The 40,925-nt window shown below is 42.3% G+C and carries 30 protein-coding genes and 2 pseudogenes; 8 read left to right on the top strand and 24 right to left on the bottom strand.

What is annotated here, in order from left to right; all coding sequences use genetic code 11:
* Positions 1–137: 137 nt before the first annotated feature.
* Entirely contained in the window at positions 138–968 is an 831-nt protein-coding gene (gene mepA, locus E5A76_RS00945) for a penicillin-insensitive murein endopeptidase (RefSeq protein WP_023931372.1), read from the top strand.
* A 95-nt stretch (positions 969–1,063) separates the two neighbouring features.
* Here the strand turns inward: mepA and E5A76_RS00940 are convergent, their stop codons facing one another.
* Both E5A76_RS00940 and trhP read right to left on the bottom strand, forming a co-directional pair.
* Positions 1,064–1,318, bottom strand: coding sequence for a YfhL family 4Fe-4S dicluster ferredoxin (locus tag E5A76_RS00940; RefSeq protein WP_042117063.1), 255 nt, complete (start codon positions 1,316–1,318; stop codon positions 1,064–1,066).
* Between the two features lie 5 nt (positions 1,319–1,323).
* Entirely contained in the window at positions 1,324–2,712 is a 1,389-nt protein-coding gene (gene trhP / locus E5A76_RS00935) for a prephenate-dependent tRNA uridine(34) hydroxylase TrhP (RefSeq protein WP_061013701.1), read from the bottom strand.
* 254 nt (positions 2,713–2,966) lie between these two features.
* Between trhP and E5A76_RS00930 the strand changes: the two genes are divergently transcribed.
* Positions 2,967–3,983 carry a substrate-binding domain-containing protein gene (locus tag E5A76_RS00930; RefSeq protein ID WP_161117832.1) on the top strand — a complete coding sequence of 339 codons (1,017 nt, stop codon included), beginning with the start codon at positions 2,967–2,969 and terminating at the stop codon, positions 3,981–3,983.
* Between the two features lie 101 nt (positions 3,984–4,084).
* Here the strand turns inward: E5A76_RS00930 and E5A76_RS00925 are convergent, their stop codons facing one another.
* Genes E5A76_RS00925 through E5A76_RS00915 form a run of 3 tightly spaced genes read right to left on the bottom strand, consistent with a single transcriptional unit; the run spans position 4,085 to position 7,048 of the window.
* On the bottom strand, positions 4,085–4,726 hold the full coding sequence (locus E5A76_RS00925) for a bifunctional 4-hydroxy-2-oxoglutarate aldolase/2-dehydro-3-deoxy-phosphogluconate aldolase (protein ID WP_107185424.1): 642 nt from the start codon (positions 4,724–4,726) through the stop codon (positions 4,085–4,087).
* 22 nt (positions 4,727–4,748) lie between these two features.
* Complete coding sequence (gene edd, locus E5A76_RS00920) at positions 4,749–6,539, bottom strand: phosphogluconate dehydratase (protein WP_161117831.1); 1,791 nt, start codon at positions 6,537–6,539, stop codon at positions 4,749–4,751.
* The gene (locus E5A76_RS00915; protein ID WP_107165560.1) at positions 6,536–7,048 is read right to left on the bottom strand and encodes a gluconokinase; all 513 of its coding nucleotides are present in this window, start codon (positions 7,046–7,048) and stop codon (positions 6,536–6,538) included. Before E5A76_RS00915 ends, edd begins: the two co-directional genes overlap by 4 nt.
* Positions 7,049–7,208: 160 nt before the next feature.
* Here E5A76_RS00915 and E5A76_RS00910 point away from each other — a divergent pair, with 160 nt between their 5' ends.
* The 3 genes from E5A76_RS00910 to E5A76_RS00900 all read left to right on the top strand — a co-directional run bounded on the left by E5A76_RS00910 (position 7,209) and on the right by E5A76_RS00900 (position 10,630).
* The gene (locus E5A76_RS00910; RefSeq protein WP_161117830.1) at positions 7,209–8,570 is read left to right on the top strand and encodes a GntP family permease; all 1,362 of its coding nucleotides are present in this window, start codon (positions 7,209–7,211) and stop codon (positions 8,568–8,570) included.
* Between the two features lie 70 nt (positions 8,571–8,640).
* Complete coding sequence (locus E5A76_RS00905; RefSeq protein WP_161117829.1) at positions 8,641–9,234, top strand: DNA-3-methyladenine glycosylase I; 594 nt, start codon at positions 8,641–8,643, stop codon at positions 9,232–9,234.
* Positions 9,235–9,370: 136 nt separating this feature from the next.
* A complete protein-coding gene (locus E5A76_RS00900) occupies positions 9,371–10,630 on the top strand; it encodes a permease (protein ID WP_161117828.1) in 1,260 nt (419 codons plus the stop codon).
* A 120-nt stretch (positions 10,631–10,750) separates the two neighbouring features.
* On the opposite strand, the gene rdgC is transcribed toward E5A76_RS00900, so the two are convergent.
* The 8 genes and pseudogenes from rdgC to E5A76_RS00860 all read right to left on the bottom strand — a co-directional run.
* Positions 10,751–11,662, bottom strand: coding sequence for a recombination-associated protein RdgC (gene rdgC / locus E5A76_RS00895; RefSeq protein ID WP_187695521.1), 912 nt, complete (start codon positions 11,660–11,662; stop codon positions 10,751–10,753).
* Between the two features lie 169 nt (positions 11,663–11,831).
* Positions 11,832–13,058, bottom strand: a complete 1,227-nt coding sequence (locus tag E5A76_RS00890; protein WP_107185420.1) for an NAD(P)/FAD-dependent oxidoreductase — start codon at positions 13,056–13,058, stop codon at positions 11,832–11,834.
* A gap of 306 nt (positions 13,059–13,364) precedes the next feature.
* Entirely contained in the window at positions 13,365–13,745 is a 381-nt protein-coding gene (locus E5A76_RS00885; RefSeq protein WP_161117835.1) for a cupin domain-containing protein, read from the bottom strand.
* A gap of 229 nt (positions 13,746–13,974) precedes the next feature.
* Entirely contained in the window at positions 13,975–15,126 is a 1,152-nt protein-coding gene (locus tag E5A76_RS00880) for an iron-containing alcohol dehydrogenase (RefSeq protein ID WP_161117826.1), read from the bottom strand.
* Positions 15,127–15,368: 242 nt separating this feature from the next.
* Positions 15,369–15,611 carry a hypothetical protein gene (locus E5A76_RS00875; RefSeq protein ID WP_053986600.1) on the bottom strand — a complete coding sequence of 81 codons (243 nt, stop codon included), beginning with the start codon at positions 15,609–15,611 and terminating at the stop codon, positions 15,369–15,371.
* 525 nt (positions 15,612–16,136) lie between these two features.
* The gene (locus E5A76_RS00870) at positions 16,137–16,670 is read right to left on the bottom strand and encodes a pilus assembly FimT family protein (protein ID WP_161117834.1); all 534 of its coding nucleotides are present in this window, start codon (positions 16,668–16,670) and stop codon (positions 16,137–16,139) included.
* 23 nt (positions 16,671–16,693) lie between these two features.
* Positions 16,694–17,212, bottom strand: a complete 519-nt coding sequence (locus tag E5A76_RS00865; protein WP_008989864.1) for a metal-dependent hydrolase — start codon at positions 17,210–17,212, stop codon at positions 16,694–16,696.
* Positions 17,209–17,739, bottom strand: a pseudogene (locus E5A76_RS00860) (hypothetical protein); the annotation flags it as partial. The pseudogene E5A76_RS00860 and the gene E5A76_RS00865, both read right to left, overlap by 4 nt.
* Positions 17,740–18,145: 406 nt before the next feature.
* Here E5A76_RS00860 and E5A76_RS00855 point away from each other — a divergent pair.
* Positions 18,146–19,633: a hypothetical protein gene (locus E5A76_RS00855; protein ID WP_161117825.1), complete on the top strand. Its 1,488-nt coding sequence runs from the start codon at positions 18,146–18,148 to the stop codon at positions 19,631–19,633.
* 397 nt (positions 19,634–20,030) lie between these two features.
* On the opposite strand, the gene E5A76_RS00850 is transcribed toward E5A76_RS00855, so the two are convergent.
* From E5A76_RS00850 to E5A76_RS00820, 7 genes are all read right to left on the bottom strand, one after another.
* A complete protein-coding gene (locus E5A76_RS00850) occupies positions 20,031–22,589 on the bottom strand; it encodes a family 20 glycosylhydrolase (RefSeq protein ID WP_237458759.1) in 2,559 nt (852 codons plus the stop codon).
* Between the two features lie 353 nt (positions 22,590–22,942).
* Positions 22,943–24,331 carry a hypothetical protein gene (locus E5A76_RS00845; RefSeq protein ID WP_161117823.1) on the bottom strand — a complete coding sequence of 463 codons (1,389 nt, stop codon included), beginning with the start codon at positions 24,329–24,331 and terminating at the stop codon, positions 22,943–22,945.
* 138 nt (positions 24,332–24,469) lie between these two features.
* Complete coding sequence (locus tag E5A76_RS00840; protein WP_161117822.1) at positions 24,470–25,618, bottom strand: iron-containing alcohol dehydrogenase; 1,149 nt, start codon at positions 25,616–25,618, stop codon at positions 24,470–24,472.
* A gap of 98 nt (positions 25,619–25,716) precedes the next feature.
* Positions 25,717–26,604, bottom strand: a complete 888-nt coding sequence (locus E5A76_RS00835; protein ID WP_202443261.1) for a sulfite exporter TauE/SafE family protein — start codon at positions 26,602–26,604, stop codon at positions 25,717–25,719.
* A 58-nt stretch (positions 26,605–26,662) separates the two neighbouring features.
* On the bottom strand, positions 26,663–29,167 hold the full coding sequence (hpfG, locus tag E5A76_RS00830; protein WP_161117821.1) for a (2S)-3-sulfopropanediol dehydratase: 2,505 nt from the start codon (positions 29,165–29,167) through the stop codon (positions 26,663–26,665).
* 93 nt (positions 29,168–29,260) lie between these two features.
* Entirely contained in the window at positions 29,261–30,232 is a 972-nt protein-coding gene (hpfH, locus tag E5A76_RS00825) for a (2S)-3-sulfopropanediol dehydratase activating enzyme (protein WP_237458763.1), read from the bottom strand.
* A gap of 291 nt (positions 30,233–30,523) precedes the next feature.
* Positions 30,524–31,504 carry a LacI family DNA-binding transcriptional regulator gene (locus E5A76_RS00820; RefSeq protein ID WP_107166461.1) on the bottom strand — a complete coding sequence of 327 codons (981 nt, stop codon included), beginning with the start codon at positions 31,502–31,504 and terminating at the stop codon, positions 30,524–30,526.
* A gap of 189 nt (positions 31,505–31,693) precedes the next feature.
* Between E5A76_RS00820 and E5A76_RS20545 the strand changes: the two are divergent.
* Positions 31,694–31,828 (top strand): annotated as a pseudogene (locus E5A76_RS20545) (helix-turn-helix domain-containing protein); the annotation flags it as partial.
* A 112-nt stretch (positions 31,829–31,940) separates the two neighbouring features.
* On the opposite strand, the gene E5A76_RS00810 reads toward E5A76_RS20545, so the two are convergent.
* Positions 31,941–32,315, bottom strand: a complete 375-nt coding sequence (locus E5A76_RS00810) for a hypothetical protein (RefSeq protein WP_161117820.1) — start codon at positions 32,313–32,315, stop codon at positions 31,941–31,943.
* A 260-nt stretch (positions 32,316–32,575) separates the two neighbouring features.
* Here E5A76_RS00810 and E5A76_RS00805 point away from each other — a divergent pair, with 260 nt between their 5' ends.
* A complete protein-coding gene (locus E5A76_RS00805; protein ID WP_161117819.1) occupies positions 32,576–34,300 on the top strand; it encodes a class I SAM-dependent methyltransferase in 1,725 nt (574 codons plus the stop codon).
* A 46-nt stretch (positions 34,301–34,346) separates the two neighbouring features.
* On the opposite strand, the gene E5A76_RS00800 is transcribed toward E5A76_RS00805, so the two are convergent.
* From E5A76_RS00800 to E5A76_RS00790, 3 genes are all read right to left on the bottom strand, one after another.
* On the bottom strand, positions 34,347–35,477 hold the full coding sequence (locus E5A76_RS00800) for an RHS repeat-associated core domain-containing protein (RefSeq protein WP_161117818.1): 1,131 nt from the start codon (positions 35,475–35,477) through the stop codon (positions 34,347–34,349).
* The gene (locus E5A76_RS00795; RefSeq protein ID WP_161117817.1) at positions 35,467–39,159 is read right to left on the bottom strand and encodes an RHS repeat domain-containing protein; all 3,693 of its coding nucleotides are present in this window, start codon (positions 39,157–39,159) and stop codon (positions 35,467–35,469) included. Before E5A76_RS00795 ends, E5A76_RS00800 begins: the two co-directional genes overlap by 11 nt.
* Positions 39,160–39,223: 64 nt before the next feature.
* A complete protein-coding gene (locus E5A76_RS00790; RefSeq protein ID WP_161117816.1) occupies positions 39,224–40,342 on the bottom strand; it encodes a hypothetical protein in 1,119 nt (372 codons plus the stop codon).
* Between the last annotated feature and the right edge of the window lie 583 nt (positions 40,343–40,925).

Genomic DNA, 40,925 nt, shown 5'->3' with positions numbered 1-40,925 from the left:
GTGATAGTGATAGATATGTCGTTATAGTAGCAGGAATAAAACTGTTCATTAGTGAGATAAAAAACAGGATTTAATTGCAGTGATGAAAAGGCATAAGCTATGATCCAATTTATTATCACTAATTTAGGAATATCTGTGTGCTAGGGAAAATTTTGACAGGATTGTTGCTGGTGGCATCAAGCTCGAGTGTGATGGCATCACCATGGGAAAAAGTAAAAACACCAACGATAGGTGAATCAAGCTCGATAGGCTCTTATGCCAACGGCTGTTTAGCGGGAGGCGAGATGCTTCCGCTGCAAGGCGAAGGTTATCAGGTGATCCGCGCTGAGCGTGGGCGTTACTACGGTAACCATGAAATGATCACCTTCTTAAAAGAGTTAATGAAAACCTCACAACAACTGAAAATCGGTAATGTGCTGGTGGGCGATATTGCCATGCCTCGTGGTGGACGTTTCTCGTCAGGCCATGCTAGTCATCAAACCGGTTTGGATGCTGATATTTGGTTGCGCATTCCTGAAAAGCCATTAACTCAAAAACAATTGAAAAGTGTCTCTGCACTGCCGATGGTGGATGTAAAGAACTACAAGATCATTGAAAAGAACTGGGGCACTAAGCAAGCACAGCTTATCCAGTTAGCAGCAAGTGATGATCGGGTGTCGCGTATCTTTGTTCACCCAGTGATCAAAGAACAGCTTTGTAAGGCGAAATGGAAAGATCGTGATTGGCTACGTAAGGTGCGTCCTTGGTTTGGGCACTACTACCATTTTCACGTCCGTTTAAATTGTCCTGAAGGTAGCCCATACTGTGAGCCACAAACACCGCCACCACCGGGTGATGGTTGTGGTAAAGAACTTGCGTCATGGTCACCTGACTATCAAAAGCCAGCTTCAAATAAGCCTGCGGTGAAGCCAAAGCCTAAACCGAAGCCAGTGTTACCTGCTCAGTGTCATGTGGTGATTGATAGTTAAGCGAATTATCAGCATATAGCGGTAATAACAAGATAAAAAAGCGCCGAGAGGCGCTTTTTTATGGTCTGAACATTATATTCAATGGCGAGCTTTGATTAAGCAAGACCTTGAAGAGTAACAAATTTCTCTAGTAACTCTTCATCTGACTCTACGTGTTCAGGATCGGTAATAATGCAATTGGTGATCGGACAAACAGACTGACAAGTCGGCTTGTCGTAATGCCCTTTACATTCAGTACAACGATCTGGGTTGATTTCATAGATCTCGTCACCCATGGTGATCGCCTCGTTAGGGCATTCAGGATCACACATATCGCAGTTAATGCATTTGCTTGTAATGAGCAGTGCCATAGTGCTTATTGACCGTCTTTAGGTGCGTGTGGGTTACGTGTGTCTTCACCGTTGCCCAAGTTACGCATAAGTAGACCGTACTCAAGATCCATGTCTTGTGGTACTGGGATAAATACAAAGTGACCGTTACCTTTGGCATCATCAATCACTTCAGACTTACGGTTTTCCATTGTCTCAAGAGTAAAGATAACGTTACCTTTTGGTGTCATCACTTCAAGGCTATCACCAACAACAAACTTGTTCTTCACTTCTACTTCAGCAAGATCGCCACGGCGTTTACCCGTGAACTCACCAACAAATTGTTGAGAATCAGAAATAGAGTAACCGTAATCGTAGTTTTGGTACGCATCATGGGTGTGACGACGAAGGAAACCTTCAGTGTAACCACGGTGAGCAAGGCTTTCTAGCGTGCCCATTAGTGAGTCATCAAATGGCTTACCTGCAACCGCATCATCAATCGCTTTACGGTAAACTTGTGCAGTACGTGCACAGTAGTAGAACGACTTAGTACGACCTTCGATTTTCAGTGAGTGAACACCCATTTTAGTTAGACGCTCAACGTGTTGAACAGCACGAAGATCTTTCGAGTTCATGATGTAAGTACCGTGCTCATCTTCAAATGCCGCCATTTTTTCTTCAGGACGGTGAGATTCGCTCAGTAGCACAACTTCATCAGTTGGCTTACCTAGACCAAGTGTATTGTCTGGGCGCTCAGCGTCTTGCATTTGAACTGCTGCATCTTGTACTTCAACAATTTGACCAGCATCGTTTTCAGTCGCTTTTTCTGTTTTGTATTCCCAACGACATGCGTTAGTACATGTACCTTGGTTAGGGTCACGCTTGTTGATGTAACCAGACAGTAGGCAACGACCAGAGTAAGCCATGCATAGTGCGCCGTGAACAAAGATTTCTAGTTCTGTGTCAGGGCAGTGCTCACGAATTTCTTCGATTTCTTCTAGTGAAAGCTCACGAGATAGAATCACACGCTCAACACCTTGGCTTGCCCAGAATTTTACTGTCGCCCAGTTAACTGCGTTCGCTTGAACTGATAGGTGAATAACCACCTCAGGGAAAGCTTCACGAACCATCATGATAAGACCCGGATCTGACATGATAAGTGCGTCAGGACCCATTTCAACGATTGGTTTAAGATCGCGGATAAACGTCTTTAACTTAGAGTTATGCGGCTGAATGTTACATACCACGTAAAGCTTTTTGCCTTGCGCGTGTGCTTCATCAATACCGATCTTTAGGTTTTCGTGGTTGAATTCGTTGTTACGAACACGAAGGCTGTAGCGAGGCTGACCTGCGTATACTGCATCTGCACCGTAGGCGAATGCATAACGCATATTTTTAAGGCTGCCTGCTGGCGAAAGTAATTCTGGTTTAAACATAGCTCTATTGTCTCTTTTCTGATTCCAGATCAGTTCATATCACCTAGTGATATGAAGGAAAGGCGGGATTTTACGTTTTTCGTGACCTGAGCGCCACATTTCTCACGGAGTTTTTTCTTGTTCTCGACAATTTATCGCCAAGCGTATAGTGCTAACTATAAGATATTACCGATAAATAGTTGCTGCTAGCGAATTTAGCTCATACTCTACGCCATTATTACGTTTTATCTATTGAACCGCGTTAGGACAGATCAATGACTGCGAAGCCAAAACACCGTCCCACATTAAATGATGTAGCCAAGAAAGTGGGTGTCACTAAGATGACTGTCAGTCGTTACTTGCGTGATCCTAACTCGGTTGCAGAAGCCACCCGTGAAAAAATTGCAGTGGTGGTTGATGAGCTTGGGTATGTGGCAAGCCGTGCGCCAGATATTTTGTCGAACCGCAACAGTAAAGCGATTGGAATATTGCTGCCATCGTTATCCAACCAAGTGTTTGCCTCGCTATTACAGGGGATTGAATCAGTCACCAAAGCCGAAGGCTATCAAACCTTGATCACCCACTATGGCTATAGCGCAGAAGAGGAAGAAGAGAAGATCGCTTCGCTGTTGTCATATCACGTTGATGGTTTGATCTTAACTGAAAGTATTCATAGCGAACGTAGCCAGAAGATGATCAATGCAGCGGCAATCCCCGTGGTAGAAACCATTGATTTGCCTGAAAACCCGATTGATATGGCGGTAGGGCTCGATCATAAACAAGCCGCATTTGATTTAGTGTCCAAGATGATTGAATACGGTCGTCGTCACATTGTCTATTTTGCGGCGCGATTAGACCGTCGAACTCAGTTACGTAGTGAAGGCTATTTGCAAGCGATGGAAGAAAATGGCTTAACGCCACAGATTGTATCCACCCAAGAGCATTCTAGTTTTACTCAAGGACGTGAGTTGATGCGCCAAGCATTAGAACAATTTCCAGAGCTAGATGGGGTATTTTGTACCAACGATGACTTAGCCATTGGTGCCATGATGCATTGCCAAGAGCACAACATTGATATTCCTGATCGTGTGGCGATTGCAGGTTATAACGCTTTAGATATTGGTAAGGCTATTTCACCGACGCTTGCCAGTGTGAATACCCCGCGTGAGGAAATTGGAGCGGCTGCTGCTACATTGCTACTTAAAAAACTATCGGGTAAGAAGGTGACCAAACCGATCCAAGATATTGGCTACAGTTTGTATTTGGGCGAGAGTTTAGGTAAGCCTGTTTAAGATTGCGAATAAAACCGCTTATAAAGCAATAAATAAAAAAGCAGCGCACGATGAACTCGTGCGCTGCTTTGTTGTGACCTATTAACTAGTACACTAAAGCGTTATTTAGCTAATAGCGCTACCGCTTCTTGAGACAACTTCGTAATTTCATCCCACTGACCGTTATCGATCAGATCTTTTGGTAGCATCCAAGAGCCGCCGACAGTCGCCACACATTTCACCGCTTTGTACTGATCAACGTTGGCAGGGCTAATGCCGCCTGTTGGACAGAATTTAACTTGTGGTAGTGGTGCAGCAATTGCAGCTAGCGCTTTAGCACCACCGTTAGCTTCCGCAGGGAAGAATTTAAGGTGTTGGTAGCCAAGCTCTAATGCTTGCATGATTTCAGATGGCGTACTAACCCCCGGAATTAATGGCGCAGAGCCAGCTTTAGCATGACTAAGTAGCTTAGGTGTCATTCCCGGAGAAATCACAAATTTCGCGCCCGCTTCAACAGCGGCATCGTATTGCTCACACGTTAGCACAGTACCAGCACCCACCATTGCCTCTGGCATGGCTTCTGCGATAGCACGGATAGCATCAAGGGCAACAGGAGTACGTAGGGTAATTTCAAATACCGTGATCCCACCATTTTGCAGTGCTTGCGCCATAGGAACAGCATCTTCAACACGTTCAATGATCATTACAGGAACAACAGGAGATGCGGCAAAAACATCTTGTGGGTTAACTTGCCAAGTGTTCATAGGTTTCTTCCTATCCAATAACTTAAAAAATGGTGGCACCAGTATCAGCACTTGATACGTTGTGGCGCATGTTTGCAAACAGCTGACGACCAAAGGTCAGTGCTGGCTTGTCTAAGGTATATGTGGCAGTACGAGCACTGAGTTCGGCTTGAACGGTTAGCTCACCCGTGACTGCATTTAATTCAATCATATCGCCATCTTCCACTAAACCAATCGCACCACCACGTAAGGCTTCAGGTGTAATGTGAATAGCAGCAGGGATTTTGCCTGATGCACCAGATAGGCGACCATCCGTCACCAGCGCTACTTTATAGCCTTTCTTCTGGATATTCCCCAAAATTGGCATCAATTTGTGAAGCTCAGGCATACCATTTGCCGCTGGACCATTATGGGTCACGACAATGATCGCATCTTGATCTAATAAGCCTTGCTTGTAGGCTTTTTCAACCTCGTTTTGACAACGGAAAACTTTCGCAGGCGCACAAATATGTTGATGCTCAGCGGCAACGGCAGAGACTTTAATTACCGATTTTCCGATATTGCCCGCTAACACTTTCAAGCCGCCAGTTGCGCTAAATACATGTTCAGGCGTACAAATTACATCACCATCAGTGGAATCATCACAAGCAGTCCAAACCAACTTACCGTTATTGATACTTGGTGTTGTCATCACATCACTAAAGTTACCAAAAGCGGTTTTTACTTCAGTGTTTAATAGTCCGTGTTGGTGTAATGCTTTCATTAACGTTGGTACACCACCTGCTTGTTGGAAAGCATTAATATCAGCAGGACCATTTGGGTACATGCGTACTAATAGCGGTACGGCATCTGATAAATCGTTAATGTCATCCCAAGTTAAAATCAAACCTGCACAACGGGCAATCGCGACCATGTGTAAGCTGTGGTTAGTACTGCCACCAGATGCTAGCCATGCCACTAAACCATTCACCAGACTTTCTGCGGTTACAACTTCATATAGTGGTCGGTATTGTGTCGATTGTTGGTTCGCCGCCGCCGCAATACGACACGCAGATTCTTCGGTTAATGCTTTACGTAATTCGCTTGTCGGAGGCACAAATGCCGAGCCCGGTAGCATTAAGCCCATGGCTTCTAAAATCAGCTGATTGGTATTGGCTGTGCCGTAGAAGGTACAGGTGCCCGGAGAGTGATACGCTTGGCACTCCATCGTCAGTAGGGCACTTGAGTCCACTTCACCTGCTGCATATTGCTGACGAACGCTGACTTTCTCATCGTTACTGATGCCTGTTCCCATCGGGCCAACAGGTACAAATGCTGTCGGTAAATGCGCAAAAGATAACGCGCCCATTAATTGTCCCGGGGCTATTTTGTCGCAGATACTGAGCAGTAATGTCGCATCAAATGCATTGTGACTTAGCGTGATCGCCGTTGCTTGCGCGACCACATCACGGGAAAACAGCGACATTTCCATACCCGGCTGACCTTGGGTAATACCGTCACACATCGCAGGTACACAACCTGCAACTTGGCTGGTGTGACCGTATTCAGCTAAGGCTTTAGCAATGATGTCAGGGTAGAACTTATAAGGCTGGTGAGCACTTAGCATGTCGTTATAGCCGCTAACAATAGCGATGTTGGCATGAAGAAAATCAAGGATCGCTGATTTCTCTTGTGCGCAATTGGCTGCTACAACGTGGGCAAGGTTACCGCACGACAATTGGCTACGGCCTTTACCTGCTTGTTCCATTTCCTTGGTCATGGCGAGCCATTGTGAGTAACTCTCAGCGCTTCTTGCTTTTATACGCTCGGTAACGGCAGAAATGACAGGATTCATAGGCTTGCTCCACGCAATTGCTCAACAGCGTTTTCAATAATATCGGTAACTGAACCGTCGATAGAGACAGTGAATACACCTGCTTCATCAACAGGGCGTTCTAAGGTTTCAAGCTGGCTGGTTAACATGGTTTCACGCATAAAGTGACCTTTACGAGCACGCATACGTTCAAGGATCAGCTCACGATCGCCGTCTAAAAAGACGAAAGAGACGTTCTGATTGCCTTCACGGATTTGATCGCGATATTTCTTTTTCAAAGCAGAGCACACAATGATCCCTACTTCGTTTTTGTTTTCCAAGCTATATGCCGCATCACGAATGCGCTCTAGCCAAGGTTCACGATCAGCATCATTAAGAGGGTTGCCACTGGCCATTTTTTGAATGTTGGCTCTTGGGTGTAAATCATCGCCATCGATGAACTTTGCCTTTAAGCGAGCAGCGATACCTTCACCAATTGTTGATTTACCGCTACCACACACCCCCATTACAATAATGCTTTGACCTGCCATTTTTTAACCTCTATCTCATTTTTGAATATCGATTGTTCGATTTACTTGTAAGTTACCATGTTACGGGTAACATGTTACCCGTAACATAAAGGGTTGTGAAGACTATCACAATAAAAATATTCACAACGAAATAACTATATTTTTGCCGGAGTGATCCTGTATGACGTTAGACCCAACCTACTTATTATTTATTGCGCTCTGTTCTATCTTGTTGTTATTACTGCTTATTATGAAATTCAGGTTACATGCTTTCTTAGCGTTAACCTTAGTGAGTTTTATTACCGCAGTAGTCACAGGTGTTAATGCTGATCAGGTTGTACCAACCATGATGTCGGGCTTTGGTGGCACGCTTGCCTCTGTTGCTCTACTGGTGGGTTTAGGCACCATGATTGGTCGAATTTTAGAAGTAACTGGTGGTGCGAAAGTATTAGCAGATACATTAATTGGTAGGTTCGGTTCTGAGCGAGCACCCTTTGCTCTCGGTGTCGCATCACTATTGTTTGGTTTCCCAATCTTCTTTGATGCCGGTCTAATGGTAATGATGCCAATCCTATTTAGTGTGGCGAAGCAATTTGGTGGCTCAACCATTAAATACGCATTACCAGTGGCAGGTGCATTTGCGGTAATGCACGCATTCTTGCCACCACACCCAGGCCCAGTTGCGGCTGGTGAATTACTAGGTGCGAACATTGGTCTACTAACAATTGTTGGTTTAGTGATTGCACTACCAACATGGTACTTAGGTGCTTACCTTTACGGTCTATGGGCGGGCGAGCGATTCAAACTGCCATTGCCACAAGCATTCCTAGCTACCCAAGAAGTGATTGACGAAAACAATCTTCCTAAGTTCTCAACAGTGCTTGCGATCCTATTAATGCCGTTGGTACTGATCTTCATGGATACAGGTCTACACACACTAACAGTGATGGGCGTGGTTGATGGTCAAGATACGTGGGTAAACGTATTACGTATGCTGGGCAAAACGCCAATTGCTCTGATGATCACATTACTGTTCTGTTTGGCACTGTTCTCTAAAAACTACGGCATGGCAAAACTTGAAAAGCTATGTGGTGATTCACTTGCGCCAATCTGTGCAGTGATTCTGGTAACAGGTGCGGGCGGCATGTTCGGTGGCGTACTACGTGCAAGTGGCATTGGTGATGCACTAGCAGGTTTGTTATCAGATACGGGGATGCCTGTGATTGTGGCAGCATTCTTAGTCTCGACAGCACTTCGTGTCGCACAAGGCTCAGCAACGGTTGCTCTAACCACAACTGCGGCACTGATTGCTCCTATGGTTGCGGCAACAACAGGTTTAAGTGCATTAGATTTATGCTTCATCGTGATTGCGATTGCATCGGGTGCGACCGTGCTATCTCACTTCAACGATTCAGGATTCTGGCTAGTAGGTAAACTGCTAGACATGGATGAGAAAACGACACTAAAAACGTGGACGGTAATGGAAACACTTCTAGGTACGATTGCTTTCATTATTGCTGCAACACTAAGCGTTTTCCTATAAATTAAAACAACGTGTAGAAGCCAATACGGGAGTAGCAATACTCCCGTATTTTTTTATAAGGACTTTATCCATGACAACCGAAAGTACGCCAATGATAAGTTGCGATTGGGCAACCACTGATCCACTGTTACAGCATTATCATGATACTGAGTGGGGTAACACTACCTGTGATGATAACGCCCTTGCCGAATGCTTTATTTTAGAGAGTATGCAAAGCGGATTAAGTTGGTTAACGGTGCTACGTAAACGTCCTGCTTATCGGGCGGCTTTTCTGGATTTTGATTTAGAAAAAATTGAAACCGAGTTATTACCGCAACCTCGAGAAGTCTTAGTTGAGCATATTTGCCAGCAGTTTGATGTGATCAAGCACAAAGGCAAAATTGCAGCAGCATTAAATAACCTCGAACGGTTAATTGCAGTGCGAAAACACACTCCACTCGCTGATTTTTTCTGGCAGTTTGTTGATAACAAAACCGTGGTGAATCAATGGCAGAGCATGGCAGAAGTACCAGCACAAACCGAGCAATCAGCACACATGAGTAAGGTGCTCAAAAAGCAAGGTTTTAAGTTTATAGGTGCGGTGACTTGTTATTCCTTTATGCAAGCGGTAGGCATGGTGAACGATCATCTCACGACCTGTCACTGTTATTCAGATAATAGCTAGTTATTGATATTGCTAAACTTTTATTTAGGCACATTTGCAAAGTTAGATTGAGCGATAAAGCAATGTAATGCTTTAGAGAAGCGTACTATGCTTAATTAATGTTTCTCTCATAAATAACAACAACAAAGGTGTCTTCATGGAAAGTGGGGATAGCAACATCGTCGTTCATGTCATTTCAGTGTTGTTTAACATGTCATGGCAAATCTTTTGGCCTCTTGCCTTTGGCTTGATCCTTTCATCCTTTATTCGGCATTTATTACCCGTTGATACCGTGGTTAAACACTTGGGTAAAACCGATGCCAAAAGTTTAACTTTTACGACCATTCTTGGCATGGTGTCTTCGTCATGCTCTTATGCAGCGGCTTCTCTTTCTCATACTCTGCTAGCGAAAAAAGCGACCTTAGCGAATGCAATGGCATTTTTAGTATCTAGTACTAACTTGATAGCGGAAATGTTCATTGTGCTGGTGGCATTAATGGGCTGGACATTCCTTTGGGGGGAAGTGATTGGTGGGCTGATCTTAATTGTGACCGCAGGGTTCTTGTTTAGTCGCTTCTATCCAAAAGATGTTGAGCAAGAGCTACGCCAGCATCTTGAAAATGCAGAGCCCGCTAAACATGCGCACAGTGACTGTGGCATGGACATGTCTAGCATGAAGCATGAGACCAGTGATTGCGGTATGGATATGTCCTACATGAAGCATGAAGACAGCGACTGCGGCATGGATATGTCAACCATGAAACATGATCACAGCATGCATCATCACATGGATATGCCAGCGCAAGAAGAGACAGGCTTGATGTCTAAAATCACCAAGTCAGCAGGTTTCTTCCAAATGGATCTCGCCATGATAGGCAAAGAGATCTTAATTGGCGTGGTGGTGTCATCCATCTTGATTGCGCTTGTGCCACAAGAAGGCTGGAAAGCGCTATTCATCAGTAACGATGTTGGTTTACCGACATGGCTTCACTCATTGCTCGATGTCATTATCGGTATCTTCGTCGCCATGATTGCCTATGTTTGTTCAGTGGGTAACTTAATCTTGGCGGCAGCCTTGTGGCATGGTGGTATTTCATTTGGTGGGGTGATTGGTTTTATCTTAGCCGATGTATTAACCATTCCAATGATGGGCGTTTACAAAAAATACTACGGCAAACGTCCAACCAAATGGATGGTAGGGTTACTTTTCCTTTCAATCCTATTTACCGGTTTATGTGTCGATGCCATCTTCAACGGCTTTGGTTGGGTAAGTGCCGATCAAACAGTCAGAACTTTAAACCAATCTGGTTTTGGTATGAACATGACCACAGTGATGAACCTGATCTTCATTCCGCTTTCAATTTGGTATTACCGTTTAGGTAAAAAAGCCAATGCCGGCATGGGAATGAGCATGTAATTACTTATTCTCATAGGTAGAAGAGATAACAAAAAGCCGTGTCGCTTGGTTATGAACACATAACAGCGACACGGCTTTTTTAGATGGTTTGTCTTTTAACAACAGATAAGAAAAAGGGGATTAGCCTTTGTTTTCTAAACCACCCACTACTTCAAATAGGTTTGGTAAGAATGCAGAGAACTCGCCACCCATAAGTGATAAATCTGCATCAATACGTTGTGCAACATCTTCACGGTCGATGTCTTCGTTTTGATCTTTAAGCTCGTCAGAGAACTTCAAACGCTTCACTGTTAAATCATCGGCAAACACAAAGTCGATACGATCTTGCCAGTTCATCGCTAGTTTAGTTACAACCTTGTTGGCTTCGATGTGAGCAAGAATTTCATCACAGTTCAGATCTTGTTGCTTACAACGGATCACACCACCATCTTCTTCAATCGCTTTAAATTCTGCTTCTTCACCCATAGTGAAACCGTGTGGAGCTTCGTTGCTGCGAACCCATTCAGTCATGGTTAACGCCAATGGTTTTTCTGCCACAACAGGCACGACAGGTAAGCTACCGATAGACTTACGTAGCAGGGCTAACATGTCTTCCGCTTTTTTGAAGCTACCAGCATCGACAATGATGAAACCTAGCTTTGGCATGATCAGAGCGTAAGTTTGCGATTTACGGCTAAATGCACGAGGCAGTAAATCCATAACGATTTCATCTTTCAGGGTGTCTTTCTCAGTCTTTTTCAGTTTACGACCAAGATCTTTTTCCTGCATTTCAATCTTGTTGTTCAGTGATTCTTTGATCACCGATGCTGGCAGCATTTTTTCTTCTTTGCGTGCACAGATCAAAATGTTGTCGCCAGAAACATGGGTAAACATGTCACCGTGTTTGCCTAGCGCATGTGCCCAGCCAAACTTTTGAACGTCTTGGCTACCACAAGGCGTGAAGCGAAATTCTTCCAGCTGCTTTTCCAGTTGGTCTGCATTTAAATCAATTTCACGGGTAAAGCGGTAAGTCAGTAAATTCTTAAACCACATCATGGCAGTCACACTTCCTAGGGTTAAACAGTTGGGGCGCACATCTTAACCCAACCATAAAAAATTACTAACTTACGATTGAATGTTTTGGTGAGGATTTTGTAATAACTGACTGAAATGTGAAGTTTAATTAAATTTCACATACTGTTAGTCGCTTTATTTGCAATGCTTAAATCTTGGGCTTAAATACCGCTTTAAGACGTTTAGCAACCATTAATCGGGAAACCGTAAACATGTTACTGATGGTTCTTTGATGTAAGCGGAAAATCGTATCGTAGACACGACGGATCAATAAACCATGTAACACAAATTTACTTTCCATTTTGGAGCCGGGTGCAAACGAACCAACAGCAAAGTAATGCCCAACGGCCACCACCATACCACTGTCTTTAAAAATGAAATCTGTCAGTGGCTTACCATGAAGAAAATCACCTAAGCTTTTTGCTAAATGCTCAGCAGCACGATTAGCCGCTTGTGCTTTAGGAGGCACAAAACTGCCATCAGGTTGAGGGATCGCAGCACAATCACCAAGGGCAAAAATATGATCATCAAGGGTTGAGGTTAAATTCATATTCACTTCAATTTGATTGATACGATTATAAGCAAGCCCGCCTAAACCATTTAGCCAATCTGGTGCTTTGATACCCGCAGCCCAAAACTGCACATCGGCATCGAGTGAGTGACCATCTGCGGTGATCATAGCTTTTTCTTTCACTTCGCTAATGCGTGTATTGAGCAACACATTAATGTTATTTTTCTCAAGTTCTTGCTGGACTTTTCGCGACATCTTTTCAGGGCTGTTTGGTAGGACCCGATCAGCGGCTTCAATCAAATTAATTTTTAGCGGTGTACCGTTATAACGCAGTAACTTGCGGCTGACTCTTTCTAACTCTGCTGCTAATTCAACACCTGTTGCCCCAGCCCCGACAATGTTAATGGTGTGCTCTTCACCTGCACGAAGTACGTAACTCATACGATGCCATGCTTGGCGCGCTTGATTGGCGGAATCGAGGAAAATGCAGTGTTCTTTTGCCCCTTTAGTATTGAAGTCATTACTTACCGCACCGACAGCAATAATTAAGTAGTCGTATTTCACTTCACACATGATGTCGTCAACCGCACCGCAGACCATAATGGTTTTATTTTCACGGTTTATATCAGTCATTGAGGCTTGATAATGCTGGTATCCATGCCGAGCGCCATGGGTAAAGTAGCAGACAGTATCGAGATCACTGTCAAAGGTGCCTGCGGCGATTTCATGTAAACGTGGTTTCCAGAAATGGTGTGTTTCAGGCTCGACTAAAATCACCTCATCTTCTTTTCTAATGGTCTTTTTTAATAAGGTTGATAACTCAATACCTGCAGCACCACCACCAACAATAACAATCCGTGACATAGGAATACCTCAGTAGCCTTATGAGTTCCCTTCATCACTGGCGAGTTTTATGAATGAAAGCAGCCTATTCCTTAATCCAATAGGCTGGTGATGTAATAAAAGCGATATAGATAGTTTTATAGATAGATTTAAAAGTTAATGATCAGTCTAGATGGGAATTGCCAACTTTGTGGCGATATTGCGCTTTTAAAAGCAAAGGAGCATGAAAAAGAAGAAAGAGTGCGAGAGTAGAGTGGTGTGTAAAGAGAGGATAAAAAAAAGCCTTAAACAAGGTCTAAGGCTTTAAGGATTCATTTGGCAATGAAATTATTTTGCAGGTGCAAAATCTTCTGCAGCTTGGCGGTGCGCAGTGTAGATTGCTTCACCGTCACTTTCTGCATCGAAGATAACAGTCACATTAGGTGAGAACAGAATAACGTCGCCTACTTCAGCAACGTATTTGTTGCCGTCTGTATCACGTACCACAATCTTACCTTTAGTAACNACTTTGTACTCNACTGAATCGTAGAAGTATTCAAACTCTACGCCCGGAGACATAGTGAAGTGACCAATCGTCAATGGCGCACTGTTGTTAGTAACAGCAACTTCAGCCATGTCGCTTTTTAGGCCTTCAACTTCTAGCAGTTTGCTTAGGTCGTTTAGCTTAACTGAATCGTAGAAGTATTCAAACTCTACGCCCGGAGACATAGTGAAGTGACCAATCGTCAATGGCGCACTGTTGTTAGTAACAGCAACTTCAGCCATGTCGCTTTTTAGGCCTTCAACTTCTAGCAGTTTGCTTAGGTCGTTTAGCTTAAAAGTACCAGCTTTGATCAGCGANATACCTGGCTTTTCNGTTAATGTAGTCATTGGATTTGTCCTTCTTTTTTTATAATAAAGGCTGGGGNNCCCCAGCCTTTTTGTAGGGTGTTGCGTATTACATGCGTGCTTTGAAGATCGCTACGATTTCTTCTAGGCTCGCTTTGCGTGGGTTCGTTAAAGAACACGCATCGTTTAGNGCNTTTTGCGCCATGAACGCTAGCTTATCTTCAGTTACACCCAAATCAGCTAGGCGTTGCTTGGTGCCTACCTTTTCAGATAGTGCATCAATGGCTTCAAGGGCTGCATTTACTGCTTGCTCTTGGGTCATTGCTGCAGTGTCGATACCCATTGCTTTCGCAATATCAACAAAACGCTCTGGTACTTGNTTCGCGTTAAAGCGCGAAACTTCTGCCAATAGGATAGCGTTACATAGGCCNTGAGCCAGGTCGTAAACACCACCTAATTGGTGNGCCATTGAGTGAACGTAACCTAAAGATGCATTAGAGAATGCCATACCAGCAAGGTACTCGCCGTACTGCATTGCATCACGTGCTGCGCGATTTTGACCGTCGTTCACAGCAGTTTCTAGGTTGTTTACAATCAGCTCAATCGCTTTAATNGCNGANGCATCAGTGATTGGTGTCGCTGCAGTTGAAACATACGCTTCAACAGCGTGCGTTAATGCATCCATACCGGTTGCAGCGGTTAGGAACTTAGGCATTGCTACCATTAGCTCTGAATCGTTCACTGCAATAATTGGCGTGAAGTGCTTATCAACCACTGGGTACTTGGTTTCATCTTCTTGGTTAGTGATGATTGCAAACACTGTCATTTCTGAAGCAGTACCTGCTGTTGTGTTCACGGTTACCAATGGAAGTTGTGGCTTTTTAGAAAGGTGTACACCTTTAGAGTAATCACGAATNTGACCACCGTTCGCTGCCACNANTGCGATACCTTTAGCAGTATCGTGTGATGAACCACCACCGAATGAAATCACAAAATCAGAATGGCTGTTTGCAAGTAGCTCTAGNCCATCTTCAATGTTTTTCTCNGTTGGGTTTGGCTGCACACCATCGTAAATAGTGAAATCAATACCGTGAGCGGTTAGCTCGTCAGTTAGCTTGCTAACTAAACCCACTTCAACTAATACACTGTCTGTCACGATTAGGGCTTTTTTCAGCNCTTTTGANGCAAGTTCNGCACCTAAAGATTGAATAGCGTTAGGACCCATNAATGTTACAGGTGGCATGTAGAATACATTGCTCATAATGAAGCTCCGTTAATATTTATGAATTTATGTTGGCTTATCGCATGTGCCATAAACCGGAATTTTTTACAGAGTGTGANTAGCAAAGTGAGTGTTACCGGCACCGAATCGTTATGGTTGTTGTTGGTGTCGATGCCGACATCTTCTCATTTACTGAAATATAAACAATAGAGTTAAAAGNAAATAACTATTACGNACAGGTAATAATAAAAGTGAGCGTATTGTTTGCAGCNCTCAGCGGCTTATTTATCTGCTGCTGATAGTAGTTTTTCAGCAAAGCTTAGGTGCGCTTTAGGTTGAGTGAATACCACACCAGAGTGTGAACGCTCTGCAGTGCCTTCTTTTTGGTAGTGTTCTGCATTCATGCTGTTAGCAACTGCTTTTTCAAACTGTACGTTACCTGTGAAGTCGCCATCTTTTGCTGAAACGTTGTAAGACATAGCGATAATAGCGGCTGCGATGGTTGCTTTAATAACTGTTTTCATGAGTAATAAAACCTTGTGTATTTATGTTTGTGAACGCCTTGTGCGGTTTCGATGGGTGCATTATCAATAATTACCCTAAAAACAACAATACACCTAAAACACAAAAGATTATTACTGAAAGGTAATAATGGGTATCAAGGAAAGGTATATAAGGAGAAAAAGGCAGAAGGTAAGTACCGTGGGCGACGATAGCGAGGGTGGTGAAAGAGAGTTAGTGTTGGTGTGTTGGTAGCAATATCGAGGATGAATTGCTTTTACTGTGATTGGGTTATTTCAACTTTATACGTGAAATACTTTTTTATTAGACCATTTTGATACCGCAAAACCTTCTTGTGAGTCTTAATAAATCTGAGGAAAAAGACTCATGATAGAACTGTTACATTTTATGTTGGCAATCACAGCATTGATTACTGTAACAACAGGTTTAATTAGAGCAACGACAGGCTTAATTAGTGCGATGGTCCAGCTTATTAATACTATAAAGAATAAGTAACTATAAAAGCCGCTTTAGCGGCTTTTTTAATATCAACACACCGCAGCCCCATACCATTCCCCACCCTCACCACATTCATAGAGTCGGCCCATCCAGCTCATTTGCATGGTTAAGGCTTTGCCGCTTTCTTTCTCGAACGTGATCCAATCTATGGGTAGTGCGCTGTTGTTAAAATCAGGCTGTCCATTCATCTTATCTATTCGGATTGTTGCGTAGCTGTCGTGGCGTTGAATGTTTAGCCCTGTCATTTGGCTACCGTCGACTTTGTATAAAACATTGCTGTGATCACAATCGGCAATGGTGGCATCGGTAGTGGCAATAAGGCACCAATTGTCAGTGAGGGTTTTGGTACTGGTTAAGCCAATTGTGTGAAGGTACACATCGGTGCCGCGCATCACGGCTTCAGATTTAGCCGCAACGATCAGGCCACGTAGTTCGGTAGAGGTGCGCTTCATGGTGTTGCTGGCAAACAGGTTGTTAAAGCTAGGGGCAGCCATAGTGATGATGATGCTCAAAACACTAATGGTGATGATCAATTCGAGTAAGGTTAATCCTTTATTTTTCATGGTATTAAATCCTTTTACTTAACTTAAATTAGTCTAAAGCGGTTGGCTTTCCACTCGGCTGCATCTATTAAACCTTGGTTGTAATAACCGCCCCAATCGAAGAAGAACGGGCTAAAACTGCCACTGCCAGTGATATGGCTAACCCCAATACAAGCGATAATGACGGCTGCAGAAATGGCGTATTCAATCGGATCACCGGTACGAAATCGCCCACCAAATAAGTGAAATCGTCTATCGCTGTAAGGGGAAAACGGCACACCGCTTACGGTCATGGCATCGGTTAAAATGTGGCTGACGCCTCCCCATGCAAAGGCCATCAATAGGCCGTGATAATCCCAAACAAAGGTGAAGGTGATCGCGGCGATTAGCCAATGGGTGAAGATGTGTGTCGGTCCTCGGTGTTTAACCGGTTTACCCAAAGCTTTAGAAACATATTCCATCCAATCAGGGGCGGTCGCTCCTGCCACACAGGCTGCGACGTGTGGAGGCGATACCACAGCACACAATGCCCCTGCGATTAAGGTGTGGTTGAGCCACTTCATTGGTTGTTACCTTGTTTATTGCTTTTGGCTGGCGGTAGGTAGGCGACTTTTTTAAGGTACTGGTTTACTTGTTCACTGGTGCCGTTGTCACACATCGAGATCAGCGCAAGGCGGTTTTCTATTACTTGGGCTTCGTGCTTTAAAATGTCGCGTTGTGCAGCGGCCACTTTCTCTAAAAATCCCACTTGCTCGGTGATGTTGGCCAAACCTTGTTTTACCCGTGCTTGAGATCGGGCTTCCATTGCCAGGTATAGCCCCATTTCACGGTAGGCGTAGTTACGGTTCGCTAAGGCTTGAACAAAATCAGCCACTTGTTTGGCAGTAGCGACACGGCGTTTATGCTCCCATTCTCTTTCACGGGATTGCTCGGTAGTGGAATAGAGCGGCATTTCCCCAACAATGCCAATGTAGTGATCGGTAATGTCAGGCCAATCGCTGGGATCATATTGATCGACGCTGCTGCGCATACCAGCGACAAGGTTAACGTCTATTTTGAATTTGGTTTTTTCGGGGTAACAGCGGGTAATAACTAAGAGAAGCGTTTATACCTTTGTTGTTTAAATAGTCATCGCTATATATTAATTATTTGATTTTTCAAATTATAAATCACTCACAGTCAAAAAAAGCAATAGATAAACAATCTAATAGTATCAAACAACATATGAAATGTGTTGTAACAGTTTATTGCTTTGCTTTTTTTATTATTTTACTTATATATACCCACAGTAATTATATGGGATAAAGCATGATTCTTAGTCAGAACAACATAGCGACTAAGACTTGATCACTGTATATACACACCCTGAATGCTACTGCTTGGGTTGTACGTAAAATTGTGGATGGTAAGGCACAAATGTCAAAACAAATCCCACTAGAGAGTACTCACCTAAAGAATACGTAATGTTTAAGCGCATCATACAAAGGACTTACACTATGAAAATGAATAAATTAGCTCTTGTGGTTCTGGCAGCTTTACCACTCATTGGTTGTGGTGGTGGTGGTTCTGATGATAACCCAGTAACGCCTCCGCCTGTTGTTGATCCAGAAGTAACGCCACCAGTTGTCGATCCTGAGGTTACACCGCCTGTTGTTGATCCAGAAGTAACACCTCCGCCTGTCGTTGATCCTGAACAACCAGAGCCAGAAACATTTAAGATTAACTTTAGTCAAGCACAAGCGCTGATCAATAGTAAATCTCGTGGAACGACATTACCAATGTGTGAAGCCAATAGTGCCTACTTGAACGTAGAACTTGATGGTGAAGAAAATATTACGGCTTGTTCTCCAATCCTGATTGGTGATGAAATTATTAACCCACAAGTTAAAGCGATACGCTATATCAATGGTTATTATACGATGTTGGTTGTATCTGATAGTAAAGACGATACAGGTAATCCAGATGCTAAGGCTTACAATATCTTCTCACTATTAGTTACAGAAGATGGTAAGCATGTCATTAAGCTAAGCCAAGATTACATGGTATTTAATGATGATTACACATTAGACGAATATCTTGTTCATAGTAAAAGTAATTTTCATAGCACAAGTGATAAATTCCTAGCTCCTAACGGCCGTTACAATATGACCGATAAACTGGTTTATGCACACGAAGTTAAGAGAAACTCTGCTGAATATCAATCACAAGCTGATATTGTTATTTATCGCTTTAATAATGACCTAACTTTCACTAAGCAAGTCATTAGCGATAAAAACGTGACAGGCCTTCGCTCTCTAATGCTAAGCGATAAATTAATCTTTGCTCAGGTTGATGAAAAGGTGCTTAATAATGTATGGCGTGGTTTCACCTTAGATGGTGATCGCACTAAAGCTGATTTTTTCAAGAAAAGCATGGTTGGTTTCTCTAATGAAGGTGATATTGTAACGTCTTACTTCTTAAAAGACCCGACAGATCCAACTCATATGATGTCTGATTTAATATTTGCTCTGACTAATGAGTTTGGCGCGGAGACATCGATAATTGACACCATTGAATATGGATATGATTATGGTTATGAGCCTCATGTTTGGAGTGGCGAGTATAACGGCAATGTTATTGTTGAAGGTTACTTGGTTGATTATAAAAATCCTACAGTAGCTAAAGAAAAAATCTGTGGCTCTGAGTTCTCGTATGGTACTCCCCCATCAACAATCATTGAAAACTTGAAAGATGGTGTTGTTTGTCATAACCCAAATTATAGTGATCCATTTACCTTAGGTTACACTTACACTGATATTACAGACATTACAAATATCGCACCAACTAAGGTTGAGTATGCAAATGGTGAGAAGATGGCAATCTTAGGTACAATTCATAAACACCTGAAGACTCAAGATATTCACACTCAAGAATATCGTGTTAATGCTGCAACAGGCGATGCAATTCAGTTAACTGAGTATCAAGACATCATCAAGCGTTATTAATATAAGATGTGGTGAGAGTTAGGCACTTTGCTTCCTATTTAATAAGCGTTAACTCTCCTTACATAAACCTAATGTTGGTAAATAGAATATCAAAGCCGCTTTTTTATAGCGGCTTTTTTCATATCATACTCCAGTTAAGCCTTGGACGTAGCTACTCAGAGAGATAGCTGAAGTTAGGGAGTAGTAGAGCTACGATAGTGAGAGTGGTGACAGTTAGTTACTGAATAAATAAAGGAGGTGGAATAATCTTATTGATAGGTTGTTTTTTTAAACGTAAATACAAATTATAAGCATAATAGTGAATTATAGGTCTAATTTTATTTTTACGTTAAATAGAAATAATTTAGAATTATGAGATAAAAAAGCCGCTATTAAAATAAGCGGCCTTAATAAATAACTATTTGTTCGTCGTTACGCTGATTATACGTCCTGTGCGTCCGTCTGTGGCAACAGTACGTACCAACGCGTCATCACCAACCAATGGACGTTTATCACTATTATAGTTTTTCCAATTTTTACCATCTATTGAATATTGAATTCGAACACCGCCAAAAGTCGTATTAGCCTTTAAGTATCCTTCATCAATCACGGCACCAACTATCGGTAATCGATAATGTATATTAGCTTTATCTAATTTAGGTAACTCTTTATAACCAATTAAATTAGAAAACTTCTCCCAATCAGCATCACGTAATTCAGCATTTTTATTTAGATGCGTTGTGCCTTTATTACCATCAACATTGGTTTTAAACTCCATTCCTTGTTTATGTTTAGGCTCCCAATCAGCTTTATGCCATCCTCGTTCTGCAATCGCAAATATTCGTGGGAAAATCATATATTCAGCTTGTGCATCGGTTCTTGTCACCTCAGACCAAAATGCGCCTTGAACACCAATAAAATCGCGTTTTTTCTCTCCAGTAACGGCTGAAATAGGTGCACCCATACGATCAGACATCCACTCTACGTTAGCAGGAATATTGTCAGGCATAAAAGAGAATGCTTTTTTGGTATTGGTGTAGCGTGTTGCCCAATAATAACCACGTTCTTTAGGATCATTCTCATAGGGCATATCAAAGTAATAAGCATCTGGTGGAACGACAATTACATCGTAACCTTTATTAGCAAAGTTATTGTAGTTATCGACACCGCCCCAGAACATGGTTCCCCATACCCAAGCTTTCGCCGGATCACCTGCAAGTTTACTTGGCTCAATCACAGCGTGAGATAAACCATCGTTCCATGCTCCAAGAGTCAGCCCTTTCGTATCAAGAATATGGCTAATACGATTAATGAAATAACCGCCTAAATCCTTAGCATTTTTAATTCCACTTTTAGGATCAACAAACATCTTTCTACATGCAGGAGAATCCCCCCATGCACCTGCGGTTTCATCCGCACCAATGTGATAATCCGTTAGCGGTTGACCAGCTTCTTTATGTAACTTATTAATTTCATCGATCACTTTATCCATAAAAATAAAGCTAGACTCAAGACAAGGATTAATGGTGTTATCTTGATAGTGTTGAATTGAATAATACTTTGTTGTGTCATACGGATCAGACAGCAAATACATTTCAGCTGCTGTTTGATCACCTTTCGCCATAAATTTACGGTAACGAGCTTCCATTGCTTTAACCGCAGCTAAACTGTGACCAGGCATATCCATTGAAGGAATAACTTGAATATTACGTGCACTCGCATATTGGAGTATATCTTTATAATCTTCACGTGTGTAATAACCAGAACCCGTATTTGGTAGTTCTGCACCTGAACCTAATTGTGGCAGCATACATTTATTTTCATCTAGGTCATGACAACGATGCGCACCGACCTCCGTTAGTTCTGGTAATCCATTGATTTCTAAACGCCAACCTTCATCATCAGCCAAATGGAAATGGAGTTTATTGAGTTTGTAAGCAGCCATTTGATCCATCAACTTAAATACAAAAACTTTTGAATGAAAGTTACGAGAAACATCTAAATGCATGCCGCGGTAGTCATAACGAGGTTGATCTTGAATCAAAACTGTATCGAGAGTCTTTTTACCTAGTGTTATCATGCCTGCGACAGACTGCACGCCGTAAAAGGCACCAGCGTTATCCGTGCCAATAACGGCTATTTTATCTTCATCAATAGTAAGCGTGTATGAGCCTGACGATTTTGATTGATCAGGTTTTACCTTTACATCAATTGTTACACCCTGTCCTGTTTTAATACCCAGAGTTCTAAAACGATCATTCAACGCCTGAAGTTGATTTAACGGCAGAGCATCGCTAACAATATTGAACCCTTGCGTAATGTCTAATTTGCCTCCTAATAAGGTTGTTTTCATTGGTGTCGGTAAAATATTTGTCGATACTGCCTCAATACCCAGATCTCTAGTTTTTACGTTGTCTGCATAACGTGATGAAGCTGTTGCTGTAGGAAGTGAATCCCCCGCATTACGTTTAAGCTGGTTTTCTGTATTTTTAATTCCGCGACTAAAACCAGACAGTTCATCTAATCCGACTTTATCAAGCAAAGGCTGGGTATTTAATATATTTCGTGCTTGAAGATTAGCACCAGCAACATAATAATTAGGGAAAAAGTCACTATCCGAAACAATCCAGTTCATAAAATCAATGTTGAACTTTTTCGTTTGACCACTTTTTAGACCTTTAAAACTATCTGTTGTGGTTAACTTGTGTAAATCACCATTAATGTGCTCAATTTTAAACTCATCACTTTTAGAACCTAAAGAACGATGATAGCTAGAGAAATAAATTTCGATATCTTTATTAAGCTCACGTTTACCGGTATTTTCTAACTCAATTTCTACGCGGTAACAATGTCCCCACGGAGAACCGGGTGGACAATCTTGAGGCTTATTTTCAACTAGACCTGTCGTTAACTTTATATTCTTTGCTGCATAGTCGATATCACTTTGAGTAAGAGCATGGACATTGATACTAGTCAATATTATTGAACTGGCTAAAAGTGTTAATTTCAAACGCATTATTGTAAGTCTCATTTTATAAAATACTAACAAAGTTTAATTGTTTTTTATCTTATAAAATCAAAGTAAAATCATGCTATTAACTTAATAATCAATGAATTAAAGACTAATGTCACAATATTAATATTTTTATGCAATATCGTATCGTGACCGGTAGTTTTGATTTTACCTAGGGTTATCTCAAATATCTGATGGATGTTCACGAGTTACAAACTTGAAGGAAGTTGTAGTAAATGTCCCTTTATGTGATGCATGAATCCTCACCATAAGCAGAGATGTTTACGGTGAGGAGTTATCTGTTTGATTACAAGGCGCTAGCTTTTCAATTTTAATATTTCGGGTGTTTTGGATGATTCCAGCTCAGCAGAAATAGCACTTTCATGTCGATGACTTTTGCCTAAGTTCACAAAAATGCACAGGATAATACCTGCGGCTAATCCCCAGGCAGCGCCTTTGGTTGCGATAACTGCCGCCATCACTCCTGCAATACCCAAATCATTGACGGTTTTTGATTTTGTGACCCCAACACGAAATGAAACAAACCCTTGAATTAAGAGCGTTGCAGCCAGTGCAATACCTAAAACCGGTTTTACTAAGGTCACGATAGGTAACAAAAAGTAGCCAAGGGTAGTGCCATAGCGATAGGAAATCGCCCCATCGTGGATCGATTTCATGGTTTGTGCACCGAGCTTAAAACGCTCACACACTACCACTTGCATCGCAGCGGCCAGTGGTCCACATAAGGTGATCGTAGGACCGAAAATCCCCATTAAGACATTGCGCGTTCCAAAGATGATGTTTGATCGGTTGGCATTAAAATCGATGTGTTCATCAGGGCGTTTTTTGCTGGCATCATCGAGTAGGCATTTTGCTTGGATCACATCGCCAAAAACAATGATGTAGGTCGAAACCACAGAAGGCAGGCTTAGAATGAACATTTCAAGCGGCGGCATACCAAGACCAAATATTGTCCAGTTATGAAATAACTCCCCAAAAGCTAATGTCGTAAATCCCCATTCAATATTAGGCATTGGCACTTCACCCACTAAAGGGGCAATGACAATGGCAAGCGCGATGATCGGTAATGAGCCTAAATTGGCAAGGATTTTGGTAAAGGCATTGAGGTTACGCTGACTTTTAAAATGGCTTGAAAACAGCAAATAAAACCCGACTCCCGTACACACCACAATCGAAATTGGAGCTTGTTCAAAGCGTCCGCCATCAATCAGTACTGAGTTTACCGCTGCAATACCAGCACCTATTATGATCCCTGATTTCATCGCATCGGGAACGATAGTTGCCACTCGCTGACCAAGCCCTGTTATGCCTAGCAAAATAGCTAACGCACCGAGTGACATTTGAAAAGCAATTAAGGCATGGACACGCTCAACGCCAATATCAAATTGGCTGAGATATAAAATGACGAGGGGAATGGCTGGGGTGACCCAACCGGGAATAATGGGATCGCCCAGCACTATGTGCATAAAATACAAGAGACCGTTAATCACAACGATGGTCATAGCAACTTCAAACGGCATACCTAAGTATTCTTGTAAAATGGGGATCATGCCAAGGCATACTGCGCACAGTAGTAATCCTTGCATAAAATCCACTTTCTCGAAGCCAACATGAATACCCGGAATCCGTATTTTGAAGATCCCTGCCCGAATATAAGGCTGCTCTTTGCCAAATTCTCTTTTCATACTTCAACGCCCAAAATCATATAATTCAACCGATAAGGACTTAGGCCTGCGAGGCAAAAGCGAAACAAAATCGCTATCGATTGAATTACATAAAAGCACTCTAAAACGCTCAACGATTCAGAGTGCTTATACGATGGATTAGATGGCTTGCTTATAAAGCTCGATCATATCTTCAAGGGTGGTTTCTCGAGGGTTACACAATACGTTACCGCTCTTCATGGCATCGATGGCCATCTCTTGAATAAATTCAGCTTTTACGCCAACTTCTGAAAGTGTTCTTGGGATATTCAGATCGTCATTTAATTTCTGAATCTCTTCGATCAGCATCTCAGGGGTGAAGTTTTCTACTTTTTCATTACCTTCACGAATGAAGTTATAAATCACTTCGTAGCGACCTTTATCTGCAACGGCATTAAATTTCATCACTGTAGGCAACAAGATGGAGTTTGCAACGCCGTGTGGTACGTGGAAAAACGCACTGACAGGGTGGCTCATGGCATGTACGTTACCTAATCGTGCCCACGCAAAAGCGATGCCCGCAAAATTACTGCCTACCATCATGGCGCAAGCTGCTTCTTCATCTTCGCGGTTTGCCACGAATTTACGAAGGTTTGCGCCAATCAATTGCATCGCTTTTTCTGCCATGGAGTCGGTAAATGGCGAGGCATTTTTCGAAACATACGCTTCAATCGCATGGATAAGTGCATCGACACCACAAGCGGCAGCAATAGAGGCGGGAGCGGTCATGATGAGCTCAGGATCTAATATCGCGTATTTTGGTAAAGTTTCGTAACTGACCACCGAAAATTTGTAGTTAATGGCTTCGTCGGTAATTACCGAAGAGGCGGTCGCTTCACTGCCTGTCCCTGCAGTGGTTGGAATGGCGATCATTGGCACGATAGGACCTGGGACTTTGTTTAGACCTTCATAGTCTTTAATATCGCCACCAAATTTTGCCAAAATGCCTACGGTTTTCGCTACATCTAAAGGACTGCCGCCACCAAGAGCGACAATGCTTGATGCACCACATTGGTTATACAGTGCTGTTGCTTCGTTCACGACGGTGATGGTTGGGTTAGGGATCACATCGAGATATGTCGTGCACTGAATGCCGCCGGCTTCGATGATCTCCTGAACTTTTTTCACAACCCCAAGGCTTTCAAGACCGCGATCGGAAATTAAGAAAACATGATCAGAGTGGTTGTCTTGTAAAATTGCAGGCAGTTTATTTAAGCTACCAAGACCAAATTCGATGTTTTGTGGAACTTTGAAACTGAAGTCTTTCACGACATATATCCTTTCATAAACAAGCTATTGTTCGAACTTGTTTGATAAGCGTGCCGATCTTATTCATTTACGATCGGCACTGAATGTTTGTTTTTAGATTAAAGATTTACAAGGTTAAGTTTGCGTTTTTTCATCACATTCATCGCATAACCACCTAGGATCACCACAGAAGACAGTGCGGTTGCAAGTTGCATATTGGCTGTCCATGGAATGTTGCTTAGCAGCATGTTGGCACCGATGATGAGCAGTACGACATACACAATGCGTAGGAACTGTTCGCGGTTGATTTTCTCTAAGAAACGCATACCAAAATAGAAGCCGATCCCCGCCATTGGCAGACCGATCAGAAGCGCACTGTTTAACTCGCTGGTAAACGCGCCATTTTGGTATTGGTTGAACATGTTCCAACTGTTAAGTACCACCCACAGCATGGTCATGGTATTACGGAATTTCTTTTTATCTTGTACGGCTTCTAGGGTGTAAACAGTGATAAGTGGTCCACCGATGTTAAAAGCACCGTGCACAATACCGCCTAAGATCAGACAGCCGTAACGGAACACTTTTTTCAACAGAGTATCGACCGCTTCACCTTCATCAATGTCTTTGATGATCAGCGGTTTAACCACATGTTTATGAAGGTTCATCACCGCAATAACCGTTACCATCGCACCGATTAGGATTTTCGCGGTTTGTGGCGAGATCTGGTAAAACAGATATTGACCAATGAAAATACCCGGTGCACAAAGGGCGACAATTTTCGCGAGATCTTTCCAAGAAATGTCTTCACGGCCTTTAATGGCAAGCCAGCACAGAAATGGAATGGTGATGGCGGTTCCATAAGGGACGCCCATGGTGGTGCCTAATAATCCGTTAGTCACGGCAGCGGCAATCACAGTACAGCCAAAGCCTGTTGTACCTTGCACGAAAAAGCCGACCACTTGCATTAAACCCACAAGCACGTAGTCAAATTTAAAAATAAAGTCCACGATGTTTACTCCAAGAAAGTAGGTAGTCACCAGACTACCTACTGAGGTTTAATGGCAATTAGAAACGAAGCTCTGTGCGAGAGATAAGATCGTCTTGCAGCGGTTTGCCAAGCTCAACAAAGTACGCGCTGTAGCCTGCTACTCGAACTAACATGTCTTTATAAAGCTCTGGATTTTGTTGTGCTGCGCGCATCTTGTCGGCACTAATGACGTTAAATTGCACGTGCATGCCTTTTTTCGCCAAGTACTCATCAACAAAACTGATCAAAATGTCACGACCTTCAATACCGCCAACAGCATCTTCAGGGAAACGAAGGTTTAATAAGGTTCCGTTCGTTGCCAAGCTGTGATCGACTTTTGTCACTGAGTTCACGATAGCCGTTGGACCTGAAATATCATGCGAGCCGCCAGAAGTATGAACCGGCCCCATGTTGTCAGAAATCGGCTCTTGCGCTTTACGACCATCAAGAGAGGCGTTCATAAACAGTCCCATACCTACGTTGGCATTGACGGTGTAGACGCCCGGGCTAAAGTGGCCACCACGTAGAGTTGGACGACCTGCGATGTTTTTGCAGTAACATTCGAACATGTACTTGAACAATTCATCAGCTTCATCGATATCGTTGCCGTAGTGCGGGATCTTAGAGCTATTGACTAAAGCAAACAGTCTCTCGTGACCTTCCCAGTTATCGCGAAGGGCATCAAGCAGTTGTTTACCGGTGTAAGATTTGTCTTCAAACATCAGTTTTTTGATGGTCGCAAGTGAATCGGCACAGGTGGCAATGCCTGCCGCTTGTGGACCAATACCGTTGTATTTCACGCCACCGGCGGTCATATCGCGACCCGATTCAATACAACCGTCAAAGAACGCTGAAATGAATGGTGTTGGTTTGAGCGCAGCGTGTACTTTGTCGGTGATGTTTAAACAACTGCATAGCTGATCACACCAAAATTCAAATTGCTGATTAACGCTCTCTAATACCTCGTCAAACGACTGATACGTTTCAAGGCTGCCCGTATCTGGGCCTAACTGCAGATCGGTATTTGGACCTGACACTAAACGGCCGTGATTTAATACCATTTCCATCATTTTGGCGGTATTGACATAGCCCGCATCTTGCCAGCCGTGCTCTTTACCCGGAATGGTCGGCTCCACACAGCCAACAACAGCGTAATCACGCGCTTCTTCAAGTGTCACGCCTTTTGCCAGCATGGCTTTAATAGCTGGAATGTCGTTGAACAGTTTCGGGTGACCATAGCCTGCACGAATACATTCAATAGCTTTGACTTTTAGTTCATACGGTGTCTTTTCGTGCATACGTAGACAGACCCAAGGGTTCATCATACGAGTGTGAACCGAGGCTTCTAGCATCAACATGGTCAGATCGTTGGTTGCATCATTACCGTGAATATCGACACCACCGATGGTTAAGCTCTCCCCACCAAAACCACGACCATTACGTACACGTACTGTGCCTTTGTCTTTCAGTTTGGTTGGGTTGTTCATCTTCACATACAACACTTCGATAAGCTCAAGAATGAAGTCTTTTGATGTGCCGTTGTTTTGAATGTCAGCTTGGTAAATTGGGTGTAACCATTGATCCATACGACCGTAAGAGATCGAGTGACCATTACCTTCAATTTGCGTCATGGTCACGGCAAAGTTAAACAGCTGAATGGCTTGCCAGAATGTTTGAGGTACGCCGCCAGCGATCTGATAGCAGTTCTCAGCCATAGTCGCGAGCTCTTGTTTTCTTTGCTCATCAGCTTCGTTTGCTGCCATTTCGCTAGCAAGATCAGCATAACGGGTAATGTATTTTTTCGCTGCGTTTTGGGTGATCAGTGTCGCTTTGTAGTAATCGCGCTTGCTGGCGTATTCCGCGTCTTTTTTCGATAATTTTGCTAGTGCAGTTTCCGCTTGCTCAATTACACCATCAAAGCCTTGGGTCATTAGTTTGGCAAAATCCATGGCAAAGTGACCGATGCCAGCAAAGTGGTAGTTATTGGTTTGGAAAATTTTCTCACCCATGTGAGAGCCGTTTTTCTGATCTTGATCGAGGGTTGCGGTGATCATTTCGTTAACGGTTTTGCCTTTCCAGTAGGCACAAAGCTCTAGAATTTCAGCGCGCTCTTCATCGTTGCGAATGTAGAATTGATCGTTGCTACGCTCTTCAAACGGCGAGTTAGTAATTTCATCGATGATCCAGTCAACTGAAAACTCTGGATAAATCGGTGATGCTTTAGCTGGTGCTGCAATTTCACCTAAGATCAGATCTTCATCGTAAATGTATAACGATGTGTTTAATAAGATATTTTCAAAAGCGTAAGCGCACTGAAGAATTCGCGGGGCAACTTCATTGTTTTTAAAGGCTTCAGTGACAAGACGCAGACGTTCAACATCGATCTCATACGGACGATCTAGAAACGTTTGACGTAAGCGATTTACACGAGGGTAGGGAGACCAATCTGCGTGACCGACTTCATAGCCCAATCCATAGACTTTATCGAAGGTATCGACACCAATCGCGTCCGTGCGATGTTCTTTTGCTAAATTTGCTTCCATGTAGCAATTCCTTATTTTTTAAAATGAAATAGGATAAACATGAGTAAGGACAAACGATTAATACCCATGTTTTTTCTATGTCATCTTGTCTTGTTATTTCTCTTTGGTGCCAACGACACAATGAATACCACGCTCGTTAAAGTAGCGTGCAATGTCATTGACTCGGTCCTGAAACGTTTCACGATCAAAAACCAGTTCACTCATTTTGTAAGGCAGGCCTAATGATTGGTATTTTTCTTCACCAAGGCGCATGAAGCTGAGTAATTGCAGCGTTCTGACTTTATTACCCAGTTCATTGATAATGAAATCGGCGGTCGCTTCGATATTGGTATCGTCGTCATTGATGGTCGGAATGACAGGGATCCTCAAAATGAATGCTTTGTCTGTTTGCGCCAGTTTTTTCAGGTTGTTTAAAATGCGCGTGTTATCGACACCGGTGTGTTTTTTATGGATCTCGGTGTCCATGTGTTTGATGTCAGAAATCACCAAATCTGTGTATGGAAGGATTTGCACAATCTTGTCCCATTTGCCGTAAAAGCTTGATTCTAAACAGGTGTGAATATGCTCTTTCTGGCATTGTTGAAATAAGTCGGTGACAAACTCACTTTGCAACAGAGGCTCTCCACCTGAAACGGTGACACCACCACCTGAGCGCTCATAAAAGCCAATATCTTTGCGAATGATGGTCATGCACTCATCAATAGATAGCGTTTTTCCCCACGCTTTAATGGCGTCAGATGGGCATTCTTGTTGGCAGGCAAGACAGTTGGTGCAGGCGTTATAGTCAATGCCTGTCAGTTTTCCTTCTTGAAAAAGCAACATGTCACTGTTTGGGCAAACATCTTTACACGCGCCACATTTTTCCTCAGTGATGCATTGACTTTCATAGACGCCCGGTTGGATGTAATGCTTTAAACTTTCAGGGTTGCCGCACCAATCACAGCGTAGCGGACAACCTTTTAAAAACAATTCAGTACGAATGCCCGGACCATCATCGATGGTGAATAATTGAATATTAAATACCTTTCCGTGGTGCTCTGTTTGGACTTCTTGTTGGCACATCATGACTATAATCCGCTTCCTTGCATACGTATGCAATGGAATGTAGTCGAATGTTATATAGCATTTATTGACTTACATCAGAATCTTATAAATTCTTGGTGTTAGCTGTCCTTTATCGTGATAACTATCACTATTTATTTGTGACTTTAAAGTTAAAAATGCTATTAAAAAGAAGGAGAGTCGAGTGATGCATTACCTAGAGAAGGGAAGTAGAAGATTATAAGTAACGGGTAGTGAATTAACTTTTCTTTAATTTACCCATTACCATAACGTTAGAATACGATTAACAAGTGATTAGGATTGGCGTTCAATTAGTTTACCTTTATATAAAATATATTGTCCTGTTTTGTTACTCTTGCCATGGATACGGTTAAAAAGATCGTCAACTGCAGAGCTACATATAGTGTTTGTTGGCGGTTGGATTGTTGAAAGCTGATACGATGGCCAAGAAGCCATAGGGATATCATCAACACCAAGAATTTTAGGACCTACGTAATTTTTCATTTTGAAGCTTTCAAGGACACCAATAGCAACAATGTCATTAACGCAGAAAATCGCATCAATATGTGTAAGTGTATTGATAAATGATAGTGCGGCCTTCATACCCGATTCTAAATCAAATGAGGCAGGTATTTGAACTGGCTCGGTTAAGCCTAGCGCTAGTGTTCGCTCTCGAAAACTTGCCCATCTTTGTTCGCATGTGATTGATCCAGATTCATTTCCCACAAAGGCAAAGGAAGAACAGCCTTTTTCAAAAAAATAATCTGCAGCTTGAGTACCTGCTTCATGGTTATCTAAACCAATACAATTAGCTTTAAAGTCACCAATATATCGATTGATAAAAGTGAGGCAAACCCCATGTTGCTCACATTGTTCTATAACATTACTTATTAATCGACTAGTTGCGATGATAAGCCCATCAACTTGATACTCAAAGGCTCTTTGGATAGCAGAGTTTAGATCACCATTGGATATTGGGCATAAAATCGCTTGTCCACCTTTAGCTTGAATTTCGGAGGCTAAAATACGTGCTTGTAAGTCGTACATGGGGTTTAAGCTACTATCAAGTGCGATAGCAATTAATCCTGAACGGTTTGAAATCAAACTACGAGCCAGTGCATTTGGTTTATAGCCAAGTTTAGCGGCTCCTTCTAGAATATAAGCACGCTTTTCTTCACTGATGCTCGCTTTAGGGCTAAAAGCCCGAGAAACCATCGATTGGGAAACCCCTAAGTGCTTAGCTATGTCATTTGAGGTTAAGTTTGATTTCTTCATCCGTTTTGTATCATCTACTTTATATCGCGTAATTTTATTCTGTATTTTTTACTGCATCAATATTAATAACTTAAGGCTAAGATTGAGAGTCTCATAGTTAACTCTGAGATTGGGTTGGATAATAGTTCGGGCTATTTAAATATTAGTGATTGATATCTTCTTCAAAACGATGTTGATAAACATTTTAGTCAGCGTCCTTCAATCGCAGATATAGCGGAACAACTTGGTTTTAATGAAGCAACGAATATGACTAAATTTTTCAAGCGTCATACTAATGTGAGCCCGAAAGACTTTCGTCAGAAATTTGGTATGCAAAAAATGTAAAAATATAGGTTGAGACCAAATAGGGGCCATATGTTGCCTTGAACATCTAGGGAAAGTGCTCATCTTTATTGAATTTTGATTCAAAAAAACAAATCTTATTCTGAGGGAAATGTTAATTAAGGGGCTCAACATCAACACTGTATTTCCACATATCCGCATCTTCATCCCCAATTTCGACACTCGCAACTTGACCTGAACTGTTTAGAACAAAAAAAGGCAGGTTCATGTAAGAATCACCGTCTTTATAATGACAATGCATTTGCGCTTCTAATCGAATAGCGGCTGCGTCTTCCTGAGTAATCGTTACAGAATATGTACAATCATCAGCTTGAGATGTTACTTTTTGATCGAAAAAAGGCACCTTAAGTGACGGGAAAATTAACTCTTGCTCAGAGTCTTTAACCGACACAGAAACCTGATAGCCACCTGACGTAAGTGCAAAACAGGGAAAGCTACACATTAATAAACCTAATAATTTAATTTTCATATCTCTTAATTTTCCTGTTTTTTGAAGAGCGATTAGATTTGCTTAATTGACAAATCATATTGCCTGTATGTTGATGAGGTTTCGATATTAAATCAATAAGTCAGTTGTATGTTTTGAACTGCTATTTTAGTTATATCCCCTAACGAACCACTTAATCTCTTATTAAAATCTCTGCAAACTTAACAACTTACTGATTTTCATATCGTTAATATCAATGACTTGCAGTATGATGACATCACATTACTGTCTGAGTTGTCATCATGTCTAAAACCATTGATTTTTATCACCAAAATGCGCTAAGTCTCAGTGCACAATATCAGTCATTGAGCTTTGAGCAAGTACATCAAAATTGGCAAGCGCATTGGCCTGTAAGTTCATCGAAAAATGCGTTGAAAGTGCTGGATGTTGGTGCAGGATCTGGACGTGATGTGCGATGGTTTGCGGCGCATCATTGTGATGTTTATGCTATAGAGCCTGCGCAAGCATTGCGTGAGCAAGGCGAAAAGTACACGCAAGAGTATGCCGACAAAATCACTTGGCTTGATGATCAATTGCCTGAGCTAAACAGCATTGTTGAGCTTGGTATTCGCTTTGATTGTATTTTGTTATCTGCGGTCTGGATGCACCTTTCATCTTCTGTGCGCGAGCGTGCGTTTCGTAAATTATCTAATCTTCTCGCTCCAAGTGGAAAGTTAGTGATCTCGCTGCGTTATGGCGACTTTTCTGATGCTCGAAAAGCTTATGATGTCAGTGTGGAAGAGTTAGAACAGTTAGCTCAAAAACATGCCTTGCAAGTTAATTTGGTTTCAACATTAGATGGTGATGAATTAGGTCGCAATAGCGTGCAATGGCAAACGGTGGTGATGCAGTTGCCTGATGATGGTACGGGTGATCTGATCAAGGTTAGACAGATCATTGTGAATGATGCCAAATCAGCGACTTATAAGTTAGCGTTGCTGCGTACACTGTTACATATCGCAGATGTACATCCTGGTGCGGTACTCAGCCGTGAAGATAATAAGGTACGTTTACCTTTAGGTTTAGTGGCACTGTATTGGATACGACAGTTTAAGCGTTTGATAGATATTGATATCGATGGTTTTGGTATTCAGCAAACTAACGACAGTAAAAAAGGCTTAGGCTTTGTGAAAGCGCAAGGTTGGAAAAAGCTGACACACCTGAGTGCTGATGATTTATCAATAGGGGCTATGTTTATTGGTGATGACGCTAAAGCCCTTCAAACCGCCATTAGAGATACGTTAAAAACAATTCAAGATGGTCCTGTTACCTATATTTATCAAGGTGATAAGAACAATACTTTGTTTCAAGTGGAACGTGAGAAAGCGCGTACAACGGATACTTTTGTACTTGAGCTTGAGGCGTTAGCTGAGTTTGGTCATTTCGTATTAGATGAAAGTTTATGGGAATGTTTGCGCTTATACAGTAGTTGGATTGAGCCATTAGTGGTGAACCAATGGATAGCAGAAATGCGTCGCTATAAATTGAATGAAGAGAGAAGTATTGCGCTACAAACTTACTACGACTGCCTGAAATGGATTGATGAAAGTCATGATACCCGTGGCGTACGCCAGAAGATCACCGCTTTACAGCAAAAGGGGGTTGAGCTTGAAAGTGTGTGGAGTGGTAAACGCTTACAGCCTGATTATCAAGTCGATCACTGCTTACCTTTTGCGTATTGGCCTAATAATGATAAATGGAATTTATTGCCTGCCAGTAAAAATGAAAATAACCAAAAACGAGCACGAGTCCCGACCCGACGTCGTTTAATTGATTCGAGGGAGCGTATCGTCAATTGGTGGCAAGTCGCATGGCAAACCGAGCAAGAGCAGAAACGCTTTTTTGATGAAGCGGTATTATCTTTGCCTCATTTGCCATTAGCGTGTCGCAATTTTGATGACGTGTTTGAAGCGATGGGTTTACAAGTGAATGGCGTTAAAAGTCGTTTGCTGGTGGGTGAGTGGTAAATAAAGAAAGCCCGCTATGGTTGCGGGCTTTTGCATAGGTTATTCGTTATGAAAGTGGCAACTGACGTATCATACGTTGTACATCGTTACCGTACTTCACTCGCTGACGGGTTGCTTCTAAAGAGAACATCTGCGTTTTTCTCGCGGCAGGGTTGGCACTTCTTCCTTCCGTTGCCATGCTCTCAGCTGAAGGTTGACTACTGTCTAATCTTCCCGGGATTGTTTTAACGGTCGACCAACCAAGGCTGCCGATGGCGCGAGCCGTCATAATACCTTGGTAAATGGTGTAACCTCGAGCACCGACTTTAACTTCTCCAAGCAAGATCTTAGTAAAACCACCGTGAATAGGAGGAGGCGTGTAGGTCATGGTTTTACCACCTTGCACCATTTTGGTTGCGATTACCTGACCTTCTGAACTACCAATTCTCATTGCAGGATTGGCTTTACTTGCCCATTCAAGTTTATATTCCCCTGATGGTCGGATTTTATTCCACAATCGAGAGCCAAGTCCGGGTTGGGTGACATCATCAAATGCGCCACCTGCACGGATCCAACGTAAATTTTGCACAGATTTATACGCTGAATATCCGCCACTGACCACACCGATGATATCGAATGGAATGGTAGCAATATCTAGATTACGCGAAACCTTACCATCATCAATCACACCTGATGCGATTTGAAGTGCGCCGCTAGTCATACCCGCAATACTGCCGATGATGCCAGCTGCAAGCACTAAACTTGAACCGCCTGTTGGAGCGGCAAGGGCAATTCCGATAATGCCAGCGAGGATCCCAAAGACGCCAAATACGATTTTACTGATATTTAAGTGGCCACTTGGATCGGTAAAGTTGATTGGATCGTTATGGCAATACACGTATGCGTTGTGAACACCTTCGTTAAAAGGTGCCAAGCTATCAGGGGCATTGAAGCGCATTAATTTGGGTTGGTAAACACGGTAACCTTTACCTAAATGATAACCTTGTAAAATGGGATCTAACCACTCACCGTTAAAACCTAAACTTGATGGTGGCGCCGTTATTGATTGGGCGATCGCTAAGCGTACCGAGGTTGGCAATAATGAAATACCACTTGCAACAGCGGTTGTCTTGCCTATTTTAATTAAAAACTCACGTCGATTTAGCGGTGTAATAAATACAGAATCTTTATTGTTCATTGGTATTTTCCATCTGTTCGCGTTGACCGAAAGGAGAGTAGCGATACACAGAGCCAGTTTGATCTGCGGTATTAGAAGCGATGACTGAACCATGCTGATCGGTTGCTAATAGCGATACAACAGCGCCTTGTTCAGACCATTTCGGCATACCATCGTCATAGATGTAGTGAGTCACAGTGCCATTTTCTTCAATTGCAGCGAGATCGCTCCACAGGTATGTAAACGCTCTACTTTCTGAATCAGATTGTTGGCGAATAAGACGATCATTACTGTCGTAGGCGTATACCCATTCTGTACCGTCAGCGATCACACTGGTTAATCTGTCGAAATAGTCGTAATTGAGAACTCGGCCTTCACCATCTTGGATCATGTTTCCATTTTGATCGTACGCGAGTACTGTTTGCGGCGGCAGCTCAGGGTGAGTATGGGTAATACGTGTTAGTTGGCAAGGATCATCCGATTCGTAGTAATAGGTGGCGTTATCTTGAGATTCTGTTGTCACACAACGTTGCGTGAGCATATTGCCAAGATCGTCATAGCTCCATTCAAGTGAAAGGGTTGGCTGTCCCCAATCACTCATTGGGCCGCTACCCAAGAATTCGACTTTCGTGAGCTGTGAAAGCGCATCATAGCTATAAGTTTCTGTAACGTCGCCTAACGCCGCACATTTCTTGGTACGCGTCGCAAGCAAGCCTAGCTTGTTATAGTCTTGATATTGCTCAAAGATATAAACATCATTCAGCGCGACTGAACGATAAATTTCACGGCTATAGTTGTCCCATTCGAGAGCAGTGATCTGGATTTGATTGCCTGATGTCAAACGCTCTAGCGTAATGCGATCAAATTGATCGTATTCATACTCTAGCGTGGCATTATCCGTACGTAATGTAACCAGTCGACCTATCTCATCATAGCCATATTGACGGTTATCATCTGTGCCTTCGATAGATGCAATCACACCACCGTTGGAGTAACGATAGCGACGAACATTACCGTCGTGCTCTTCAAGTTCAGGTAAGCCTAATGATGAGTAACTGATAGTGCTTCGGCTACCTTGGTTATCATGGCTACCTGTTGCAAGACCTGTGACAGGATCATAGCTATAACTGGTTACTTGCGATCCTGCATCTTTCTTGCTGAGTACACCCAATTGATCATTGCGGGTAAATCGTCTTGTTGGCGCAGCTAAACTTGACTCGGTCTCTGGGATATTACTGCTATCAGTGTAAGACCATGTTAGAGCTGCTTGACTGTTTGAGCCGCGACGAAGTGTCAGTGGACGACCTAAGCCATCGATATCACGCTGACCGATAGTTTGCGCACCAATCTGTAGCTTGGTTACTTGCGTTTGATCAGTATGGTTCGCGTAAGTGATATGTTGGGTTGCACGATTCGTTTGGGTTATTTGGATCACCCGATCAAACGGATCGTATTGATATCTTTTAGCTTGGTTTAATGGATCTGTTTCTTTTTCTAAACGTCCCCAAGCATCGTATTCATAATGCCAAATACGATCACCGTGCTGTTTCTTCTCTTCTAATCCCCAGCTATTAAGATCACTGACGGTGAGAGCGAGGCCGTCAATCCCTTGCGTTTTTTGGCGAGTCGCAAGATTGTTAAACGAAAGGTGGCGACTACCATTTGCTAAAATAGTTGCCTGAACTTGTCCCCAATCATCGTATTCATATTGCTCGGTTTGTGTAACAGCAATGGTACGAGCATATTTATCTGGTAGTTCATCAAAATCACTTTTACAGATTAAACGACCAAATGCGTCATACTCTTTTTTCCAAATGGTTCTGTTGTCTAGTTTCGCTTCTAATTCTCGCCCCTGACCATCCCAACTTTGCTCACATAGATTGCCTTTACAGTCAGTTAACACCATGGTTTGTCTAGCTCGGCTAGAATCAATCAGATACTCATATGAGCGTGATGCGCTGCCTTCAATACGTTCAGTTGTTGTTCGGCGCAGTGAATCGTACTCGAAACTACAATGTACGCCATCGCTATCGATGTGATGGGCGAGTTCCCCAATATCGACATAGTGTCCAACAACCAGATTGGTTTTTGTATTATCGTGGCATATGAGCTCTTCATGCTCTTCAATGGTGTCATTATTGAGCATGTACTGATAGTTTGATGTTTTCGAATAGGTGCGATCAGAGTGAATAAGCTCGTTTCTGATAGAGGCCAATCGACCTAATGCAAAGCGCTCATTTGCATTTTGGTGGTAGCTATAGTGGCTTAGGTAGCGACCATGGGCATTTTCTAATTGTAATACGACGTCACGGTGATCGTTTTGAGCCGCAATTTCTGTATATTCATATGAAATCTTACGCTCTTCCAAACCATTACTAAGAGTACGTGATTTGACAAAGTTCACCATGCCAGACGGTGAGGCTGGACAGCCTAAATCACCAGTCAGAGGGTAATATTCATAGCGTTCAGTAATGTTATTCTCATCTTTAAATAACAGCATATTGCCATATTTATCGTACTCCCAAACACGTGTTTGTTGATGACTATCGCTGCCTGATAACCATGTCTGCTCCTCTTTGTTGATCAACGCATATTGCGCAGGTTGGTCAGAGAAAGGCGTATTGTTACGAGCAGGATAGCTAAGGTTTTTGCGATGAACTAAACGACCATTAACCAGACGTGCTTCTTCAACGAGTAAATGGAATTGGTTGTAGATTTGAATAGTTTTAGTGTAATTGTTTTCAACTTTTTGTACTTGATAAGTGTACTCAATTCCTCTTTCAAGTAGGTTATCAATGCCTTCACTAAGACTTGTACCTGGTACGCCATAACCCATAAAGTTACGGCTATCCGTATTCACACTGCTATATTCAGTAGAAATGATCGGTGAGTTTCGAGTTAGGACACGGTGCAATGTGACAGCTGGGAGATAAGTATTGCTGTTTACTTTGATCCCATTCGTGTCATAAGTGAGTTGCTCAATCATGCCGCAAGGATGTGTCACGTTTTGGATCAAGGTATAAGCACCGATGGTGGTGTAGCCAAAGTCAAAACTCCCCGCATTCTCAGACAAGTTGCATTGCACCAGTTTATCATTGGTCAGAATAAGGCTGAAATAGGCTTCATGCACACTGCCAATATTCGTGAAAATGTTTACTCTTCCTTGACTTACATACGCAATAAGTAATAACGGCTGGCTTTCTGAGGTGCGATCATCCCACACTTTACTAAGGCGTCTTTCTGAGCCAATATCAAGCCAAGAGAAATACAAAGCATGACCATCACTTTGGACGATCTTTATCAGGTTTCCGTACTCATCTAAGATATCTTTACGACCATTTCGATACGTGATTTCATAGCCTTTTGCATTGCTGCTTATTGAGAAATCAAGCAGCTTTTTATAACGGATATCTAGCTTATAGTTAGCGCTTAATTCCGCTCGGTATGATTGCCCATTGGCAAGATAAAGCTGCTTATTTTTAATATCGTATCTTGGGATATTTAATTTCCAGCCTTTGCCAAAGCCAAGGTTCTTTGTTGAATAGGGAGAAAACTGCAGGGCAATATCAAGGTTGGGACCTTTTAGCCAGTTACCCACTAATGATCCCAGTAGAATTTGATATGAATAGCTTCTGGTTCTTTGATCGACACCACCAGAGCAAAAACTATCGAAGTTAAATGCATTAGAAGTCCAATTAGGCATAGTGCCTCCTTTAAGGCGAAGTTAGCCCAATAAGTGGGCTAACTTGTTTTATGAAATCTGAAAATTACTGGTTAGTGAGTTGCCATTTGGTGTAATCCCATTTTTGATTACCATTTGAGGAATCATTGAGAGGGTATGTGAGTTTTAGACGTGCGGGATTGCCGTATTGGTCAAATGCGGTAAAGCGATACTCTTGTTGTGAGTCATTGATGGAGGTATTTCCAGAAAACAGCAATTGGCTTAAGGTCACAGAGCGTAGTCTTTGATTAATACGCCACGTTGCAGTGCGGCCTTCACCTGCTGCTGTATTCCACACGTATTCATCTGAAACAGTACGTTCTCTACCCGGTTCAAAAATATAGCCTTTTACTGAGCGGAAACCGTTTGGACAATCACCGTAGCAGCCAAGCCATTGGTCGTTTAAGAATACGTAGTTGTTGTCTGATTCATGGTTGTTGTCCATCGCCACTTTGGTCATCGTGACAGAAGTATCTAAAGGTGTAATATAGAAATTGCGTACTTCTGCTTTTTCAAAGTAGAAACCATCTCCAGCGTCTTCCCAGACTTTTTCACCTTGTCCAATATCTGCAAATTCAGCAGCGCCATAAACTTTAGGTTGTATACTTTGGTAGAGCGCATTTTCATCGTGTGGATGTTCACAACTATCGAAGGCAGTGCCATCAGTGAATCTAACTTTTGCACAGATTTGGCGATATTGTGCGGTTTCGTTACTGTATACCCATGCTGTTAGCTTATTTGACGCATTTGAGAGAATACGAGAGTTGGGTAAGTTGTCAGCACTGCGATGTACACTGTTGATTTGATGGGCATAACTATTTTCGTTGTAGCTGAAACCCCAGCAGTTGCTGCCATAAGTACAGTCTTTATCCCTACCTAATTGGGTATCGTTGTTCTTGATGTAAAACGATAGCGAATTTTTTACTTCATCGTTACTGACTGATACGGGAGTGCCATATTTGTCGGCGAAAGCAATATTAATATTTAGCTTAGATTGCATGCGGCCATTGGCGTAAAACATCATAGGTACACCAAGGCTTTCATTATGATCAGCAGAAAGTGTGATGGATGAAACAATATAGTTACTATTGATATCAGCAAAGCTTGATGCTGATAACAAAGTTAATGGTAAGGTGAGAAGTAGATGTCGCTTAAGAAGGCTCATTTTTATTTCCTTATGATTGTAGATATTTTTAATAGCAGTCTGATAATCTGTATTTTTAAGTTAAAGTAGTGCTTCTCCTTTTTATTTAAAATCAGTCAATTAGTTTTAATTAACGCTTGTTTATATAGTTAAAATCACTCATTACATTTGCGATATATTGAGATATCAAAGTGTGAAAGAGCCGAGCGAATAGGCAATTGGCGATAAACGTCAATCGTATTTTTCTACTCTTTCATGTGATAGATAATATAGTTTCTTACTTTTTTATTTCTTTAACTTGTTATTTTATAGATATTTCTTATATGCCCAAATAGACAAAAAATAAAGAACATATCAAAATTCAGATATATTTATAAAAGGGGTTTAGATTAATATATAAGGTTTATTATTATTCGAGAGCAACATTTTCAATAGCTAATTATTTATTGTATTTAATTTGTTTGTTAATCAGAACTATTGTTTGCTTAAGTTTTATTAATATTATTCATTTTATCTTTCCTATATAACGTACAATAAACAGTCTTTTTGTGTATATAGCTATTCCTGTCGCTGATACACATCTGACGCTGCCGACGATCGCATA

The sequence above is a fragment of the Photobacterium lucens genome (assembly GCF_009873615.1).
In the GTDB taxonomy this organism is placed as follows: Bacteria; Pseudomonadota; Gammaproteobacteria; order Enterobacterales; family Vibrionaceae; genus Photobacterium; species Photobacterium lucens.
The sequence above is the reverse complement of the archived record's forward strand: the minus strand, read 5'-3'. Positions and strand labels throughout refer to the sequence as shown.

Bases quoted from the DNA above. Each gene is read 5' to 3' on its own strand.
- E5A76_RS00940 (WP_042117063.1), bottom strand. From the start codon at position 1,318: ATGGCACTGCTCATTACAAGCAAATGCATTAACTGCGATATGTGTGAT.
- trhP (WP_061013701.1), bottom strand. From the start codon at position 2,712: ATGTTTAAACCAGAATTACTTTCGCCAGCAGGCAGCCTTAAAAATATG.
- E5A76_RS00930 (WP_161117832.1), top strand. From the start codon at position 2,967: ATGACTGCGAAGCCAAAACACCGTCCCACATTAAATGATGTAGCCAAG.
- E5A76_RS00925 (WP_107185424.1), bottom strand. From the start codon at position 4,726: ATGAACACTTGGCAAGTTAACCCACAAGATGTTTTTGCCGCATCTCCT.
- edd (WP_161117831.1), bottom strand. From the start codon at position 6,539: ATGAATCCTGTCATTTCTGCCGTTACCGAGCGTATAAAAGCAAGAAGC.
- E5A76_RS00915 (WP_107165560.1), bottom strand. From the start codon at position 7,048: ATGGCAGGTCAAAGCATTATTGTAATGGGGGTGTGTGGTAGCGGTAAA.
- E5A76_RS00910 (WP_161117830.1), top strand. From the start codon at position 7,209: ATGACGTTAGACCCAACCTACTTATTATTTATTGCGCTCTGTTCTATC.
- E5A76_RS00905 (WP_161117829.1), top strand. From the start codon at position 8,641: ATGACAACCGAAAGTACGCCAATGATAAGTTGCGATTGGGCAACCACT.
- E5A76_RS00900 (WP_161117828.1), top strand. From the start codon at position 9,371: ATGGAAAGTGGGGATAGCAACATCGTCGTTCATGTCATTTCAGTGTTG.
- rdgC (WP_187695521.1), bottom strand. From the start codon at position 11,662: ATGTGGTTTAAGAATTTACTGACTTACCGCTTTACCCGTGAAATTGAT.
- E5A76_RS00890 (WP_107185420.1), bottom strand. From the start codon at position 13,058: ATGTCACGGATTGTTATTGTTGGTGGTGGTGCTGCAGGTATTGAGTTA.
- E5A76_RS00875 (WP_053986600.1), bottom strand. From the start codon at position 15,611: ATGAAAACAGTTATTAAAGCAACCATCGCAGCCGCTATTATCGCTATG.
- E5A76_RS00870 (WP_161117834.1), bottom strand. From the start codon at position 16,670: ATGAAAAATAAAGGATTAACCTTACTCGAATTGATCATCACCATTAGT.
- E5A76_RS00865 (WP_008989864.1), bottom strand. From the start codon at position 17,212: ATGAAGTGGCTCAACCACACCTTAATCGCAGGGGCATTGTGTGCTGTG.
- E5A76_RS00855 (WP_161117825.1), top strand. From the start codon at position 18,146: ATGAAAATGAATAAATTAGCTCTTGTGGTTCTGGCAGCTTTACCACTC.
- E5A76_RS00845 (WP_161117823.1), bottom strand. From the start codon at position 24,331: ATGAAAAGAGAATTTGGCAAAGAGCAGCCTTATATTCGGGCAGGGATC.
- hpfG (WP_161117821.1), bottom strand. From the start codon at position 29,167: ATGGAAGCAAATTTAGCAAAAGAACATCGCACGGACGCGATTGGTGTC.
- hpfH (WP_237458763.1), bottom strand. From the start codon at position 30,232: ATGATGTGCCAACAAGAAGTCCAAACAGAGCACCACGGAAAGGTATTT.
- E5A76_RS00820 (WP_107166461.1), bottom strand. From the start codon at position 31,504: ATGAAGAAATCAAACTTAACCTCAAATGACATAGCTAAGCACTTAGGG.
- E5A76_RS00810 (WP_161117820.1), bottom strand. From the start codon at position 32,315: ATGAAAATTAAATTATTAGGTTTATTAATGTGTAGCTTTCCCTGTTTT.
- E5A76_RS00805 (WP_161117819.1), top strand. From the start codon at position 32,576: ATGTCTAAAACCATTGATTTTTATCACCAAAATGCGCTAAGTCTCAGT.
- E5A76_RS00800 (WP_161117818.1), bottom strand. From the start codon at position 35,477: ATGAACAATAAAGATTCTGTATTTATTACACCGCTAAATCGACGTGAG.
- E5A76_RS00795 (WP_161117817.1), bottom strand. From the start codon at position 39,159: ATGCCTAATTGGACTTCTAATGCATTTAACTTCGATAGTTTTTGCTCT.
- E5A76_RS00790 (WP_161117816.1), bottom strand. From the start codon at position 40,342: ATGAGCCTTCTTAAGCGACATCTACTTCTCACCTTACCATTAACTTTG.